The following is a 57,671-nucleotide window of genomic DNA, read 5'->3' on the forward strand; positions in this document are numbered from 1 at the left end:
GACCGCCTGAACCTGATCAAATACCTCGAGTCGCAGGGCGCCTGATCGCGTCCTTCTGACCGATCCAAAAGGGCCGCCGCCTTTGCGCGCGGCCCTTTTTGCTGCGCGACGCCCCGGCAAGAGGCCGAACAGGCCAATTCCCCGCGCTGCTCACGCAATCGCCACTTGCAACCACCCGGTGGGCTGGCTTTAGCTGGGGAAACGCAATTTGACCCGCAGAAGGTCAGCCCCAAGCAGGAGAGCCGCATGATCAGACCCGCCACCGCCCGCGCTGCCACGCGCGACACCGCCGCCGCGTTTCGCGCCCTCGCCGGGGGGCTTGCGCTGGCCTTGGCCGGGTTGATCGTCGCAGGCGAGGCGCGTGGTCAGGATGGCATGGTTTTGGCGCATGGCTATTCCTATTACGGCGATCTGAGCTATCCGCAGGATTTCTCGCATTTCAGCTATGTGAACCCCGATGCGCCTGTCGGCGGCGAAATCTCGGAATACGCGTCGGGCACCTTCGACTCGATGAACCCGTATTCGCGCCGGGGCCGTGCCGGGCGCTATAGCGCGTCGATTTATGAAAGCCTGCTGCTGATCGGCGCGCCCTTCGGTGACGCTGCGCCCGCGGATGTGGATGGCGAATACTACTGCCTGCTGTGCGAAAGCCTCGAATATCCTGAATCCAAGGAATGGGTGATCTTTCACCTGCGTCCCGAGGCGCGGTTTTCCGATGGCACGCCGCTGACGGCGCATGACGTGGTGTTCAGCCATGATCTGATTCTCGAACAAGGCCTGCCGTCCTATGCCGAGGCTGTGCGCCGCCGGGTGATCAGCGCCGTGGCGCTTGACGATCACACCGTGCGCTTCGATTTCGCGCCGGGCATCTCGCGCCGGACGCTGATTGATCAGGTCGGCTACCAGTCGGTCTTCTCGCAACGTTGGTACGAAGAGACCGGTGCACGGCTGGACGAGCCGCGCATGGAAATCTCGCCGGGGTCCGGGCCCTATATGCTCGACAGTTTCGAGGTCAATCGCCGCATCACCTATCGCCGCAACCCCGACTACTGGGGCTGGGATCTGCCGATCAATCAGGGCCGCTATAATTTCGACCGCGTGCGGGTCGAGTATTTCTCGGATGACGCGGCGGCGTTCGAGGCGTTCAAGACCGGCGAATACACCTTCCGCGCCGAGGGTAACTCGCGCCAATGGGCGACGGGGTATGACTTCCCTGCGGTTCAGAATGGCTGGGTCATGCGCGAGGAAATCCCCGATGGCAATCCGCCCACCCCGACGGGGTTCATCTTCAACCTGGGCCGCCCCACGCTGCAAGATGCCCGTGTGCGCGAAGCGATCACGCTGGCGTATAACTTCGAATGGACCAACCAGCAGTTGCAGTACGGGCTGATGAGCCAGCTCTATTCCTTCAGTCAGGGCACGCGGCTGGAAGCAACCGGCGTTCCCGAAGGGGCCGAGCTGGCCTTGCTGGAAAGCCTTGGCGATCTGGTTCCGCCCGAGCTGCTGACCGAGCCTGCCGTGTTGGCGCATACCTCGTCCGCCGATCAGCTGATCGACCGCCGCAACCTGCGCCGTGCCAGCCGTCTGCTGGCAGAGGCCGGATGGGAGGTCGGCGATGACGGCATCCGTCGCAATGCGGCGGGTGAGGTGCTGACCATCGAATTCCCCTATTCCACCTCGGGCTCGGCCACGGGCGAGGCCATCATCGAGAGCTTTCTCGACAATCTGCAGGCCATGGGCATCAACGCCGTCGGCCAGCGCATCGATCCCGCGCAATACACCCAACGCCAGCGGGACCGCGATTACGACATGATCCTGGACGCCTATGTCGCGTTTCTGGACACCGGCACCGGCTTGCACCAGCGCTATGGGTCCGAAGCGGCGGCCTATTCGCTGTTCAACCCCGCCGGTCTGGCCAGCCCGCTGGTCGACGCGGTGATAGACGCCTCCCTGATGGCGGAATCGCCCGAAGACCGCGACACCGCCCTGCGCGCGCTGGACCGGGTGCTGCGCCACGAACGCTTTATGGTGCCGCTGTGGTACAGTGCGAACCAATGGTTCGCCTATTGGGACGTCTACCGCCACCCTGCTGAAATCCCGCAGTTTTCGGCGGGTGTGATGGACTGGTGGTGGTATGACACCGACCGCGCCGCCGAGCTGCGGGCCGCTGGCGCCTTGCGGTAAACGGAACAGAAAGAAGATAAGCACAGGCTATGGGCGCCTATATCCTTAGACGGCTGCTGTTGGTGATTCCCACGCTGATCGGCGTGATGATCATCAACTTTACCCTGGTGCAATTCGTGCCCGGCGGCCCGATCGAACAGGTCATTGCGCAGATGCAGGGCCAGGGCGACGCGACGCGCGGCTTTACCGGCGCGGGCGACGATGTCACGCGCGGCGGTGGGGGCGATGAGCGCTATATCGGCGCCCGCGGGCTGCCCCCGGCCTTTATCGAACAGCTGGAACGCGAGTTCGGCTTTGACAAGCCGCCGCTGGAACGCTTCTTGCGGATGATGTGGAACTATATCCGCTTCGATTTCGGCACCAGTTACTTCACCTCGAAATCGGTGATCGATCTGGTGATCGAGCGAATGCCCGTGTCCATCTCGCTTGGCCTGTGGTCCACGCTGATCGCCTATATCGTGTCGATTCCGCTGGGCATCCGCAAAGCGGTCAAGGACGGCACGCCCTTCGATACCTGGACCTCGGGTGCGATCATCATCGGCTATGCAATCCCCGGCTTCCTGTTCGCCATCCTGCTGCTGGTGCTCTTCGCCGGGGGCTCGTACTGGCAATGGTTCCCCTCGCGCGGGCTGCATTCCGAGGCCGAGCTGTGGAACGCCATGTCCTGGGGCGAAAAGATCGTCGATTACGCGCATCACATGATCCTGCCGACGCTGGCGCTGACCATCTCCAGCTTTGCCACGCTGACGCTGCTGACCAAGAACAGCTTTCTGGACGAACTGCGCAAACAATACGTGATGACCGCCCGCGCCAAGGGACTGGTTGAGCGCAAGGTGCTTTATGGCCACGTGTTCCGCAACGCGATGCTGATCGTCATTGCCGGGTTTCCGGCGGTGTTCATCGGCGCGTTCTTTGGTGGTTCGCTGATCATCGAGACGGTGTTTTCGCTCGACGGTCTGGGCAAGCTGTTCTTCGAGGCCGCCCTTGCCCGCGATTATCCGGTGATTTTTGGCACGCTCTTCATCTTCACGCTGGTCGGGCTGGTCATCGGCATCGTGTCGGACCTGATGTATGTGTGGATCGACCCCCGCATCGACTTTGAGACGCGGGAGAGCTGAGGTGATGCGCCTCTCTCTCCTGAACCGCCGCCGCTGGAACAACTTCCGCGCCAACCGCCGGGCCTTTTGGTCACTGTGGGTGTTTCTGGTGCTCTACGGCATCACCCTGTTTGCCGAAGTGCTGGCCAATGATGTCCCCATCGTCGTCAGCTATCGCGGCGAGATCCAGTTTCCCATCGCCCGTTTCTACCCCGAGACCGCCTATGGCGGCGAGTTCCGCACGCAGGCCGATTACCGCACCGACGAGGTGCAATGCCTGATCGAAACCGGCGGCATCGAATGGTGTCTGGACGACCCCGAGGATGCGCGCGCGCAAGCCGCCACCGGTGCTGTCGAGGGCGAGGCGGTCACGCCCGGCTGGCTGCTCTGGCCGCCGATCCCGTTCTCGTATGACACGATCAACAATCTGGGCGGCCCGGCCCCTTCCGCCCCCGATGACATTCACTGGCTGGGCACCGACGGCTCGGCCCGCGACGTGCTGGCGCGGGTGATCTATGGCTTCCGGCTGTCGGTCAGCTTTGCCTTTGTCGTGGTGGCGATTTCGTCTTTGGTCGGCATCACCGCGGGCGCGGTTCAGGGCTTTTTCGGTGGCCTTACCGACCTGATCGCGCAGCGCCTGATCGAGCTGTGGGGCTCTGTCCCGTCGCTTTACGTGATCATCATCGTCGCCGCGATCATTCCGATGAATTTCTGGCTGCTGGTGTTCCTGATGGTGCTCTTTTCATGGACTGCACTTGTCGGCGTGGTCCGCGCCGAATTCCTGCGCGCCCGCAATTTCGAATACGTCCGCGCCGCCCGTGCCTTGGGCGTGTCGAACGCCCGCATCATGTTCCGCCACGTGCTGCCCAACGCCATGGTCGCCACCGTCACCATGCTGCCCTTCATCATCACCGGCGCCATCGCGGCGCTGGCAACGCTCGACTTCCTCGGCTTCGGTCTGCCGGCCAGCGCGCCCTCGCTGGGCAACCTGACGCTGCAAGCCAAGCAGAACCTGCAAGCGCCCTGGCTGGGCTTCACCGCCTTCTTCACCTTTGCCGTCATGCTCAGCCTGTTGGTGTTCATCTTCGAAGGCATCCGTGACGCCTTTGATCCGCGAAAGACCTTCCGATGACCCTGCTGCGCGTCACCAATCTGGGCGTCGCCTTTTCGCAGGGCGGCACGGTCACACAGGCCGTCAAAGGCGTGTCGTTCGAGATCGCCGAGGGCGAGACCGTCGCGCTGGTCGGCGAGAGCGGCTCGGGAAAATCGGTGACGGCGCTCAGCACCGTGGGCCTGATGTCGGACGCGGCGCAGGTCACCGGCTCGATCACCTTTGAGGGGGCCGAGATGGTCGGCGCGCCGGTGTCCGAACTGCGGCGCGTGCGCGGCAACGACATCAGCTTCATCTTCCAAGAGCCGATGACCTCGCTCAACCCGCTGCACACGGTCGAGCGGCAGATCGAGGAATCGCTGTCGCTCCACCAAGGCCTTAGCGGCGATAAGGCTCGCGCCCGTGCGTTGGAGTTGATGGAAAAAGTCGGCATCCGCGACGCCGAAACGCGGCTGAAATCCTATCCGCACCAGCTGTCCGGCGGGCAACGTCAGCGCGTGATGATCGCCATGGCGCTGGCCAACGGCCCCAAGCTGCTGGTCGCCGATGAGCCGACGACCGCGCTGGACGTCACCATTCAGGCGCAGATCCTTGAGCTGCTGGCCGGGCTGAAACGCTCGGAACGCATGTCGATGTTGTTCATCACGCATGATTTGAACATCGTGCGCCGCGTCGCTGACCGGGTCTGCGTCATGCAGAACGGCGAGATCGTCGAACAGGGCCTGACCGAGCAGGTCTTCACCGCACCGCAACACCCCTACACCCGCAAATTGCTTGAGGCCGAGCCGACCGGCGCGCCAGATCCCGTCGCCCCCGATCTCGCCCGAGATCCTGCGCACCGAAGGGCTGCGCGTCTGGTTCCCCATCACGCGCGGCTTTTTGCGGCGCACCGTCGGCCACATCAAAGCGGTGAACGACGCGTCCCTGTCCCTGCGCGCCGGGGAAACGCTGGGGATCGTCGGCGAAAGCGGCTCGGGCAAGACCACGCTGGCGCTGGCCATCGCGCGGCTGACCCGCTCGACCGGCAAGATCGTGTTTCTGGGCCGTGACATCTCGCCCGATACCAAAGGCAGTTCGAACGCCACTGCCCTGCGCGACCTGCGGCGTGAGATGCAGATCGTGTTTCAGGACCCGTTCGGCAGCCTCAGCCCGCGCATGACGGTTGAGGAAATCATTGCCGAAGGACTGGGCGTTCACGGCGTCCCGACTGGCGGCACGGCACGCGAAGCGGTTGCCGCGATCATGGCCGAAGTCGGGCTCGATGCGGCGATGATGGACCGCTATCCGCACGAATTCTCAGGCGGCCAGCGCCAGCGGATCGCCATCGCCCGCGCGATGATCCTGCAGCCCAAGCTGGTCATTCTGGATGAGCCGACCTCGGCGCTGGACATGACCGTGCAGGTGCAGATCGTCGAACTGCTGCGCGCCCTGCAGCGCAAACACGGTCTGGCCTATCTGTTCATCAGCCACGATTTGCGCGTTGTGCGCGCGATGTCACACAGTATTATGGTATTGAAACAAGGCGATGTGCTGGAATACGGCCCTGCGAGCCAAGTGTTTGATGCCCCCGCCCATGACTACACCCGTGCGCTTCTGGCGGCGGCGTTTGATCTAAAGACCATCGGTCGTTCGGCGGTGGAGGACGCGTGAAAATTCTCTTCGTCCATCAGAATTTCCCCGGCCAGTTTCTGCATCTGGCCCCGGCGCTGATGGAACGCGGTCACGACGTGGTGGCCCTGACCGACGAGAGCAATGCGCGCAAATCCACCATCACCACCTATCGTTACCGCAAGCCCGATGGTCGTCCGGATTCCAAGATTTCCCAACTGGGCACCACTTATACCGAGATGACCAACCGCGCCTACCGTGTCGCGCGCGCCGCACGGGTGTTGCGCGATCAGCACGGCTATGTGCCCGATGTGATCTTTGGCCACGGCGGCTGGGGCGAAACGCTGTTCCTGCGCGAGATCTGGCCGCAGGCCCGCCTGATCGTCTACGCGGAACTCTACTATGCGCCGCGCGGGCTGGACGTCGGCTTTGATCCCGAGTTCGCCTCAAAGGATGAGGACAAAGCGCTCTCGGTTGTTGCCCGGCAGGGACATCAGGCGCTGATGATGGCACAATGCGACGACGCGCTGGCCCCGACCGAATTTCAGGCTGATACCTTCCCCGCCTGTTTCCGCGACAAGATCACCATCATCCACGACGGTGTCGATACCGACCGGCTGACCCCCGATCCCATGGCGCGGGTCACGCTGCCCTCGGGCGTCTCGTTTCAGGCGGGCGATGAGCTGCTGACCTTCATCAACCGCAATCTCGAACCGTATCGCGGCTACCATTCCTTCGTGCGTGCCCTGCCCGAGGTGATGCGCGCCCGACCCAACGCGCAGGTGGTGATCATCGGTGGCGATGACGTCAGCTATGGCGCGCGCCCCGGTGGCGGGCGGACGTGGAAGGACATTTTCCTTGATGAGGTGCGCGACCGGATCGACCTGACCCGTGTGCATTTCACCGGCAAAGTCCCCTACGCCACCTTCACTGGCCTGATGCAATGCACCCGGGCGCATTGCTATCTGACCGTGCCCTTCGTTTTGTCGTGGTCGATGCTTGAAGCGATGAGCGCGGGCGCGCTGGTCGTCGGTTCGCGCACCGCCCCGGTGGAAGAGCTGATCGAGGACGGGGTTAACGGCCTGTTGGTCGATTTCTTCGACACGCGCGAGATCGCCGAAACGCTGATCGACTGCCTTGCCAGCCCCTCGGATTTTGCCGACCTGCGCCGCGCCGCGCGTGCGCATATCGTGAACAACTATGACCTCAAGCGGATCTGCTTGCCGCGTCTGATCAGCTTCGTCGAAGGGGCGCTTGCGCCATAGCGCTCAGCGCACCACCAAATCGGCGTGCAGGGCACCGGCGGCATTGATCGTGTTCAGAATGTCGATCATGTCGCGCGGTCCGACCCCCAGCGCATTCAGCCCCGCGACCACCTGCGCCAGTGACGTGCCGCCCGGTACTTCGGCCAGCCCGACGCCGGGTTCCGGTGTGATCGTCGCATCGGTGCGGGGGACAACGACGGTTTCGCCGGGGCTGAACGGGTTGGGTTGGATCGCTTGTGGCGTTTCCTCGACCCGCAGGGTCAACCCGCCCTGCGCCACGGCGACCCGGCTGATGCGCACGTCTTCGCCCATGACGATGGTGCCCGAGCGCTGATCAATCACCACCCGCGCCCGTGTCCCCGGGGCGACCACGAGGTTTTCGATCTGGCTGAGTGCATGCGCTGCCGATGACGCGCGCGTCGAGGCGACATCCAGCACCACGGTGCCCGAATCCTGCATCGCCGCCACGCCACGGCCGAAATAGCCGTTGATCACCTGTTCGATCCTGAGCGCGGTGGTAAAATCGGCTTGTCGCAACGCCAGCCGGACGCGGGGCAGTGACGCGAGGGCAAAGTCGACCTCACGCTCAACGCGCGCGCCACCGGGGATCGAGCCCGAGGTCGGCACCCCCTCAACCACCTGCGCCGCGTCGCCGCGTGCCGCGACGCCGCCTGCGATCACCGAGCCTTGCGCCACCGCGTAAATCTGCCCGTCGGCCCCGTTCAGCGGTGTCATCACCAGCGTGCCACCGAACAGGCTGCCGGCGTCGCCGATGGCCGACACCGTTACATCGACCCGTGATCCGGTGCGGGCAAAGGGCGGCAGGGTTGCCGTGACCAGAACCGCGGCCACATTGCGGGGGCGGGACTGCTCGCCCGTCACATTGACCCCCAGACGCTCCAGGATATTGGTCATGATATCTTCCGTGAAGGGTGCATTGCGGATGCCGTCGCCGGTTCCGTCCAGACCCACCACAAGGCCATAGCCGATCAGATCGTTGCCCCGCACCCCGTCGAATTCGACAAGATCCTTGAGGCGCACCTGCGCGGTGGCCGCGCTGGCAAACAGCGCGAGCGCCCCGATCAGCCAGAGCCAATATCGCATTACAGATACTCCGTCAGGTTCAGCCGTGAGGTGCGCGCCGTGACGGCATAGAGGGTCTCAAGCCGGGCCTGCGCTTCTTCAAGCCGGGTCACAGCCTCATAGGGGTCGGCGCCGACCAGATCGCTGCGGGCAATCAACAGGGCGTCGCGTTCACCCGAAAGACGGGTCAGGGTCTGATCCAGCCGTTCCTGCGACGTACCGACCGCACCCTGGGTTTCGGCCAGGGCGGGGGCTGCGCCCAGCAGTGCCTCAGCCCCGGTGCGGGCAAGAGCCCGGCGCTGGCCCTCGGTCAGTGTCAGCGTGTCGTCGCCCGCCACCGCCGACATGACCAACCCCGCCAGCAGTTGCCGAAGCGATGGATCGGCGGCGGTGGGCAGTGGCGCAACGGTCGACTCGCGGTCGATCGCAGCCCCCGACGCGGCAGGCCCGCCTTGATACAGGGCGGTATCGAACAGCCCGCCGGGGGTGATGATCTCGGCGTTGATCGCGTTCGCGATATCCTGAGCCGAGGTCAGCCCGGCCAGCGCGGGCGCCAGTGTCGCCAGAAGTGTTTCGGCGTCCGGCAGGGGGGCCATGTCGCTGGCGGTGCCCGAAAACATGGCGCGACCGGCAATTCGCTGGGACAGGGTGCTGGTCAGATCTTCAAGCGCGCCGCGCGCGGCGGTTGAAGCGGTGCGCAGGGTCGCCGGCGTGGTGCCTTCGATCGACACGGCGAGCATCCGGCTGGCCGTGTCGCTGCCCATCGTCGAGGCACGCTCAAGCGCCTTTTGTGCCGCTTCAGTGGCGGCGCTCGCCTGTTTGGCGGCCTCGGTATAGGCGGCGATGCGCGTCGTGCGGGCCTCGATCGCCGAGAGCGCGCCAAGATCACCACGCAGCTGCTTTTGCGGCGCGACCCGCTCGCCCGTTGTCAGCTCGATCCCGAGGCGCGCGACCTCGGCGCGCATGGCAAGGCCATGGCGTTTCAGCGTGGCAGGCAGGGCAAGGGTGCCGATGGATAACCATGTCATGGGTCAGATCTCCAGCAAGTGGCGAAGCATCGCGTCAGCCGTCTGGATAACGCGGGCATTGGCGGCATAGGCCTGTTCGATCAGCAAAAGATGCTGCATTTCTTCATCCGTATCGACGCCCTGCGCCAACAGGGTTTCGTTCAGCACCTGATTGCGGGTCTGCGCGGTGGTGGCCGTATCTTCGGCGCTTTGGCGCGACCGGGAGAGCGAGCTCATCAGGCTGCCGAGGGTTGCGGCCGCTGTCTGCAAGGGCGCCCCGGGGCCCGAGGCGATCTGCCTGTCCAACGCGCCGAGCAGTCGGCCGATCTGCGTGCTATCGCCGATGTTTCCGGGCGCGGCGGCCCCGATGCCGTCGCGGATGCGCCACAGCTCACCGCCCGCATCGGGCAGGATCGCGGTATTGACCGCGACCCGCCCGGCGAGGCCCGGTGTCGCGGTCAAGGCACCACCGGCGTCGGTGAAGACACCCGGCGTGCCGCCAAGGCTGGGGTCGGTCGCGGGATCGGCAAAGCGGCTGATCAGATCGGCGGCAAAGCTGTCGATCTGGGTTTGCACCGACGGCGCGTCTGTGTCGCGGATTGCGAAATTCGCCGCGAGGCGACCGCCGCCCATGGGCCCGCTGGGTGAGGTGCTCAGCGGAGTGCCATTCAGCGTCAACCCGGACAGGCCACTGCCGACACTCATGCTGGCGTCGACGGCGGGGGTGCGGGTGAAGCCGAACTCGACCGGTTTGGAATCCAGCAAAAGCTGGCCCGAGGCGGTGTAGAGCATCACGCGCCCATGCTCGCGCGGGTATTCGCGCAAGGGCACGATTTCGGACAGGTGCGAGATCACGGCCTGACGCTCGTCCAGCAGGCCAACCACAGATTGATCACTCGATTGCAGGCGCACGATCTGGTCGTTGAGCGTGTCGATCCGCGCCAGACCTTCGTTCAGGCTGCGGACATCCTGCGCGATGGCATAATCGGCATCGGCCCTGAGTTGTTGCACCGTTTCCTCGATCCGGCCCAGATGCCCGGTCAGCGCGACGGCGCTGTCGGCCACCGCCGAGAGCCGGCTGTCCAGATCGGGGCGTTCCGCGGCGGATATCAGCGCAGTGTCAAAGGCAGAAAGCGCGGCGGACAGGCCGCTGCCGGGCAGACCCACGGCGGTTTCTACCCGCTGCCAGAATGCATTGCTGCGCGTGCCAGCATGCGCCGACGCCCCCGAGTCGCGCACAAGGCCCAACAAGGCCGGATCGACGCGGCGGGTGATCGAGGCGACCCGCACGCCGCCGCCGGTGCCCGCCAACGAGGCGGACACCAGGTTGATTTCGCGCGCCGCATAGCCGTCGGTCAGGGCGTTGGCGACGTTGGCCGAGGCCACCTGAACGGCGCGCGCGGACGCGGTCAGGCCCGATGTGGCGTTGTTGAGTGCACTGGAAATGCTCATGATGGCGCCCTTTCAGCGGTTATCGTTTGATGTTGGTGGTTTCTTGCAACATCTCGTCCACGGTCTGGATGACCTTGGCGTTCGACGAATAAGCGCGCTGGGTCTGGATCATGTCGGTCAGTTCCGCCGCGATGTCGGTTGCGCTTTCCTCCCGTGCGAAGCTGAGGATTTCGCCGGTCGGGCCGTCGCCCGCATCCCACAGGAACAGGCTGCCGGATTCGGCCGAGGCGCGGAAAGCCTGGCTGTCGAGTGCCGTCAGCCCGTTGGGATTGGGCACGTCGATCAGCGGAACCTGCGCGATCGTGCGGATCAGGCCAGAGTCATAGTAGGCTTTGACCAACCCGTTGGCATCAACCTGTACCCCGGCCAGTGCCTGAACCGGCGCGCCGTTGCGGTCGATGGACACCGGGATGAAGTCGTTCGCCATTTGCGAGAGGCTGTCCTCATCGGCGACAGCGCCGATGTTCAGGGCGATATCCTGTCCGGCGACCGTTACGGTGAACTCACCGGTCACCGCATCATACGCCCCGCCCGCCGCGCCGACATCCTGCGTCACGCTGAGGATGCGGCCGCCATTGGGCGGTGTGTCGTCGAAGGTGATGCGGTATTCGCCGATCACCGAGCCGTCGTTGGTGTCGGTGATCGTCGCCAGCCATTCGTTCGAGCTGCCGGTGACCGGAATTGTCGGCTGGAAATGCATATTGAGCGATTCGGTGGTGCCCAGAGCGGTGTAATATTCAAGTCCGACATCATGCCCGACGCTTTCGGAATCAAAGCGCGTGGCGGTTGCGGGCAGGTTGGCGCGGACCGAGATGCGCGAGGTCGGGTCCGACGCGAACTGGTTGGCGTTGATATTGACCGGCACCAGCCCGCCGATGTTATCGCGCGGGTAGGCGCCGATGGTGCCATCTGCCTCAGCCGGCCAGCCCAGCAGGACCAGCCCGGCGGGGTTGGTCAGGACGCCGTTGGCATCAGGGCGGAATGACCCGGTGGTGGTCATCATCAGCGGCAATGTGCCGCCCGCAAGGACGGCGTTGCTGGACGTGACGGGCAGGAAGCCGCGCCCGCTGATCGCAAGATCGGTCGCGTTCGAACTGCCGGTGATCGCGCCATGCTGATCAATCAGGCGCAGCGTCGACGCGCGCACGCCGCCGGCGATATAGGCCCCGGACTGCGCGCCGCCGATGACCATCGACTGAAACGAGGCGACGACGCGCTTGTAGCCTTGTGTCCCCGAATTGGAGATGTTGTCCGAGATTGCAGCGAGCCGGGTCGAGTTCGCGTTCAGACCGGCGATCCCGGCGTTGAACGATGAATAAAGGGTAGACATGGCGTTGGCCTTTCGAGCTGGTGCGGAGCGATTGATCCGACACTGCACGACGGGCGTTAATGTGCGCCTAACGCCGTTCCACCGTCACGACTGCTGCCGCAAAAGGATCAGTTCCAGACGGTTGTTGCGCACCGACATCGGGTTCGGATCGGCCGGGCGACGGTCGGCGTGACCTGTCACGCGGGCCAGACGCGCCGGGTCCAAACCCGCAGCGTCAAGCAGGCGGCGTACCCGGTCGGCCCGCGCGGTCGAGAGCTGCCAGCGCGGATCATTGGCCTGCACCACGGTATAGCTGCGCGTATGGCCTTCAATCGACAAGCGATTGACGACCATAGAGAAAATCTGCGACGTGACGATGATGATCTGCTCAAGCACCGGCTCGGGCAGGTCGGTGTCGGTGATGAACAGCGGTGCGCCGGGAAGATCGAAAAGTTCGATCACCAGCCCCTCATCGGTGACGCGGGTTACCACATGGCGCAGCGCCTGATCCATAAGGGCGCTTTCGCCACCCAGACCGTTCAGATGTTCCTGAAGTTCTTCAAAGCTGGCGGTTTCGGCGCGCGTGTCGGTGCCTGATTCGGTTGCTTCGTCTTCGGGCCGGGCCGGCGCGGCCTGTGTGCGGGTCTCTACATCGGTGCCGCCAAACATCCCCTCACCGCCAGACGAGATCCGGTGAACCGGTATCGACGGATTGAAGTAATCCGCCAGCCCGCGGCGTTGTGATTCGGTTGTTGCCCCCAGCAGCCACATCATCAGAAAGAACGCCATCATCGCGGTCACAAAGTCCGCATAAGCCACTTTCCAGGCGCCGCCATGATGGCCGCCGCCCTTCACGATTTTCTTTCGTTTGATGATGATCGGCGCGGCGTTGTTTTGCCGGCTCATCCCATCATTCCTTCAGTCACCCAAGCCAAAAGCTAGCAGACAGGTGTGAAGCGGGGGTTAAGCGTTGCCGGGTGCGCGAAGCGGTTCGCGGCCTTCGGGCGTCAGCACAAAGACGTCACTACCTTCAACCACGATGGTGGTCAGCGGCCCGCCATAGGCCGCGCCGCTGTCGATGTTCACGCGGTTGCCGTAATGGGTGGGGGCGTCGATATTGGTGTGACCGTGGATCACCAGCCAAGGGTGGGGCTGGGTGAACTCAAGAAACGGGCCGCGAATCCAGCTCAGATCATCCTCGACCTGATCGTCCAGCGCGACGCCGGGGCGCACGCCGGCATGCACGAACAGCACCTCACCGCGCAGGCAATAGCCCGGCAGATCGTTCAGGAAGGCGCGGTGCCCCTGCGGGACGGCGGCGCTGGCCTCGGCCGGGCTGGCGTCGGGTGCTGCGCCGTAGCTTTGCAGTGTCGTGCCGCCCCCGATGCGCGGGTTCAGATAATCCAGATCGGCCCGCAGGATCGGGTCATGTTTGCCGTCGAGAAACAGCGTGAACATGCGGTCATGGTTACCCTTGAGGACGACCCAGGGCTTGCCGGCCAGCTGCCCTTTGAGCAGCAGATCCACCACGCCGCGCGAATCCGGGCCGCGATCGACCAGATCACCGACATGAACCACCGGGGATTCGGCATCACCAACCCGCGCGCGGTCTGCGGCGATCAGGTCATGGGCCTGATGCAAAAGGTGGATCTGGCCGTGGATGTCGCCGATGGCATAGGTGCGAAGGGTCATGGATCCGTCCGGTTGGCGTTTGGCCCGGTTGTCGGCCAATTCGCATCCGAGTTCAATGCATCCGGGCCGGTCGCGCATCGGTCGCGCGTCCGAATGCAGGTGAGAACCGAGGTTTTCCCCAACGTCAACCACCACGCAAACCGGCAAGTTGCTGCGTTCGGTGATCCCGGAACAGGAAGACAGTTGCCGAATGCGCGCCGAACGGTAAAGTTGGCGTTAGCGCAACACTGCGACCGGTTGATGAAACTTTGACCTGAGTCGCGGAACGCTGAACAGACGGCCGGTCAACGGCGCGCAGAAAAAGGGGAGCTCTAGCCACGACCTCTGCTCGCAGCCTTTGCGACACGGAGCGTACTGACCCACCGGGCAGTGCGACCGCACAACAACGGCTCTGGAACCGGCCCGCGAGGCCGGCAACCGGACGGCCACATACTTGATCCACAGGAAGGATACGACATGAAGAAACTCTTGCTCACTACCGCCCTTGTCGGCTTTGCCGGCACCGCGTTCGCTGACGATGTTCCGCTGGGCATCATCTTCGGCTTTACCGGCCCGCTGGAATCCATCACCCCGGCCATGGCGCAGAGCGCCGAGATGGCCGTGGCGGAAGTGAACGCCTCGGGCCTGTTCACGCTGGGCACGGTCACCACGGTACGCGGCGATGACGGGTGCATCGATCCGGGTCTGGCTGTTGCCACGGCCGAGCGTCTGGTGACCTCGGACCGCGTTGTCGGCATCGTCGGCGCTGACTGCTCGGGCGTGACCGGTGCGATCCTGCAGAACGTCGCGCGTCCGAATGGCGTTGTGATGATCTCGCCCTCGGCCACCTCGCCGGCGCTGTCGACGGCTGAAGATGACGGCCTGTTCTTCCGCACCGCGCCGTCGGATGCCCGTCAGGGTCAGGTTGTGGCCGACATTCTGGTCGACCGCGGCGTCAGCACCATCGCCATCACCTACACCAACAACGACTACGGCGCGGGTCTGGCTGATTCGATTCAGGCGGCTTTCACCGCTGCGGGCGGCACCGTCACGATGGTTGCCTCGCACGAAGACGGCAAGGCCGACTATTCGGCTGAAGTCGGCGCGCTGTCGGCTGCCGGGGGTGAAGTGCTGGTGGTTGCCGGTTACGTTGACCAGGGCGGTCGCGGCATCATCCGTTCGTCGCTGGATCTGGGCGCGTTCGACACGTTCGAGCTGGTTGACGGCATGATCGGCGACAGCCTGCTGGAAGCCATGGGCGACGAGCTGGAAGGCACCTTTGGCCAGCTGCCGGGCGCTGACAATCCGGGCACCGGCATGTTCCAGGATCTGGCCACCGCTGCGGGCTTCGACGGCTCGTCGGCTTTCGCACCGGAATCCTATGACGCCGCTGCGCTGATGCTGCTGGCGATGGCTGCGGCCAACTCGACCGCGTCGGCTGACTACAAAGACCACGTGATGGACGTCGCCAACGCCCCCGGCGAGCAGATCTTCCCGGGTCAGCTGGCCCAGGCGCTGGAGATCATCGCCGCAGGCGGTGACGTCGATTACGTCGGCGCTTCGGCGGTCGAGCTGATCGGTTCGGGTGAAAGCGCCGGTAACTACCGCGAGCTGGAAGTCCAGAACGGCGCGTTCGAGACCGTGCGCTTCCGCTGATGCAGAAGTTTGGCTGACAACAAGCAGCCCGGGACTGACGGTTCCGGGCTGTCTTTTTGCAAGGATACGCGCATGATCCGGGTCGAAGACCTGCACAAGCATTTTGGCGGCTTTCATGCCGTCGACGGCGCCAGTCTGACCATTGCCGAAGGCTCGATCACCGGATTGATCGGACCCAACGGCGCGGGCAAGACGACGCTTTTCAACGTCATCGCCGGCGTTCTCAAACCGACCTCGGGCACGGTGTCCATGGCGGGTCAGGACATCACCGGACTGGAGCCGCACGAGCTATTCCACAAGGGATTGCTCAGGACGTTCCAGATCGCCCACGAGTTCGGCTCGATGACCGTCCGCGAGAATCTGATGATGGTTCCCCCGCGACAGGCTGGCGAAGGTCTGTTCGCCGCGTGGTTCCAACGCGGTGCCGTCCGGCTTGAGGATGAGGGAATCCGCCGCCGCGCCGATGAGGTGCTCGACTTCCTGACCATCTCGCATATCGCGGATGAGAAGGCGGGCAACATCTCGGGCGGGCAAAAAAAGCTGCTCGAACTGGGCCGCACGATGATGACCGACGCCAAGATCGTCTTTCTGGACGAGGTCGGCGCGGGCGTGAACCGGACACTGCTCAACACCATCGCCGACGCCATCGTCCGCCTGAACCAAGAGCGTGGCTATACCTTTGTCGTCATCGAGCACGACATGGATTTCATCGGCCGCATCTGCAACCCGGTGATCTGCATGGCCGAGGGCAAGGTGCTGGCCGAGGGCACGCTGGACGAGATCAAGGCGAATGAGCACGTGATCGAGGCCTATCTGGGCACCGGCCTGAAAAACAAGGTCAAGGCGGAGGTCGGTCATGTCTGAACATCCCGTGACACCAGATCCCGACGCCGTGCTGATCGGCGAGGCGATGACCGGCGGTTATGGTGCCGCCGACATTCTGCACGATTGCACCATCGCCGTGGACAAGGGCCAGATCGCCGTCATCGTCGGCCCTAACGGGGCAGGCAAATCGACGGCGATGAAGGCCGTCTTTGGTATGCTGAACCTGCGCAAGGGGCAGGTGCGGCTGAACGGTGAGGACATCACCACCCTGTCGCCGCAGGACCGTGTGGCCAAGGGCATGGGCTTTGTGCCGCAGACGCGCAACATCTTCCCGTCGATGACGGTGCAGGAAAACCTTGAGATGGGCGCCTTCATCCGCGGTGACGATTACCGCGAGACGATGGAGCAGATCTACCACCTGTTCCCCATCCTGCGCGACAAACGCCATCAGGCGGCGGGCGAGCTGTCAGGCGGTCAGCGCCAGCAGGTCGCCGTGGGTCGCGCGCTGATGACCAAGCCGTCGGTCCTGATGCTGGACGAGCCGACGGCGGGCGTATCGCCCATCGTGATGGATGAGCTGTTCGACCGGATCATCGAGATCGCCCGCACCGGGATTTCCATCCTGATGGTCGAGCAAAACGCCCGGCAAGCGCTGGAGATCGCGCATAAGGGCTACGTTCTGGTACAGGGTGCGAACCGCTTCACCGACACCGGGCAGGCGCTGCTGGCCGACCCCGAGGTCCGCCGCAGCTTTCTGGGGGTAGAGATGCGTTTTCTGCTTCCGCTTCTTCTCGCCGCCTCGCCTGCCCTTGCCGAAGGTCAGCGCGATGCTTTCACTTGCGACGCCCTGATGACCTGTATCGTGAACCAACCCTGCACCGACGGGGGAGAGGGCTTTGGTCTGGCCTTCCTCGGCGGCGGGCTGGAAATCGAGATGGGCGGCACAGTCATTCAGCCCGTCTATGACGGCACCCTGCAGATCGCCGCCTGGGAACGGGGCACCGGCTTTTATCAGCTGCGCCTGACGGGCGATGGCGGAGGCCTGCTCACGCTGTCCATGGCCAATGGTGCCTCGTTCGAGGAAACAACCGTCCTCTGGCTGCACTGTTCGCCGCAATGACCTCAGGTCCGCTGTCTGGAAAGGCTCCTGTATGGAAATCCTGAATGCTTTGGTCTTGCTGGCCAACTTCGTTCTGATCCCCGCCATCTCGTATGGCAGCCAACTGGCGCTGGGCGCGCTGGGCATCACGCTGATCTACGGCATCCTGCGCTTCTCGCATTTCGCCCATGGCGATGTGATGGCCTTTGGCACGATGCTGGTGATCCTTGTCACCTGGGCGCTGCAATCGGCGGGTGTGTCGATTGATCCGCTGCCCACCGCGCTGCTGGCCTTGCCGATTGGCATCATCGGTACCGCTATCCTGCTTCTGGGCACCGACCGCGTTGTCTACCGGTTTTACCGAAAAGTACGGGCCGCGCCGATTGTGGTGGTGATGGCCTCGCTGGGGGTGATGTTCGTGGTCAACGGGCTGGTGCGCTTTATCATCGGGCCGAACGACCAGAACTTTGCCGATGGCGCGCGCTTTCTGTTCACCGTGCGCGAGTTCCGCGACTACACCGGCCTCGATGAGGGGATGGGCATCCGCTATTCGCAGATGATCACGGTAGCGATCACGGCGCTGGTGGTGGCGCTGTTGTTCTGGTTCCTGAACCGCACGCGCACCGGCAAATCCATGCGCGCGTATTCGGATAACGAGGATCTGGCGCTGCTCTCGGGCATCAACCCCGAGCGGGTGGTGACGGTGACATGGCTGGTCGTCGCGGTGTTGGTGACGGTGGCGGGCACGCTCTATGGTCTGGACAAGAGCTTCAAGCCCTTCACCTATTTCCAGCTGCTGCTGCCGATGTTTGCCGCCGCTATTCTGGGGGGGCTGGGCAATCCGCTGGGCGCACTGGCCGGAGCCTTTGTCATCGCGCTGTCCGAGGTCGGCGTGACCTATGCGTTCCGCAAGTTCTTCCAGTACCTGCTGCCCGAAAGCATGGAGCCCAGTTCGTTGCTGCAGCTCCTGTCGACCGATTATAAATTCGCGGTGTCCTTCGTGCTTCTGGTGCTGGTGCTGCTGTTCCGCCCGACCGGGCTCTTCAAGGGGCAATCCGTATGACCATTCGCAACCTTTCCTATTTCGCGATCATGGCGGTCCTGCTGGTGCTGGTCGGCTGGCTGCAAAGCTGGTCCGTGGCGATGGGGCTGGTCAACATGTGCCTGATCTCGGCGATCATGGCGTTGGGGGTGAACATCCAGTGGGGCTATGCCGGGCTGTTCTCGGTCGGCACCATGGGCTTTGTCGCGCTGGGCGGACTGGGCGTCGTGCTGACCTCGATGCCGCCGGTGCATGACGCCTGGTCGGCGGGGGCGTTGGCGTTCTGGCCGGGCTTGCCGTCGGCGTGCTGGCCATCATCGCAGCGGTGCAGGTCTACCGCCGGATGCAAAAGGGCTGGCTGCGCGCCGCCGTTCTGCTGGTGGTGATCGTCGGCGGGTTCTTTGCCTTCCGCGCGGTAATGGACCCGGCTGTCGATGCCATCGAGGGCACCAACACCGCCGTCGCCGGCTATCTGGGCGGCGCGGGAATGCCGGTGATCCTGTCATGGCTGGTCGGCGGTCTGCTGGCCGCCGGGGCCGCCTGGGTGATCGGCAAGGTCAGTCTGGGGCTGCGCTCGGACTATCTGGCCATCGCGACGCTGGGCATCGCCGAAACGATCATCGCGGTGATCAAGAACGAGGACTGGCTGTCGCGCGGGGTGCGCAACGTCAACGGGCTGCCGCGCCCGCTGGTCGTGCCCTACGAGGTCAATCTGCAATCCAACCCCGAGTTCATCGCCTGGGCGCAATACTTCGGCTTTGACGCGGTCGAGGCGTCGTCGCTCTTCGTCAAGCTGTGCTACGCGCTGCTTTTCGTGGTCGTACTGGCGATCATCATGTGGCTGTCCGAGCGGGCGTGGAACTCGCCCTGGGGCCGCATGATGCGCGCCATCCGCGACAACGAAACCGCCGCGCGGGCGATGGGCAAGGATGTCACCAAGCGCCATCTTCAGGTGTTCATTCTGGGCTCGGCGGTGTGCGGCATTGCCGGGGCGATGCTGACCACACTGGACGGGCTGTTCACGCCGGGCACCTACCAGCCGCTGCGCTTTACCTTCCTGATCTGGGTGATGGTAATCGTCGGCGGATCGGGCAACAACTGGGGCGCGGTGCTGGGCGGGTTCCTGATCTGGTTCCTATGGGTCGAGGTCGAGCCGATCGGCCTGTGGCTGATCCAGACACTGACCGATACGATGCCCGCCGACAGCGGCATCCGCGCGCATCTGCTGGAGAGCGCGGCCCATATGCGGCTGATGACGATGGGTATCATTCTGCTTCTAGTGCTCAGGTTCGCGCCCCGCGGGTTGATCCCTGAGAAGTAGCCACTGAAAACCCCCGGCCCGAAAGCCGGGGGTTTTTCGTTGCGGCGCGTCCCGCTGTTGCCGCTCTGGCACTTGGCCCCGCAATCCCCACCGATCAAATGAAAGACGCGGCCAGCACCGAGGCTGACCGCGTCAAACAGGGCGAGGGCCGCACCATGGCCGATGTCCGTGGTGCGCGCCGCGCTTAGGCCGCGACGGCCCTCGTCCGTTTCGTCTTGACCTGATGCCAGCCCAGAAGGACCACGCTCAGCGCCACGGCGGGCAGTTGCAGCGTCAGATCCCCCGACAGCACCAGCAGCGACAGCGCCAGCCGCAGCGCGATCTCCCATTTGGGCAGGCGCGTCTGGTCATACCGCGCCAGCGCACTGGCCAGCAGGTAAAGCGTCAGGCCCAGCCGCGTCAGCAACCACAGCAACGGCAGCAAGTGGAATTCGCCATCATAGCCGGTCAGGAATCGCTGGCCGCTGGTGGCGAAGTCGGGGCTGATCACCGCCGCCTGCACCAGCAGGATCTCAGGGTTGAAGGCAAAGACGAAGGGGATCACGAACATCACGATCCCCGACCGCACCGCCGAGAACGAGGTCATCACCGGGTCCGATTTGGCGATGGTCGAGGCGGCATAGGATGCCACGGCCACAGGCGGGGTGATCGCGCTGACACAGGCGAAGTAGAAGATGAACATATGCGCGGTGAAATGCGCCAATCCCAGCCCCACCAGCAACGGCCCCATCAACAGCGCCGCGTTCACATAGGCCGGCACCGCTGGCATCCCCATGCCGAACAGGATCGCCAGCACCATCGTCACGCCCAAGGCGATGAACTGGAACGCCAGCGGCGCACCGTCGCCGATATTCAGCGCCCTGAGCCAGCCGAGGATATCCAGCGCAATGAAGCTGGGCAGCGCGGTCAGGTTCAGCGCGATGTCGATCACCGAGACGGCAAGGAACATCAGATACAACCCGGCCGAGGTGATCCCGGCATCCGACAGCGCATCCAGCAACTTGGCCGGTCGTTTGCGGAAGGCGGGCTCGATGAACAGCATCCCCATCAGCGTGACCGCCGCCCACCAGCCGACGCTCCCGGCATCGCCCAGCGTGTTCTGGATCAGTTGCATGATCCACGGCAGGTTCTCGGCCCGGCAGCCGGTGGCGGTCTGGATGATGTCAGCACCCAGCAGGCGGCTGATCGGGTCGCAGCCGATGGCATCCTTGGGCACCAGCAGCAGCACGATGATGATCGCCAGCGGCAGGAAGATCTGGCTCAGCAGCAGACCGTCGCGGCGGGTCAGGCGCAGCTCGGGCGGGACTTCGCCAACGGCCTCGATGCCCTGCTTGCGCGACTGGAACATGACCGACAGGAACATGCAGATGAAATACGCCACCGCCGGGATCGCGGCGGCAATTGCCACGTCGCGGTAGGGCACGCCGGTCATCGCGGCCAGAATGAAGGCGGCGATGCCCATGATCGGTGGCATGACCTGCCCGCCGGACGAGGCCGCAGCCTCGATCCCCGCGGAATAGGTGCGCGAGAAGCCGCTTTTCACCATCATCGGAATGGTGATCGTGCCGGTGCCCAGCACGTTCACCACCGGCGTGCCGGTGGTGGTGCCGAACAGCGCCGACGCAACGATTGCGGCATGAGCCGAACCACCGCGCAGACGGCGGGTGGACACCACCGCCAGCTTGATCAGCGTGCGCCCGCCTGCCGAGACCGACAGCAGCGACCCCAGAACGATATAGGGGAACACGGTATTGAGCATGATGTGCAGGAACTGACCCAACAGGCCCGAGCCCTGATTGACCAGCAGATCCTGCACCCGGTAGCGCCCGTCCGCCAGACTTCGCGGCTCACCCCCTAGGGCAGTGATGAAATAGCGGTTCATGCCGTCCGAGCCGAAGGCGTACCAGATCAGCACCGTCGCGATGGCATAGGCGGCCAGCGCAATCGAGACCATGACCAGCGAAAAGCCCCAGACCTGCGTGTTATAGGCCAGAAAGATCACCACCGCCCCGCCGACGATCAGCGTCAGCCACGGGCCGGTCGTGGCCATACAACGCGGGTTGTCGATGCTGGTCGGCGCGGGCAGACCCATCATCTGCGCCAGCTCACGCTCGGCGGTCAGCGTCCGCTCGATCAGCGCCGCGCGTTCGCCGGTGATCACGTCGATCAGGCAGACGGCCTCGTTCTCGATCAGATAGGTCGCGGCGATGCCGACAGCCGCCACCACCAGCGCCACGTCCAGCGCCAGCCCGAGACGGCGCTTGGCGGGGCTGACCTCGCTCCATTTGCGGGCGACCGAATGCCAGATGGCGACAATGATCATCATCCACGCAAAGGCGATGGGGTAGTAATATTCATACGGGAACCGGCGCACATTCAGGCTGTCCCAGCCGGTCAGATCACGCCAGAACTGGTCCCAGCCCGGTATGGACGGGGTCGAATTGATCATCCCGACGACCACGAACAGCAGGGCCATGAGATAAACGACCCGGCGCAAGGCGGGCCGGATGACAGGGGGTTCGGTTTCCATAACTCGCTCGCATCAGGGCGATGGGGCCCGCCGGATGGCGGGCCCGGTTGGTGTTACTGCGCGCACTCGGGCACAGTGTAACCCGCTTCTTCCCACGCGCGTACGGCACCGGGGTGATAGGTTACCGGGTTCAGCCCGCACATGCCCGAGGCAACCGGATCGAGGTTCTCGAACCCGACGTTGCGGGCATAGAGCGCCTTTTCGTAGATATCGCTCAGCGTTTCGATATGCGCGCGGGTCAGCTGGTAGGCCAGCTCTTCGCTCATCGACTCGTTCACGCAATTGCCGCCGACCGAACCCCGGGTGCGGAACAGGCCATCTTCGGACACGATGGTCGCATTCTCACCCAGCGCGGCCATTTGTTCGGCAGTCAGGATGAACGGCGCCGAACCGGGCGAGGTCAGCAGACGCTGCATGCTCTCGCTTTCAAACTGCGCGACCGGGATCGAGTAGAAGTTCATCCGCCCGGCCGACAGCGCCTGAAGCGGGCGGTCCGAGGGGATGTATTCCGGCAGCAACGCCACATCGACCGAGCCTTCGGTGATCGTGGTGGCCATCTGCGACCAGTCGCTTTCAACAGCGGTGAATCCGGCACCGGCCTCGAGCCCGGTCATCACCTGAATCGTCGAGCGGGCTTCGCTGGTGGCGGCACCCCGGGGCGGGCCGTCCAGCACGCGGCGGCCAGCCAGATCGTCCCAGCCGGTCACGCCCGCGCTTTCATAGCCGTAAAGCACGTAAGCGCCGAACGAATACGGGTAGAGCACGCGCAGCGAGCCTGCCAATTCCGCGCCCCGCTCGGCGCCCAGATCGGCAAAGGGGCCAACCCCGCGCGACATCAGGAAGGGAATGATGAACGGGCAGATGCCGATATCGGTGCGCCCTTCGGCGACGGCCAGCGTCGCATTCGCGCCGGTCTGGCCCAGCGTGATCTGGATGTCGGCGATGCCGCGCTGCGAGGCGACCTCGGCCAGATGCGCGACGGTCAGATGGACCGCGACGCCGGGCGTCGAGGTCATCGCGGTCAGGTTCTCTTGCGCCGCGGCGCCGGTCGCGAAAGCGCCCAGCCCAAAGGCTGCAAGCGTGGCTAATGTCTTCATGGTGTCCTCCCATTGGTGGTTATCGGCAGCGGGGTCGGGGTCTGTTGCCCGCCTTCGCTGCCGTCGAACGAAAACGACCCGGCGCACCTCCTCGCGCGCCGGGTCTGTGGTTGCTATCGGGCCGGGTGGCGATACGGCTCGATCGAGATGTTGCGCCCGATGCGGATGGTCATCAGATCCTCGGCGATCAGCACGGTGCCGTCGTATTCGGCGGCCAGCTGGTCCAGCAGATCGTCCATCGGCAGCGGATCGGGCGGCAGCAGCGCCAGATGGGTGAGCATCGCCAGACGCGGTCTGGTCTGAGCAAAGACGCGGCCCACCTCGGACGGCGAGGCATGGTGGTCAATCGCGACCTTCACCTTGGGGTGGCTGGCCAGCGTCGAGGCGCGCGCGGCGGCGACCTCGTGCACGAACACATCCGCGCCATGCGCCTGCGAGATCAGGTTCTCGTTATAGCGGGTGTCGTGCGAGTGGACGAAGACGTGGCCCTTGTACTCAACCCGGAACCCGTAAGCCGAAGGGATGTTGTCGCCATGATCCACCAGAATGGCGATGATCTTCAGCCCGCCTATGTCAAAGACGATGCCTTCTTCATATTGATGCGGGATGATCCGCATGTGTTCGGCGTCGATCTCGTTGTCATTCACCCGGATGTCGCGGTCCGGCTTGGTGACGATCCATGCACCCTCGGCGATATGCTCGATCCCGGCGGGGCCATAGACCGTCAGCGGCTTGCCGCGCCCGGCCCAGCCTTGCGGGATGGTGCCCGACATCAAGAGATCGAACAGGCCCGAGTAGTGGTCCGAGTGGTAATGCGACAGGATCACCGTGTCGACATAGCCGACCGGGATCCCCAGCTGCGACATGCGGATCACCGCACCCCGGCCACAGTCGAGCAACACGCGTTGATCGCCCGCTTCGATCAGGGTTGAGGTGCCAAAGGCGTGGATGCTGGGGTTGGGAATGCCGGTGCCCAGCAGGGTGACTTTCAGAACGTCGGTGGTCATGTGTTTTCCTCCCTCACGGCGGGCCTGTCAGCCGCGCCGCGCCTTCAGTTCGGCGCGGATCTCGTCGCCATGGGCATCAAGGATCGGCGGTGGCAGCAGATCGGTTTCTGCCTGACCGTCGAAATTGTAGGGCGCGCGCACGGTGGTGAAGGTGTCGGCCATGACGCCGGGCACCTCCACCTTGATCCCCAGATGCCGCGCCTGCGGATCTTCCAGCGCTTCGTCGCTGTCGTAAGCCGCGGAATAGGGCACGCCCGCAGCTTCCAGTGCTGCGCACCACGCATCGCGTGTTCTGGTGGCAAAGACCGGGGCGAAGGCCGCGATCAGCTCATCCTGATGATCAATCCGGGCGGGCCGTTCGGCAAAGCGCGGGTCATCGTTCAGCGCCTGCAGGCCGGTGGCTTCCAGCAGCCCCTCCCAGAACTTGACCGGTGACGACAGGTGGAACGCGATCCATTTGCCGTCCAGACACTCAAATGTATAGCTCTGCGAGACGACAGGGCGCGACAGCGGCCCCATGACCTCACCGGCGCTGTAATAATGGGTGAAGCTGTCCAGATTGAAGTGGCACATCGCTTCGAGCATCGAGATGTCGATGCGCCGCCCTTGGCTGCTTTCCTTGCGCTCGACCAGCGCCGCCAGAATTGCCATCGCAGCGTATTGGCCGGTGACGGAATCGGCGATTGCCGGGCCGATCACGCGGGGGTTTTCCGGCGGGGTCAGCAGACGCAGATACCCGGCAGCGGCCTGCGCGACGGAATCGAACGTGGGGCGGTTCATCGCCGGGCCTGAGGGGCCGAACCCCGAGATCGCGCAATAGATCAGGCCGGGGTTGATCGCCCGCAGCTCAGCCTCACCGGCGCCCAGTTTCTCAGCGACGCCGGGGCGGAAGTTCTGGATGAACACATCCGCCGTGGCGATCAGCGCGTGCAGGGTCTTGCGATCTTCCTCGCCGCGCGTGTCCAGCGCGATGGAGCGTTTGTTGCGGTTATAGGTCTGGTAATGCGGCGAATAGAGCCCGCCCTTGAACGCGCGGAACGGATCGCCCGAGCCCGGCAGCTCGACCTTGATCACATCCGCACCCAGATCGGCCAGATGCATCGCCGCGGCGGGGCCAGTGATATAGGTGCCCAGCTCGATGACGCGGATATTCTGCAGGATCTTCATGCGCCGGGCTCCTGCTCTTCGCGGCCAGAGCGTTCACCGTCATACGAGATCGCCAGATCGGCATGGTTGGACATGATGAAGCCAATCGAGCGCAGGCTTTCCTCATACAGATGCGCCGACAGTCCCGCCGCGCGCGCCAGCAGCGGCACGGCTTTGAGCGCCTCAAGCGGCCAGCCCGCATCCAGAATCACCGCCGGAATCGCGCCCGAGACATTGACCGGCAGCGGGCGGTGCATGATGCCGGGGGCTTGCTCGCCCAGCACACGCAGGGTTTCGACATAGCGGCCCGACAGGCCCAGCTCATCGCAAAGTTCCAGCAGACGCAGCGCGCGCGGATCGCCTTCGGCGTGTTGCGGATGGCCAAGGCCGGGCACTTTCTTGCGCTCGATCTTCAGCTGCGTGACGTGATCCTGCGCCGAGGCGGCAATATCGCCGTCGGTCGCGCCGGTCAGCACCTCATGCAGGAACCGCCCCGCCGTTTCGGTCGACCCGGCCACCACCGTGCCCATCCCCAGAAGCCCCGCCGCCATCGCGCCTTGCCACGATTCCGGCCCTGCCGCCAAGGTCATGCGGGCCGCTTGCACGCTGGGCACCAGCCCGTGTTCTGCGATAGAGACCAGACAGGCGTCCAGCATCTTGCTTTGGGCGCTGGTGGGCATTTCACCGACCACCAGCAGCCAGAAGAAGTCGGTGAAACCGATCTTGCCGATCAGGTCATGGCACAGATCGCGGCCGCGCACCGTGATCGAATGGGCGTCCGATGTGGCGATCGCCGTATAGGCGTCGGTTTGTTTTCCAATGCGCATGTCATTCTTTTCGTATTGCGAAACTTTTTTCTCTTGCCGAAGACTACGGGCGCAGATTAGGCTTCGTCAAGCCACTTTGTTCGGCCATGGTCGGACGTACGGGACAGGGAGAGGACGCCGTGAAAGATATCAACCAATTCACCATCACCCAGGCGGTGAAGGAGTCGTTCAAGACCGAGCCGGGCAGCCGGTTTGAATCCCTGCTGCACGGTCTGGTCGAGCATCTGCACGACTTCACCCGCGAGCAGAACGTCACCCATGAGGAATGGATGGGGGTGCTCAACTTCCTCTATGACTGCGGCAAGATCTCGACGCCCGAGCGCCACGAGTTCATCCTGCTGTCCGACGTGTTGGGCTGGTCCTCGCTCGTTGACATGATCAACACCAAGGGCGGCGCGACCGAGGGGTCGAACCTGGGGCCGTTCTATCTGGACAACGCGCCGGTCAAGCAACTGGGCGGCAATCTGGCGGATGAGCGCGACGGGGTGACGGTGCTGGTGCATGGCAAGGTGAGCAACACGCTGCACCACCCGCTGCCGGGCGCGACCATCGACACCTGGCAGGCGGATGCCACGGGCACCTATCCGATTCAGGAGGTCGATCAGGACAAATACGACCTGCGTGGCAAGTTCACCTGCGATGAGAACGGGCGTTACTATTACACCACCGTGCTGCCCAAGCCCTATACCGTGCCCTATGACGGCCCGGTCGGTGTGTTGCTGCGCGCGGGCACCCGCCACGCCTGGCGCGCGCCGCATATGCATTTCATCGTGACTGCGCCGGGTATGGCCGGGATCACCACCGAGATCTTCTTCAAGAACACCGAATATCTGGATAATGACGCGGTGTTCGGCGTCCGTCAGTCGCTGATTGCCGATCTGAAACCGGCCAAGGATATCGACAAGCTGGGCTACACGCTGGACAAGAAGCCCGATGCCGTGATCGAATTCGACTTTGTGCTGGCACCAGAGGGTTAAGACGCTGTGAGCGATGACGAAAACAGACCGGCGGGCTTTGTCGAAGCTCTGGCCAAGGGCATCGCGATCCTTGAGAGCTTCGATGCCAGCCACAGTGAAATGACGCTGTCCGAGGTCGCGCGCCGGGTGGACGTTTCGCCAGCGGCGGCGCGGCGGGGTCTGATAACGCTGATCGAGCTGGGCTATGTCGGCCAGAATGCCAAGCGTTTTCACCTCAAGCCCAAGGTGATGGCGCTGGGCTCGTCGTTCTATTTCGCCACGCGGGTGGACGAGATCATCCTGCCCGACCTGCGCCGTCTGGTCGAGACGTTTGGCGATGCCGCTTCGGTCGGGACCCTGAACGATCACAATGTCATCTACGTTGCCCATTACTCGCAACAACGTGCCCGGCGCGCCTCGGCGGTGGTCGGGGCCAGCTATCCGGCCTTTGCCACCTCGATTGGCCGCGTGGTGTTGGCCGGGTTGCCCGATGATCGGCTGGACCAGTGGCTTGAGACCCTCTCCCCGGTGCCGCTGACCTCGCGGACGTTGATCGACAAGGACGCGCTGCGGGATGAGATCCTGCGCGTGCGCGAGCAGGGCTATGCGGCGACGGTGGATCAGCTGGATTATGGCATCACCGCCATCGCCGTGCCCATCGTCAACGAAGAGGGCCGCACCGTCGCCGCGATCAACAGTTCAGGCTACAGCGGCATGGTCGCGCCCGAGGCGCTGGTCAGCGAGCGCCTGCATGAGCTGCGCGCCGTAGCCTCGTCGATTGCGTTGCAGCTGGGGCGCTATCCCACGCTGCGCGCGGTGCTGGGCGACTAAGCGCGAAATTTACGGCCATCATCACGCGAACAGGCTTGACGGAGCCTGAACCGCTCCGTACTTTTCGTTGTAAGCAAGAATTTTCGCATTGCGAAATAGCAGACCGCGCCGGGCCAGAAAGCCGCGCACCATCAGACACCAGGGAGGATCCGATGAACAAACCCCAAACCTTCGCCCCGGCGACACTGCAAGACGCGCTCGACACGGCAGGCGGCGCGATCAACCTGCTGCGCTCGTCGCAGCTGGGCACCACGATCTTTCCGGGCATCCCGGCCGAATTCACCAACTGGCGCGACGAACAGCGTGCGTGGAAAGACAGCGTCGCGTTGCTGGAGCAGACCTATCACATGACCGAAGTGTATGTGCGCGGTGCCGATGCGCTGGAATTCATGTCGCGCCTGTCTACCAACCGTCACGACAATTTCACCACCATGCGCGCCAAGCAGGTGGTGATGTGCGGCCCCGATGGAAGGATGATCTCGGATGCGGTGGTGTTCCGTGAGGAAGACGATTTCATGCGCGTCGTCGGCCCGCCCACGGCGGCGAATTGGGTCGAGTTCAACGCAACCAAGACCGACCTGAACGTCACCACCACCCGCGACGAGAACTTCATCCGCCCGCGCGCCCGCCGTGATGTGTTCCGCTTTCAGGTCCAGGGCCCCAACGCGCTGCCCCTGATGCAGGAAGTGACCGACGGCACGCTGCCGGACATCAAGTTCTTCCATATGGGCGCCTTCAAGATCGCTGGCCGCGACGTGCGCGCCGTGCGGCACGGCATGGCCGGGACGCCGGGCTTTGAGGTGTACGGGGACTGGGCCGATCAGGCGGCGGTGCGTGAAGCGGTCGAGCGTGTCGGCGCGAAATACAAGCTGCGCAAGGCAGGCTCGGTCACCTATGGCACCGCCGCGCAGGAAAGCGGCTGGATGCCCCGCCCGTTGCCCGCAATCTATGAAACCGACGACATGGCCGAGTATCGGGCGTGGATCCCGGCCCAGTCGTTCGAGGCCGCGGGCTCGCTGGGGGGAAGCTATATCTCGGACAAGATCGCCGACTATTATGTCGAGCCTTATGAGGTCGGCTACGGCAGTCTGGTGAACTTTGACCACGATTTCATCGGTCGGGCCGCGCTGGAAGAGCTGAAGCTGAACCAGAAGCGCCGCAAGATGACGCTGATCTGGAACAATGACGATGTGTTCCGCGTGCTGAAGAATTCGCTGCGCACCGACGGGCCGCGCACCAAGTTCATCTCGCTGCCAGTGCCGATGTATTCGTCGTTTCAGGCGGATCAGGTGCTCTCGGGCGGCAAGCCGGTCGGTGTGTCGAACTGGATGTCATATTCGTCGAACGCCGGGGCGGTTCTGTCGACGGCGCTGATGGACATCGAGCATGCCGTGGTCGGCAATGAAGTGACGCTGCTCTGGGGCGAGCCGGACAGCCGCCGCAGCACGGTGGAAGAGCACGAACTGACCGAGATCCGCGCCACCATCGCGCCGGTGCCGTACTACGACAAGACGATCAAGAAGGATTGATCCGGCGCGGCCCCCGGGTTGGCGGGGGAACGCGTCAGACAAGCGAAAGGGCGGCTTCTGGCCGCCCTTTCTGCACCCGAGGGGTGCCACCAACAGGCAAGCCGCGCCGGGGCGCGACCTGCCGTGCCTGTCCGATCAGATCGGGTAGTGCTGGTGCGGATCTTCGATGGTGATCCAGCGCATCTGGGTGAACTCGGTGATGCCGTCATTGCCGCCAAAACGCCCGTGACCCGAGGCTTTCACGCCGCCAAAGGGCATCTGCGCCTCGTCCGACACGGTCGGGCCGTTGATGTGGCAGATGCCGCTCTCGACCCGTTCAGCCACCGCCATGGCGCGCTTCAGATCGCGCGAGTGCACGGCCGAGGACAGACCGTATTCGGTGTCATTGGCCACGCGCACCGCTTCGTCGTCGCCCTTGACGCGGATCACCGACTTGACCGGGCCAAAGCTTTCCTCGCGGTAGATGCGCATTTCCGAGGTCACGCCGTCGATGACACCGGCGGGAACGATCGCCCCGTCACGCTTGCCACCGGCCAGCAGCTTGCCGCCCTTGGCCACAGCGTCAGCGACCAGCGCATCGATCTTTTCCGCCGCGCCCTGGGTGATCAGCGAACCCAGCGCCACCTGACCGCGCGGGTTGCCGACCGGCAGGGCGGCGGCCCGTTCGGCCAGTTTGGCGACGAAGGCGTCGGCGATCTTCTCGTCAACGATGATCCGCTCGGTCGACATGCAGATCTGGCCCTGGTTCATGAACGACCCGAACACGGCAGCATTCACCGCGCCGTCCAGATCGGCGTCGTCCAGAACGATCAGCGGGGCTTTGCCGCCCAGTTCCAGCAGCACCGGCTTGAGGTTCTCACCGGCCAGACGGCCAATGATGCGGCCCACGCCGGTCGAGCCGGTGAAGTTCACATGCTTGACCGCGTCATGTTCGATCAGGGCTGCGACCAGACCGGCGGCATCCTCGGGCGCGTTGGTGACGACGTTGAGCACGCCAGCGGGCAGGCCGGCCTCGGCAAAGCAGGTGCCGATCAGCAGGTGGGTGGCCGGGCACATCTCGGACGCCTTCAGGATCACCGAATTGCCGCAAGCCAGCGCAACCGCCACGGCGCGCACGCCCAGAATGACCGGCGCGTTCCACGGCGCCATGCCAAGGCAGATGCCATGCGGACGGCGCTGGCCCATCGCCATGCAGCCCGGCTTGTCGGACGGGATGATCTCGCCCTTGATCTGGGTGGTGATCGACGCCGCCTCGCGCAGGATGCCCGACGCGAACCAGACGTTGAACCCGCCCCACGGCCCGGTCGATCCGGTCTCGGCGGTCATCAGTTCGGTGAACTCGGCCGATTTCGAGGCCAGAATGTCAGCGGCGGCGTTCAAGATGCGGCGGCGCTCGTTCGGGCCGGTCTTGGACCAGACATCGAACCCGGCTTGCGCGGCGGCGATGATGGCGGGGACGTCGGCGGCGGTGGCGGCGGGCGCGGTGGTGGCAACGTCGCCGGTCACCGGATCGCGGCGATCAAAGGTCTTGCCGCTGTCGGCGCCCACGGATTTGCCCGCGATCAGCATGTCTATCTTCATGGTAGTCCTCCCTTTTGGGCCTGTTACAGCCCGTTCTCAGTGTTGGTGAATGCTCTTGACCACCAGACAGGCGGCCAGTCCTTCGGGGCCATCCTCGGACCCGTGGCCCGAGTGTTTGACGCCTTGAAACGGCGCATCGGCATAGGCCATGCGCGTGACGTTGATGCCGACCATCCCGGCCTCCAGCGCGGCCCCGATCCGGTTGGCCATGCGCCCGTTCTCGGTAAACGCATAGGCGGCCAAACCAAAGGGCAAACGGTTGGCTTGCTCGACGACCTCATCAAAACTTTGAAACCGGGCGGCGGCGACAACCGGGCCGAACGGCTCTTCGTTCATGATCCGGGCATCGAGCGACAGGTCGGTCAGCACGGTCGGCTGAAAGAAATAGCCCTGATTGCCGATCCGCTCACCCCCCGTCAGCACCCGCGCGCCGCGGGCGGTGGCATCGGCCAGCAGGCCCTCGACCGCCTCAGGGCGGCGGGCATTGGCCATCGGGCCCATCTGTGTGGCTGGGTCCAGCCCGTCGCCGATCCGCATCGCCGCCAGCCGCTGGCTGAGGGCTGCGACGAAGCGGTCGTGAATGCCGTCCTGCACATAAAAACGCGTCGGTGAGACGCAGACCTGCCCGGCATTGCGCGACTTGGCCATGGCCAGCAGATCGACGGTGCGGTCGAAATCGCAATCGTCGAACACGATCACCGGCGCGTGGCCGCCCAGTTCCATCGTGGTGCGCAGGGCATTATCCGCCGCCAGTTTCATCAGGTGCTTGCCGACCACGGTCGAGCCGGTGAAGCTGCATTTGCGGATCACCGGCGAGGCGAGCAGATGGCGCGAGACCTCATCGGGCACGCCGAACACCAGCTGGCACACGCCGCGCGGCAGGCCGGCATCCAGCAACGCCTGCACCACGGCCATGGCGGATGCCGGGGCTTCCTCGGCCGGTTTCAGGATCACCGAACAGCCCGCCGCGATGGGCGCGCCCAGCTTGCGGCCGGGGTTGTGGATGGGAAAGTTCCACGGCGCGAAGGCGGCGACGGGGCCGACCGGCTCTTTCATCACCAGGGACCGCTCGCCATCCGGGCGCACCAGCACGCGGCCATAGATGCGCTTGGCCTCGGCGGCGTAGAAATCGAAGAGATCGGCGCAGCCATGCAGTTCGATGCGGGTCTCTTGCAGGGTCTTGCCCTCTTCCAGCGTGGCGTTGCGGGCGATGACATCGCCGCGCTCGCGCAGCAGGCGCGCAGCCCCGGTCAGCACGGCGGCGCGTTCTTCGGGCGTCGATCTGCGCCAGAGCTTGAAGCCCTTGTCGGCGGACTCCAAAGCGCGGTCCAGATCGGCCGCATTGGCCAGCGGCAGTTCGGCCAGCACCTGACCCGTGGCCGGATGGCGGACCTCAAAGCTGCGGCGGCCTTCGGCCCCCAGCCAGTCGCCATCGATGTGCAGCTTGAGCTGCGGGTAGTCCTGTGCACCGGTGATGGTGGTCATGATCAGTCCTCAGTTCAGCGCCACGGTGACGGTTTTCAGTTCGGTATAGATTTCCAGCCCGGCGCGGCCATTCTCACGCCCAAAGCCCGAGGCCTTGAAGCCGCCCAGCGGCAGCGCCGGATCGGGCGGACCGGACCCGTTGATGCGCACGGTCCCGGCGCGCAGCCGGTTGGCCAGCTTGTGCGCACGGGTGATGTCACGGGTCCAGATGGCCGAGGACAGCCCGTATTGCGAGATCGTTGCCGCGCGCGGCGATGGCGTCCAGATCCTCATCGCCAAAGCGCATCAGGCACAGGACAGGGCCAAAGATTTCCTCGCGCGTGACGCTCAGATCGGCGCCGGGTTCCAGCAGGATCGTCGGCTCGATGAAATAGCCCGCATCGCCCTTGGTGTTGCCACCGGCCAGCAGGCTCACGCCCGCCTCGCGCCCGGCTTCGATATAGCTGGCGACCCGGTCGCGCTGGCGGGCGCTGATCAATGGGCCCATCTCGGTCGCCGGATCGGTGCCCGGCCCGACGCGCAGGGTTTGCGCGCGCGCGGTCAGCCCCTCGGCCACGCGGTCAAAGACGCTGGCGTGCACGAACAGCCGCGAGCCAGCGGCGCAGACTTGGCCCGCGTTGCCAAAGATGCCCATGGCGGCGGCGGGGATGGCGCGCTCAAGGTCCGCATCCCCGAAGATGAAGGTGGGGGATTTGCCGCCCAGCTCAAGCGTGACGCGCTTCATGGTCGCGGCGCTTTCACGCAGGATCTGCTGGCCGACGAGGGTGGAGCCGGTGAAGGAAATCTTGTCCACGCCGGGATGCGCCACCAGCGCGGCCCCGGCCTGATGGCCATAGCCGGTCACGATGTTGACCACACCCGCCGGAAAGCCTGCCTCGGCGATCAGCCGGGCGAGGCGCATGGCCGAGAGGGGCGCTTGTTCGGCGGGTTTCAGCACTACGGTGCAACCTGCGGCCAGTGCGGCGGCCAGTTTGCCCACGGCCATCACCAGCGGGAAGTTCCACGGCGTGATCGCGCCGACCACGCCCACGGCTTCACGCCGCGTGTAGCCCAGCCATTCGCCGGGCCATGACGGCGTGATCGTCTCGCCGCCCAGCTTGGTTGCCCAGCCGGCGAAATAGCGCAGCATGCCGACAGCGCCCATCACGCCGCCCATCTTGGCCATCATCAGCGGCATGCCGTTATCGAGGCTCTCGGTCAGCGCCAAAGCGTCGGCATCGGCGGCGACAAGATCGGCCAGTTTCAGCAGCATATCCTGCCGTCGTGCGGGGGCAGGCCCGACCAGCGCCCGTCGTCGAAGGCCTGGCGCGCGGCCATGACGGCGGCGTCAATGTCCCCTGCCTCACCGGCCGAGGCCTGCGAGAGCAGCGCGCCGGTGGCGGGGTCGTGGATGTCGATCAGGCCGTCGCCGCAGGGTGCGCGGAAATCACCGTCGATGAACTGCTGCACCGGGGCCTGTGCCAGAGCCGCGCGCAGGGGGGTGGTGGGGTCTTGGGTCATCGGATCACCTCAGCGAATGGCGTAGTAGCGAAACAGCGAATGGTCGGGCGGATCGTTCGGATCGACCTGCGGGCGGCGCTGCGCGACGCCGACGATCACCGTGCGGTTGAGCCACGCGTGGGGGCCATTCTCGGGCGCGCGGAAATAGGGCGTGCAGCGGAAATAGGCGGGCACATCGGCGGGCTCGTCCGGCCCCTGTCCCTGCGTGCGCAGCGGACGGTGCACGTAGCCCAGATTGCGGATGTAGATCAGCGCGCCGTCGTCGGCCTCGATCATGTAATGCGCGTTCAGCTCGACCACGTGATCGGCGCGCACCACCGGCCAGTCGGCCCCGGAATAGTCCACCAGCTTGCCGTTGAGCAACGGGCCGGTGATCACGCTGCCCTCACCGACCGAGGTATAGCCCTGCACAGCACCGCCATAGATCGGGCCGGTGGACCAGCGGCGGTCGAAATTGATCTGGATATCGAAAGCATGCTCATAGGTGAGCGCCAAAGGGTCGGTCATGCGTCTTCCATACGTTGAGGGGCGGGGGCGGGGCGGCCCAGCAGCAAATCGGCTGCCTTCTCCGCGATCATGATGGCCGGGGCCTGGGTGTTGCCACCGGGAATATCGGGCATCGAGGCGCAATCGGCCACCCGCAGCCCGTCGATACCGCGCACACGCAACTCGGCGTCGAGCACGGCGTCCGGCCCGCTGCCCATCGCGCAGGTCGAGGTCGGGTGCATCGCCGTGCGCACGGCGGCGCGCACGAAACCGTCGATCTCGGCGTCGGATTGCAGCGCGTCGGGGGGCAGGATGGCGCGGGTGACCATGCTGGCGGCGGGTTCGGTGGCGAAGAAATCGCGCACCAGCCGGACGTAACGGCGGAACGCGGCGCGGTCGGCCTCGGCCTGAAGCAGATTGTACTGGATCAGCGGCTTGGCGGCGGGATCGTTCGAGGCGGGCTTGACCCAGCCCCGGCTCTCGGGGTGCAACAGCACGCTGGCGACCGAGAAGCGCGAACCGACAGAGGGGCGCAGGCCCGGCACCCAGACATGGTTGTTCATCGCCAAGGGGCTGATCAGCAGTTGCAGGTCAGGGCGCTCAAGGCCTTCGCGCGTGCGCACGAAGCCTTGCAATCCAACGGGCAGGCCGCCGACGGGGCCAGAGCCATTCGCCGCCCAGCGCAGCACCGAGCGCGCCATGCGGTCAAGCCGCAGCTCACGGTCAAAGGTGAAATCGCCCGAGGCCTGATAGAAATGCGCAATCGAGGCGTGTTCCTGCAGGTTGCGCCCGACGCCGGGAAGGTCGTGCAGGGGTGTTATGTCCGCCGCCTGCAACTCATCCGCCGGGCCGATGCCAGACAGCATCAGGATTTGCGGCGAGCCATAGGCACCGGCGCAAAGCACCACCTCGCGGGCCGCAGTGATACGTTGGACAGCGCCCCCTGCCTGCACCTCGATCCCCACCGCGCGGCCCGCTTCGATCAGCACGCGGCTGACCAGCGCCTTGGACAGCACCGTCAGATTGCCGCGCGCCATCGCCGGGCGCAGGAAGCGCGCGGCGGTCGAGCCGCGACGACCCTGATGCGTGTTGAATTCAGGCGTGGCGAAGCCTTCGTGCTGCGCGCCGTTGAAATCATCGGTCAGCGCATAGCCCAGTGCCTGCGCGGTCTGTTGCAGGCGCGGGTGGACGTAAGCGTCGGGCTGATGCGCGGTGACCGTCAGCGGGCCGCCGGCACCATGGTGCGCCGACGCGCCGCCCCAATGGTTTTCCGAGCGTTTGAAATAGGGCAGCACATCGGCGTAAGACCAGCCGCGCAGGCCCTTTTGCGCCCAGCCGTCGTAATCGCTGGCCGCGCCGCGCGAATACATCATGCCATTGATCGACGAACAGCCGCCGATCACCTTGCCGCGCGGCACGGGCAGGCGGCGGTTGTCGGCGTAGGGTTCGGGCTGGGTTTCATAGCCCCAGCCCAGCGCGGGCGTGTTCATCGCCTTGAACCACGCCAGCGGCATCGACACCACAGGCCTGCGCTCGGACCCGCCGGCCTCGACCAGCAGTACGCGCAGCGCGGGGTCTTCGGACAGGCGGGCGGCGAGCACGCAGCCCGCCGATCCGGCGCCGACGACAATCACATCGTAGCCGGTGGTCATGCGGCAGGGGCCTCGGGCAGATGGCTGGCGGGCACCCAGTTGCCGTGCAACCCGCCGCGCAGGCGCAGCTCCAGCGGCATACGGGCAATCGGGCCTTCATCGACGCGCTGCGCATCGAACAGCACCAGATCCGAGCGATGCTCGGCCAGCATGTTCTCGATGGCGACAAGATAGCCGTCACCCTCGTTGATGCTGCCGGGGCGGGGGATGAAGGCGGGTTCCTGCAGGGTCGAGGTCGGGCCGGTCCAGTAGCTTTTGGTCTTGCCGGTGGCGTGGTCCATATGGCCCAGCACGTTGGTCATCAGGCCCGACATCGAGCGCCCGTTCGGCAGTTCCAGCGGGCGCGCGAAATCCTGTGCCAGCATATAGCCGTGGCGGTAGGGCATCGACGCATAGCGGTCGTCGATGCGGGGAAATTCACCGATGAAATCGGACAGCGGCACCATCGAATGGAAGTTTTCCGACTTGTCGCCCATGTCCACGCACCAGCGGGTCATGCGGGCGGCGGATTCGGCGCGGTTGAACTCGGCCCCGTGGACATCGGGGAAGAAGGGAAAGCCGTTGTTCTTGGCCATCGGGACGTCGAAATAGACCTTTTCGCCGTCGTTGAAGGCATTCATCACATGGCTGGCAAAGCAGTTTGGGGCCTTGAACCAGCGCACGTCCTTGGCGTCACCGCGACGCGGCAGGATGCCCAGATAGACCTCTTTGGTGGTGTCGAAACCAAAGTGCGGCAGCCCGGCTTCCAGACGCTCCCATGAGCTGACGATGGGAACGACGTGGAAACAGGCGTAATCCTCAGTCAGGCCAAAGTCGTGCATCATGCAGTAATAGGGCAGCTCGAACCAAACCTCGTGCTTGATCTTGTTCTGCGGGTCGATCTCGTAATAGACCATGTCGCGGGTGATCAGACCCTTGGCCGCATAGCCAAAGGCGCACATATCGCCCGTATTGGGGTCGAATTTCGGGTGGGCGGTGAAGGTCTGGCTGGTGATCTGACCACCCAGATCGCTGTAGCCTTCGGTTTCCAGCGTCCAGGGATCCATCATCACCGGCGGGCTGTCTTCCTTCAGTGCCCAGAGCTTCTTGTTCTGCACCACGACGTTGGTGTTGGCGGTGCCGCGATATTCGCCCTTGACGCTTTCGTCATCGGTCAGCGGGTTGCGGTAGGCGCCGAACAGCGCCTTGCCCGCCTCGCGTTCCAGCTTGAACTTGTCGGTGCGCACATAGCGCTGCTTGAAATCGACGCGCCCGTTCTTGAACCGGAAAGACGAGACCATGCCGTCGCCGTTGAACGGGATGTCATTGCCCAGCTTGGGCGGAAACTGCGCATCCGGCGCAACGCGGAAGAAGATGCCGTCCAGATCGCTGGGAACCTCGCCGATGACCTCAAGGTCCTTGACGTCGGCCTCCATGCGCGAGGGTTTGTTGAAGCCCTGAAAGCTGGGATGGTTGGGAAAAGCCTGCATGATCGTCTCGCTGTTCTGTGGGGTCAGGCCGCGCGCTGCGCGGGCCGCAAGGGGCGATCAGGTCACCCGGTAAAAACGCACCTTCACGCCGTCGCGATAGCGCGCGCCGGTGCAGACAAAGACGCTGCGGTTGAGCCAGTCGTAGCGGCCTTCGGGCGCGGTGAAGACGGGGGTGGTGCGGAAATAATATTCGGCCGGATCAACCTCTTGCCCCTGCATCATGCGTTGCATGACGGACGCAGGGCCGTGGCGAACACCGCGATTGCGGCACTCGATGCGCACGCCGTCGCCGGTTTCCAGCAGATACATCGCGTCAACTTCGGTCACGCCATCGGCGCGGATCAGCTGCCAGTCGAAACCGCTGACCATGGTGCCCTTGATGTCGGGGCCGACGAAGGGACCGCCTGCGTCGATCGGGATCACCTGCCGCCGCCCCGTGGGCACCGCACCGATCACCTGCGGCGGGCTGACGCCCCCGGTTGCTTCAAACACGAATTCCAGACCCGGTTCGTTCATTGCAGTCCCCCGTCATGGCAAGGGGGGCGCCGGGACAGGCCCGGCGCCCGCCAGATCAGTCGTCGAGCGTCACTTCAGAGATCATCGCGCGGACCAGATGGCGCGGCGGCGGGTTGTAGTGGACCCCGTCGCGCATGGCGTAGACGGCCATGTTGTTCCACAGCGAGATCTGCGGCACGTCGTCGTGCAGGATGCGCGTTGCCTCAACCACCAGCGGGCCGCGAACCTCGGGATCAACGGTCTGGACGGCCTGGGCCACCAGCGCGTCAAACGCCTCGTTACGGTATTGCGAGAACGGCGAGGCGGACCAATAGGTGAAGGCCAGTGCGATGGTCGGGTCGAAATATTCGGCCATCGGGGTGGGCGTGATGCCGACCCAATCCTCGGTCGTCGGGTTCGCCGTCGCGGCGCGCAGACGGCCGACGAAATCGGGCACGTCCAGACTGGAGACCTGCGTGTTGATGCCGACCTGTTGCAGATACAGCGCCACCGCCTCGGCCGTTTCGCGCAGGCCCGAGTTCTCGCCGTGCCACCAGATCAGCGGCATGTCAAAGCCGTTGGGGTAGCCCGCATCGGCCAGCAACTGCCGCGACAGCGCCGGATCGTAGCTGTAGTTTTCCAGCGTCTCGTCGTAGCCGACTTCGCCGGGCGCAAAGCGCGCGTGGCGACCGGGAACGCCGTGGAACAGCCCCTCGACGATGCCATCGGCATCAATCGCATGGGCAACCGCCAGCCGCACACGCACGTCATGCCACGGCACATCGGGGTTATTGAGGGTGAATTGCACCGAAACCGTCGGTGTGACCGCGATTTGTGCGGTGGTGAAGCCGTCGGCTTCAAGGCGGTCGCGCTCCATGAACGGCACGTTCAGGATCAGGTCAGCCTCGCCAGCGCGCAGCATGGCGACGCGGGTGCTGTCCTCACTGGCGAAAACGAAGCGCAAGTTCTTCACATCAGGCTCACCGCCCCAGTAGTCGGGGTTGGCCTCAAGGATCATTTCCTGCGCCGGGGTGTAGCTGACAAAGCGGTAGGGGCCGGTCCCGTTGGGATGCGAGACGAACTCGTCCTCACCCACGCGGTCGAAATAGGCCTTGGACACGATCGACAGGTTGCGCGGCGGCAGGAAGGTGACGTCGGCCGAGGTGAAGACCATGCGCACGGTCATGTCATCGACGCGCTCGATATGGTCGAAATTGCGCAGGCGCGACTGGTAGATACGCGAGCGTTCCGCCGTGCGTTCGTGGCTGAAAATGATGTCATCGGCGGTCAGCGGATCGCCGGAATGGAAGGTCACGCCTTCGCGCAAGCGGAGCGTCAGGATGCGGCCCTCGTCCGAGTATTCGAACGACAGGACGCCGGGCACCAGATTGCCCTGGGCATCCAGACCGACCATCGGTTCAATGATGTTTTCCATCACCGGGCGCGAGATGACGGTGTTGACCGAAATCGTCGGGTCCAGCGTGTCGGGCTGGTGGTTGATCGCCACGACGAACATGTCGTCCGAGGCAAGAGCGGGGGCAAAGCTGGCGGCCGTGAGGCCAAGTGCCATCGCCACCGCAGAGGCGGTGCGTCTCACTGTCATGGTGTTCCTCCCATTCGCTGATCGTGCGACGCAAGGGTCTCCCGCCCCCTGTTCTGCCGCCGCAAGGGCCGGATCTCTGCGACGCGTTGCACCACAGACCGGCCTTATTCGTCATATGTCTGATGGATTAGTGAGTCAAGAAATGAATATACGGGACCCGTATTTGTTCCTGCCCGCGATCCAGCGGCAGATACGGCCCTTTGCCGCGCTGCAGCGCCGTTGCCCTCAAGGCCACAGGCGACGACAAAGCGCCCGAGGCAGGAGCTTTAGCCTTGCCATAGGGGGGCAAATCCGCCAATCGACAGAGAAATCATCAGATGACACTGCGCGTGGAATGATCAGGGCCCGGGATGAACGCAACTGCCAAAGCCGACACGCTGCTTGCGGCGCTGACCCAAGAGCCGGTCGATGCCGAAGCGCAGCGCATCGCGGCCACGCTGGATACGTTCTATACGCGACCCGGCTACATGATCCGGCGCGCGCATCAGATCTCGAACGCGTCGTTCGTCGAGGATCTGGGATCGCTGGGCATCACGCCGACGCAGATGTCCTCGCTGGTGGTTGTCTGCGATTGCCCCGGCATTGATCAGATCACCCTTGCGCGGCGTATCGGCGTGGACCGCACCACCGCGTCCATGGTGGTCAACGGTCTGGCACAGCACGGTTTTCTGCGCTGCGAACGCTCTGCCCGCGATGCCCGCCGCAATGAGGTGACAGCGACCCGCGCGGGAATGGCCTGTACCCAGCTGGCGCGCGATTTCGCGATGACTAACAAGGGCAAGCTGCTGCACGCCTTCACGCCCCAGGATGAGGCGACGCTGCAATCGCTGCTCAAGCGGCTGATCGATACGGTGCCCGCCTCGCCGCCTGAATGGATCCGCCCGGACGGCACCGTGCAGTTCGGCACCGAAGACGCCTTTGCCGAGGATTTTCCGGGGCATTTCGGTCTGTATACCGCCTTTGGTTTTCTGCTGCGGCGGGCGCATCAGACGCTGGAGGCCGCGTTCATCGACTGCTGCCAGCCGGTCAATCTGACCCCGCGCCGCTACGGCGTGCTGCGCGTGGTCGAGGTGGCCGAGCCGCTGGAGCAGATCGCGCTGGCCCGCTGGCTGGCGCTGGATGGCTCGACCGCCGCGTCGGTGGTGACCGAGCTGGTGCGCCGGGGACATCTGGATCGCACACCGCATCCCAGCGACCGCCGCCGCCGTTTGCTGCAGCTTACGGATGAAGGCCGGACGCTGGTGGAAACCGCGCTGCCACTGGCGCGCGAGGCCAGTCTGCGGGCGCTGGCGGTGCTGGGCGACGATGCCGCCGAGTTTGGCCGGTTGATGCAGCTGTTTCTGGTGTCCAACGATTCGCTGAGCCGCGTGGCGAGCGAGCGCGCCGTCACCCAGCGCGCCGCCCAATTCTTGCAAGACGGCCTCGCGCCGTCCGCCGACCCGCGTTAAGCCGCGACGCTTTGCGTCAGCGCGTGGCAGGTGGCCACGGACCCGTCCGGTCCCGGCACGCTGGGCGGCGCGACCTGACGGCAGACATCCATCGCCAGCGGGCAACGCGGGTGGAAATGGCAGCCTTTGGGCGGGTTGAGCGGTGACGGCACCTCGCCCTCGATCTTGCGGTGTTCGGTCTTGGCCGGCCCCGGATTGACCTTGAGCGCCGACGCAAACAGCGCCTTGGTATAGGGGTGACGCGGGTTGTCGGCGATCTGCCGCGCCGGGCCCTGTTCGACGATGCGGCCCAGATACATCACCGCGATCCAGTCGCACATGCTGGCGACCAGCTCCAGATGGTGCGAGATCATGAAATAGGCCAGCCCGAGTTCATCCTGCAGATCCGCCAGCAGGTTCAGGATCTGCGCGCGCACGGAAACATCCAGCGCCGAGACTGGCTCATCGAGGATCAACAGACGCGGGTTCAGCGCCAGAGCGCGGGCGATGGCGATCCGCTGGCGCTGACCGCCGGAAAACTCGTGCGGCCCCTGCTGCGCCATGCGCGGGCTCAGGTTGACCAGTTCCAGCAGTTCGGCAACCCGGCGATCCATCTCGGCCGTGGAGAAACGGCCGGTGGCGATCATCGGCTCGGCGATGATCTCGCGCACTTTCATGCGCGGGTTGAGCGAGCCATAGGGGTCTTGAAACACCGTCTGGATATTGCTGCGATACGCGTTCAGATCGGCACCGGTCGCCTGATGCACCGGCTTGCCGTCGAACAGGATCTCGCCCTCGGTCGGCTCCATCAGCCGCAAGAGCAGCCGCGCGGTGGTGGATTTGCCACAACCACTTTCGCCAACCAGACCAAAGGTTTGTCCGGCGCGCACTTGCAGATTGATGCCATCCACCGAGCGGATCACGCTTTTCGAGCGTGCAAAGGGCAGTCCCTTGCGAAAGAAGAAATGCTTGCTCAGGTTGCGGGTTTCCAACAACAGATCACTCATGCCGGGATCTCCTCGCTGCGCCAGCAGGCGGCGCTGTGGTCCGGGGTCAGGGCGCGGCGCGGCGGGGCTTCGGCCCGGCACCGTGGTTGCACCATCGGGCAGCGCTGCGCAAAGGCGCAGCCCGGCGGCAGGTCGGCCAGATCGGGGGGCGAGCCGTCGATAGTGGGCAGCCGGTTGCCCCCTTCGGGCGCACCCGAGGAATGCATCAGCGCGCGGGTATAGGGATGCGCCGGGCGGTCGAAGATCTGGCGCACCGGGCCCATTTCCACCACTTCACCGGCATACATCACCATGATGTCGTCGCAGATATGCGCGGCCACGCCGAAGTCATGGGTGATCAGCAGGATCGAGATGCCTAGCCGGTCGCGCAGACCTGCCAGCAGATCCAGCACCTGCACCTGAATCGTCGGGTCCAGCGCCGTTGTCGGCTCATCGGCGATCAAAAGCGCCGGGTTCAGCGCAATCGCAATCGCCGCTACCACACGCTGCAACATGCCGCCGCTCATCTCGTGCGGGTACTGGTCCAGCCGGTCCTCGGGCGAGGGGATGCCGACCGAAGTCAGCAGCTCGACCGCGCGGGCGTGGCGCTCGGCTTTGCTCATCCGGGCGTGCATGCGCAGCGCCTCGTCGATCTGGTCGCCCACGGTATAGAGCGGGTCGAGAGAGACCGACGGATCTTGCAGGATCATGCCAATCGCGCGACCGCGCAAGCTGCGCATCGCGCGCGGCGATTTGGTCAGCAGGTCTTCGCCCTGAAACATCACCCGTCCGCCGGTCACCTTGGCGGCACGCGGCAGCAGGCGCATCACCGACAGCGCGGTCATGCTTTTGCCGCTGCCGCTTTCCCCGATGACGCCCATCACCCGGCCCTTGCCGACCGAGAAACTGAGCCCCCGCGCCGCGCGCACCGTGCGGCCTTCGCGGCCTTCGATTTCCACCGAAAGGTCGGTCACATCCAGCAGCGGTTCGATTGTGGTCTGGTCAAAGCTCATGCGTAACGGATCCTCGGGTCAACGACGCAGAACAGCAGATCGACCGCCAGATTGAGCAGGATCAGCAGCGTCGCGATGAACAACACGCCAACCTGAATGACCGGATAGTCACGGCTGACGAAACTCTCGATCATCAGACTGCCCAGACCGGGCCAGTTGAAGATCGTCTCGGTGATGACCGCGCCGCCCATCAGGTTGCCCAGCTGCAAGCCGCACAGCGCGATCACCGGGATCAGCGCGTTGCGCAGGGCGTGACGCCACAGGATGGTGCTTTCGGGCACGCCCTTGATGCGCAGGAACTTGACGTATTCGCTTTCAATCGTCTCAAGGATCGACGAGCGCGTCATGCGCAGGATGCCCGACAGCGGGAACGTGGCCAGCGTGACGGCAGGCATGATCAGCGACAGAAACCCGCTGCGGCCCGAGGTCGGCAGCCAGCCCAGCGTCACGGCAAACACGAGGATCGCCATAATCGCGATCCAGAAACCCGGCATGGATTGCAGCATGATCGCCACCACGCGGATCACCCGGTCAAACAGGCTGCCGCGCCAATAGGCGGACAGCATGCCCAGCGTGACACCCAGCACCAGTGCCAGCCCAAAGGCCGACAGCGTCAGCTCCAGCGTGGCGGGCAGGCGTTGCAGGATCACTTCGATGGCGGGGCGCTGATAGCGCAACGAGGTGCCGAAATCGCCGCTGAGCATGCCCATGAGGAACTGCCAGAACTGCACGATGACCGGCTGATCCAGCCCGTGCTGGGCGCGGAAGGCGGCGATCATCTCGTCCGTGGCATCCTGCGGCAGCATGAGCAGCGTCACATCGCCCGAGGCGCGCGCGGCGACGAAGATCAGCAGCAGCACGCCAAAGATGGTGATCGCCGCCAGCCCCAGCCGTTTGAGAATATAGTTCAGCATGGCGCTTACCGTTTCTTCAGTTTCGGGTCGAAATAATCGCGCAGCCAGTCGCCCAGCAGGTTGGCCCCCAGCGCCGTCAGCGCGATGGCCAGACCGGCGAAGGTGGGGATCCACCAGGCAGTCGACAGATACGTGCGCCCATCGGCCACCAAGAGGCCCCAGGCCGAGGCGGGCGGCTGGATGCCCAGACCGATGAAGGTGATCGCAGCCTCGATCACCAGCGACGCGCCGAATTGCAGCGTCATCAGCACGATACAGGTGGGCGCGAGGTTGGGCAGCAAGTGGCGCAGGAAGATCCGCAGGTCGCTGACATTGGCGACCTTGGCCAGTTGCACGTAGCCCGCGCGCTTCAGCGCCAGTGTCTCGCCGCGGATGACCCGCGCGTAATCGGCCCAGAACACCAGAATGATCGAGATCAGGATCGTCGCCAGACCACCGCCTAGCGCCGCGCCGATCAGGATGGTCAGCAACACCGGCGGGATCGACATTTTCACATCGACGATGCGCATCAGGATCATGTCGATGACGCCGCCGTAATAGCCCGCCATCATGCCGACCGCCGTGCCGATCACCGCCGCGACAGACACACTGACAGTCGAGACGATCAGCGCGATCCGCGCGCCCTCGATCAACCGGCTGAACAGGTCGCGGCCGAACTGGTCGGTGCCCAGCACATAGGCCCAGTTGCCGCCCTCAAGCCATGGCGGCGGCAGCAGACGGATGCCAAAGCTGATGCCCAAGGGGTCATGTGGCCAGATCCACGGCCCAAACAGGCCGCAGATCACCATGGGGGCGAGCAGCAGCACTGGGATGATCGGCAGGCCGAACAGCGTGGTCAGCCGCCGCTTGGCGCGCCGCAATGTGGGCGAGGTGAGGGGCGGGGCGTCCGTGGTGGTCACCGTGCGTCTCCTGAGGTCGGGGCGCCGGTCCCAAGGGGGCCGTATAGCGCGAGGTCGTCATAGGACGAAAGGAAGGGCAAAGCGGGCGGGCGCATCACGCCGCGCCCTTGATCAGATCGGCGGCTTTTTCACCGATCATCAGCACTGCCGCGTTGATGTTCGAGCCGGGGATCGTCGGCATGATCGACGCATCGGCGACGCGCAGCCCCGCAACGCCGCGCACGCGCAGATCGGGGGTCAGCACGGCGGCGTCATCGACACCCATGCGGCAGGTGCCTGCCGGGTGTTGGGTGACCCCGGCTTGGGCGCGGATCGCCGCGTCAATCTCGGCGTCGGTTTGCAGCGGCGCGCCCGGTTGCAATTCATGCGCCATCAGCGCGGCTTGGGTCGGCATGCCGTAGACATGCCGCGCGGCCTGCAGGCCGCGGCGCAGGGTGGCGACGTCTTCATCATCGCCGAGCAGGTTCAGGAAAACCTTGGGCGCATCGGTGATGCTGGCTGAACGCAGCTCCATATGTCCCCGGCTCTTGGGGTGCAGCAGGCAGATCGACGCATAAAAGGCGTGCGGGGGTGGCGGGGTAAGGCCGGGGAACCACAGATCGGCGCGGATCGCGACCGGGCTGGACAGGATCTGGATGTCGGGCCGGTCCACGCCCTCGGTCACGCGCAACTGGGCCGAGCCGGAACAGACGTGGCTGGAAAACGGCCCCGTCCCGCTGACCCACCAGCGCAGCGCCGACAGCGCGGCGCGGTCCCAGCGCAGCTGGCGCGAGAAGGTCTCGGGCCGCGCGGCCTGATAAACCAGATCGAGGCGCGGGTGTTCGAGCAGGTCTTGCCCCACGCGGGCCAGATCAGCGCGCACGGGGATGCCGTGTTCGCGCAGGTGGGCCTCGGGCCCAAGGCCCGAGAGCATCATCAGTTGCGGGGTGTTATAGGCACCGGCGGACAGGATCACCTCGCCCGCCGTGATCTCATGCACCGCGCCGCCATGGCGGACCACAACGCCGCTGACCCGCTCGCTCGCGAAGAGCAGGCGTTCGGTCAGCGCGCGGGTCAGGATCACCAGATTGGGCCGCGCGCGGACCTCTGCCGTCAGATAGGCCCGCGCGGCTGAGGCGCGGCGACCGCGTTTGTCGACGGTGATCTGGCCGGGGCCGAAGCCCTCCTGATCCTCGCCATCGTAATCCTCGGTCAACGGATAGCCCGCGTCGGCATAGGCTTGCCGCAGTTCCTCCTCGAACAGCCCGACATTGCGGATGCGGCTCAGCTGCACCGGACCATCCCCGCCATGATACGGGCCTTCGCCGCGCCACGAGGTTTCCGAGCGTTTGAAATAGGGCAGCACATCGTCATAACCCCAGCCCGAACAGCCCAGATCGCGCCATTCGTCATAATCGCCACGATGGCCGCGAATGTGGAACATGCCGTTGATCGACGACGAGCCGCCGATCACCCGCCCGCGCGGAATCGGCACGCGGCGGTTGCCGGTCTGTGCTTCGGGTTCGGACCAATAGGGCCAGGTGAAACGCGGCGTGCGAAGGGCCTTCATGAAACCCAGCGGCATGCGCAGATAAGGGTGCGTGTCGCCACCGCCCGCTTCCAGCAGCAAGACCCGCACGCGCGGGTCTTCGCTTAGGCGGCGGGCCAGCACGCAGCCCGCAGTCCCGGCACCGACGATGATATAATCGTAATCGGCCATGGGATCAGAGAACTTTGTAATACCAAAGATGCAGGATCTCGGGGTGACGCTCGCCAAAGCCCACAAAGACGTTGCGCGTCAGCCAGTCGTATTTGCCGATCGGCGCTTCCAGTACCGAATAGGTGCGGAAATAATACTGGCTGGCGTCGATCACCTCACCTTTCAGGTTGTCGCGCAGGGCCTTGGGGATCACCCGGTAGCCGGTGTTGCGGATGTTCACCAAGGTGCCGTCATCCGTCTCGAACGAATAGCGCGCGTCGATGCTGTCAACGCCGTCAGGGCGCACCAGCGGCCATTCGGTGCCACCCGGCAGGATCTCACCGCGGATCGCGGGGCCTTCGACGGTGCCGCCGCCGACGGTCATGATCAACCGCGTGCCCGAACCGTGCAGATTGCCCAAAGCGCGGGCGGGGTTGACGATCACCTTGGTCGCAAAGGCGAATTCCAGCTGAGGGGTCATGGTTTTGAGCCAGATCGGCTCGGCGCTGGACAGGTCGGTCATGGGAATGTTCCGCGTTTCAGGTCTTGGGGAGCGGCGGGCCGTTGTGGCCCGCCGCCAATCGCTCAGTCAGTCACTCAGTCAAAGCTGACATCGCGCAGCTGCACCACCGGGAACCAGCGCTGCGTCGGGGTAAACTCGACCCCTTCGGCCTGCGCATAGACGGCGACGAAGTTCCACAGCGGCACCAGCGCCGCATCCTCGTACATCAGCGCGAAGATCTGCTGCAGCACGGGGCCGCGCTCGGCCGGGTCCAGCAGCGTGTTGGCCTGCGCGATCAGCGTATCGACATCGGCGTTGCGGTAGGGCGCAAAGGGCGAGCGGCCATAAAAGGCAACCGTCAGCGCCTCGATCGGGTCGCTCTGGTTGGCCCAGGGCATCGCGCTGATGCCAACGTAAACGCCGTCCTCAGAGCCGGAAACCTCCCGCAGCATGCCAAGGAACTGCGAGGCCTCCAGCGTCTGCACATCGGCGTTGATGCCGACCTGTTGCAGATAGAGAACCACCGCTTCCGCCGTTTCGCGCAGACCGGCAAAGGCCCCGCCCCAGATGTAGAACGGCATGTCGAAGCCATTGGGATAGCCCGCATCCGCCAGCAGTTGCCGCGCATGGGCCGGGTCATAGGCGCGGAACTCAAGCGCGGGATCATAGCCCAGCTCGCCTTCGGTCACGGCCTCGGACACTGCAGGCACGCCCTGCAGCAAGCCGCCGATGATCGCTTCGCGGTCGATGGCATAGGCAAAGGCCTGACGCACGCGCGGGTCATGCCACGGCACATCGGGATTGGTGGTCTGGAACTGGATGCCGACGGTCGGGTGGGCGTTCAGGAACTCCAGCCCGAAACCCGCGCTGCGCAGGGATTCCACGTCCGTGTAGGGCACGTCCATGGTCATGCCGACTTCGCCGGTCTGCAGCTGCGCCAGACGGGTCGAGGCCTCGCGCACAAAGCGGAACGTGGCGTTTTCGACCTGCACGGCGTCGCCCCAGTAGCCGTCAAAGCGGCGCAGGACCATGTTGGAGCCGGGCGTGTAGCTGACGAATTCATAGGGGCCGGTGCCAACCGGGTGGCGGGTGAATTCCTCTTCGCCCACGCGGTCGAAATAGGCTTTCGACGCAATCGAAAACCCGCGCGCGGGCAAGAGCCCGGCGTCGGGCCGGCTGAAGACCATCCGCACGGTATAGGGATCGACGATCTCAAGATGATCGACGTTGCGCGCCCGGCGCGCATATTGCGGCGCGCGTTCGGTCATGCGTTCGTGGCTGAAGACCACATCCTCGGCGGTGAACGGGTCGCCCGAGTGGAAGACCACGTCTTGCCGCAGGTGGAAGGTGATCATCATCCCGTCGGGTGACGCTTCGAATGAGGCCAGCCCCGGCACAACTTCGCCGTCGGTCGTGGTGCGCCACAGGCCTTCGGTGATGTTCTCCAGCGTGATCCGACCACCCGGCGCGTGCGAGGTTGAGGTCAGGTCCAGCGTGTCGGGCTCTTCGGCCACGGCCACGATGAAATTGTCGGGCGTGGCCTGCGCCTGTGCGGCGCGGGTTGCCGGCACGATACCAAGGGCCAAAGCCAGCGCAAGCGCCGTCAGCCCCGTCAGGGGTCTCACAATCGTCATATATCCTCCCTCTGGCCCGAGGCTCTGGGCGCACAGCCTCCGCTCTGCGTGAGTCGCCCGCCTCATTGGCCGTTGCCTTGTTTCAGCCCCTTCAAGCTACGCAAGAATTCTGGGGTGTTCAAACAAAATAGTCATACCACATACGATTTTTCTTCTCCCCCTTGAGTCTCCTTGTATATTCGGCATCCTGAGATAGAGAATCTGGGTTGGAAAGCCGCCGTTTTCTCAAACTGCAAGATTTTGACCCCTGAATAGCCGCGAATCGGAGCCCTCATGACACCCACAAGCCCCCAAGCCCAGATCTTTGATGTGGTGATCAACGGCGGCGGTCCCGTCGGCATGGGGCTGGCCATCGAGCTGGGCCTGCGCGGCGTTTCGGTCTGCGTGGTCGAGCGCCACGCCACGCCACAACCGATCCCCAAGGGCCAGAACCTGACCCAGCGCACGGTCGAGCATTTCCACTTCTGGGGCTGCGAGCAGGCGCTGCACGAGGCGCATCCGATCCCCAAGGACAGCGGCATCGGCGGGATCACCTGCTATGGGTCACTGACCGGGGACTATCAGCACGACTGGCTGGAACGTTCAAAGCTGCGCGACTTCTACTACAGCCGCAACGCCCGCCTGCCGCAATACGCGACCGAAGCGGTGCTGCGCGCCCGTGCGGCGCAGATCGACACGATCACCCTGCGCTATGGCTGGACCGGCACCGGGGTGGAACAGGACGCCGACAGCGCGACGCTGCATATCGAGGAAAAGGATGGCCCCGGGCGCGACAGCGTGCGTGGCCGCTATCTGGTCGGCTGCGATGGCAGTCACTCGATGGTGCGGCAGGCGGCGGGGATCACCCAGTCGCAGCAGGAACACCGCAAGCTGATGTCGCTGGTGGTGTTCACCTCGGAAGAGCTGGACACGCTGCTCAAGCGCTATCCGGGCAAGGCGTTCTACAATGTGCTGAACCCGAAATATGACGGCTACTGGCTGTTCTTTGGCCGCGTCGATCACGGCACCAGCTGGTTCTTCCACGCCCCGGTGCCGCTGGGCACCACCGCCGAGAATTTCGACTTCCCCGCCTTCCTGCACGAGGCCGCAGGCCAGCCTTTTGATCTGTCCATCGACTATGTCGGATTCTGGGATCTGCGCTTCACGCTGGCCGATCAGTACCGTCAGGGCCGCGTGTTCCTGGCGGGCGACGCGGCGCATTCGCACCCGCCTTACGGGGGCTTCGGCATCAACTCGGGGCTGGAGGATTCGGTCAACCTGGGCTGGAAACTGGCCGCGATGGTGCAGGGCTGGGGCACCGAAGCGCTGCTCGACAGCTATCACACCGAACGGCACGGGGTCTTCGCCTCGACCATCGAGGACTTCATCGCCAATTACATCCGCGAGGACCGCAGCTTTCTGTCCACCTATGCGCCCGATCAGGACCGCACCGCGTTCGAAACGGCATGGCAGGCGCGCAGCGAGGATGACAGCGACGTGCGCCTCTTTGCCCCCAACTATGCCGGATCGCCTGTGGTGGGGGTCAGCGCGGGCGCGCCCTCGGCCACCGGCGGGCACGAGGTTGCGGCGCGCGTCGGTCACCACCTGACGCCGCAGGCGCTGGCGGATGGTCGCAATGTGTTCGAGGCGCTGGGCGCCGATTACACCCTTCTGGCACTGAGTGGTGCCGCCGAGGCGCAGGTCACAGCCCTCGTCGATGCCGCCAAAGCTGCGGGTGTGCCGCTCATTGTCGTGCATGATACCGGCACCGCCGCCAAGACCTATGGCGCGCCGCTGGTGCTGGTCCGTCCCGATCAGTTCGTCGCCTGGGCGGGAACGAGCATCGACGCGCACCCCCTGATGCAACGCCTGCGCGGAGCCTGACGCCGGCCAAGAGCCTATAGGGCCGTGCGGCTGTCCCACAACCGCTGGGCCTGCGCCTGCGCCTGAAGGAAGGTGAGATCCGGCTGAAGCGCGATCAGCCCCAGCGCCGCGCTGTCGCGGATGGTGGCGGTGATCTCGACATCGCGCGCGCGACCCTGCCAGAGCGCCGCCAGCATCTCAGCCGGGCTGTACCCTTGTGGCAGCGGCTCGGGTGCTGCGGCAAGGGTTGGCGGGATGGTGAAAAGCGTCTCGCCCTCGGGGCCAGCCAGTGACAAGGGCATCCAGCGATGCGGCGTCGCCTGTGCCACGTCGCGCTGGCTGAGAACGGTCAACACCCGCCCCGCGCGCAGATGCTGCAAGGTCGACGCAAAAAGCCTGCCGCTGCCGGTGAAGGGCACGCCAGCCAGTGTCACCCCCAGCTTCAGCGGATCGAGCAGGCGCAGCCCGGTCTGCGCAATCGTTCGCATCCCCAGCACCGCGTACAGGTCGCCCAGCGCGGCCATTTGCGGCGCGGCCTGCTCGATGGTCAGATAGGCGATGCCCCGGTCGCGCAACAGTGCGGCAGCCTCGGGCAGGGTGGCGACCTGGGGGATGCGCAGGGCGTTGAGCAGGGCGGGCAGCGGTCCCTGTTCGGGCGTGTAGCCGTGCAGCAGCACCGGCGTGCCGGAATCAGCCAACAGCCGCGCTGCGGCAAGGAACCACGCGGGGCGGCGCTGCCGGGGTGAGGGGTGCACCGGCCAGTCAAGCGCGGGACGGTTGCCCACAGCCAACCCCTGATGCTGCGGCAGTGCGGCTCGTCCCGCCGCGACAAGGCCCGCCAGTTCAGGCCCGACCGCGCCGCGTTGCTGAATCCCCGCCAGCAGCGCGCCCACCTGCACCGGATCGGCCTCGCCGCGCAGCAGAATGCCAAAGGCGTCCTCGGCCTGCGCGAAACTCAGCGCTCCGGGTTGCCGAGACGACCCCGACAGCCGCGCGATATGGGCGGCGAGGCGGGTCTGCGGTGCGGCGTCCGCGCTGACGGCATCAAGCCGCGCCAGCAGGCCGTCAGGGTCGGGCATACCCTCGGGCCGCGCCTGTGGCGAGATATCGAGCACAACCCGCTGGCGCGTCCTTGGCGGCAGCAAGGGCGAAGGAGCGTCGCCTGCGGGCCATTCCAACGGATCGGCATCGCGCAGGGCCAGCAGCGCGCGCGCCTCAAGCGTGAGCGCCGCGACACGGCGTCGCAGCGTCCCGGCGAGCGGCGAGGGCACCATCCGCCGCCCCTCGCGCACAAGGATCGGGTCGTCATACTGCGCGCGCAGCTGTGCCAGAAGGCGGCTGACACCCGGAACCGAGAGGTCCAGCGCCTGGGCCGCGCCGGAAACCGATCCGGCTTTCAGCAAGGCATCCAGCACCACCAGCAGACGCAGGCCAGACAGGGCATCCGTCCGGGTTTCCGGTTCATTCCCAAGGGATTGTGCGGCGGTGACGGGGGGCGTCTTGTCCATCCGGCTCATGGCCGGATCGCCCGGCGCCTGACCGCAATCCGCCGTCTTTGCGATTTCCTGAACTTGGAATCATTCTCATTCATCGCGGTTGTGCCCCAGTCTTGATCCTATAGCTGACGGAAATAGTCAGCATTGCACGAAGGACAAGTAAATGTCACAGCACCGTCGGTCGACCCCCGATCAATCGCCCCGCCTTGAAGGCCGCCTCCAGCGGCTGACCCTGCGGGCCAGCTGCGGCGTCCTTGCACTTGGCGCGGCGCTGCCCACAGGTCTGTCGGCGCAGGCAACCAACGGCGACGTCCCGGTCGATCTGGGGCGTATCGTCGTCACGGCGGCGGGGTTCGAGCAGGCGATCGCCGATGCCCCGGCGTCGATCACCGTGATCTCGCGTGAGGATCTTGAGACCGGCGCCTACCGTGACCTGACCGACGCTCTGCGCGAAGTTCAGGGCCTTGTCACCACCGGCATCGCCAATGAACAGGACATCCAGATCCGTGGCCTGCCCGGCGGCTACACGCTGATGCTGATCGACGGCCGCCGCGTCTCGACCCGGGAATCGCGTCCGAACGGCGACTCGGGCTTTGAGCAACGCCACTTCCCGCCGCTCAACATGATCGAGCGGATCGAGGTGGTGCGCGGCCCGATGTCGTCGCTCTACGGCGCCGACGCGATGGGGGGCGTGGTCAATGTGATCACGCGGCCTGTGGCCTCGACCTGGTCGGGCAGCGTCACGACCGAAGGCACGGTGCAAGAGCACAACCAGTTCGGCAATTCCGCCGCGCTGTCCTTCGAGGCCAGCGGTCCGTTGATCGCCGACCGTCTGGGCGTGCAGATCTGGGGCCGGCTTTATCGCCGCAGCGAGGACACGCTGATCGGCGGCATCGAAGAGGCCGAGGATTCAAGCCTCGGCGTGCGGTTCAGCTTCACGCCGACGGATGACCATGAATTCACGCTCGAGGCCGGGCGCTCGCGTCTGGGGTCGACCGCGACCGCCGGTGGCACCATCGCCGCAGGCAGCAATGGCAGCCACCGCGAGAATGACCGCGATTACCTTGTGCTGGGCCATACCGGCCATTTCGGCGCGGCCGAAACCCAGCTGACCTTCCAGCACGAGGAAGCCGCGCGCTATACCTATGCGGACCCTGCGGCGACGCCCGGCTGGGTGCTGGACGAACGCATCCCGCGGTTGGCCAACACCACGCTGGACGGTCAGGTTACGCTGCCCTGGGCGCTGGGCGGCGAGCATCGGACGGTCATGGGCTTCCAGTACAGCCGTGCTCAGCTGACCGACCGGGGGTATGCCGCCACGGATCAGGACATGCAGGTCGAGCAATGGGCGCTCTTTGCCGAGGACGAGTGGCGCCTGTCTGACAGTTTCGCGCTGACCGGCGGTCTGCGCTATGACCACCATTCGATCTATGGCGGTCAGGTCAGCCCGCGCTTGTATGCCGTCTGGCACGCGACCGAGGCGCTGACCATCAAGGGCGGTGTCTCGACCGGGTTCACCGCGCCGGCCATCCGCCTGATCGCGCCGGGCTACTACTATCCGACCCAGCGCGGCGCGGGCGTGATTGCGCCCAACCCCGATCTGCAACCCGAGACCAGCACCAGTTTCGAGCTGGGCGGTATCTGGGAACGTGGCGGTCTGAGTTTCAGCGCGACGGGCTTTTACACCGATTTCCGCAGCAAGATCTCGAACATGAACACCGGGATGCTGGTGAACCCCGACACGGGCGCGATCATCGACCCCCTGGGCGGCGCGGCGTGCAATGCGACCGAGATCGCGGCCTACCCGGGGTATCGCTGTCTCTGGCAGGCTTTCAACATTGACGATGCGGTGGTGCAGGGGGTCGAACTGGCCTCGTCCTGGCAGATTGATGAAACCTGGGCGCTGCGCGGCAGCTACACGTTCACCGACAGCGAGCAACGCACCGGCGATTACGCGGGCTTCCCGCTGCAACGCACGCCGCGCCATCGCGCCACGCTGCGCGTCGACTGGGCGCCGATGGACAGCGCGCTCTCGCTCTGGGCGGCGGCCACCTATCATGGCGAAGAGATCGCCGCCGGCGCCCGGATTGGCACCAATGGCCGCCCGGTGTTGATCAACGGCGTCGCGGGCCGTGCCTACGATCCTTACACCACGGTGGACCTTGGCGGTTCGTATGCGCTGACCGACGCCGTCACGATGAATGCCGCCGTCTACAACCTGTTCGACGAGGTCGTCGAGGCCACCGACAGCAACACTGTGGGCGAGGGGCGGCGGTTCTGGCTGGGCCTGACCGCGCGCTTCTGATCCCCCTTTTGAACCGAAAGATGATGTCCATGGCTTTCTTGCACCGCAGCTTTGCCTTTGCCGCCGCCCTGACGCTGGTGACAGCACCAACGCTGGCCGAAACCGTGACCCATGCGCAGGGCACGACCGAGATCGAGGGCGTGCCGCAGACCGTGCTGGTCTACGATTCTGCAACGCTGGATAATCTCGATGCGCTGGAAGTGCCGGTTGCCGGTGCCCCGGCCGCCGCGCTGCCCGGCTATCTGTCGCAGTATGGCGCGCCGATCGGCACAATGTTCGAACCTGACTTCGAAGCGGTGAACGCGGCTGAACCCGACCTCGTGCTGGTCGGCGGACGCTCGGCTCCGCAGTATGCGGCCCTGTCGGCGATGGTGCCGACGCTGGACCTGACCGTCCCGCGTGAGGGGTATGTGGACGGTGTCGCGGCCAATCTGGCACTGCTGGGGCGGATCTTTGACCGTGACGCCCAGGCTGCCGCGCTGATCGAGGGGCTGCGCAGCTCGGTCGCCGCGCTGCACGCCGAGGCCGGCGATGCCGGACGGGTGCTGGTCGTGCTCACCACCGGTGGACGCATGAGCGCGCACGGTCCCGGCTCGCGCTTTGCGGTGATCTATGACGACTACGGCTTTACCCCGGCGGTCGAAGGTCTGGACATTGGCACGCATGGTCAGGCGATCTCGTTCGAATTTATCCGCGAGACGGACCCTGACTGGCTGTTCGTGGTCGACCGCGACGCGGCGATCGGGCGCGAGGGTCAATCGGCTGCCGCCTATCTGGACAACCCGCTGGTGCAATCGACCAGAGCCTGGCAGCAAGGGCAGGTGGTCTATCTTGATGCGCAGGCCTGGTACCTGATCGGCGGTGGTGTGCAGGCGATGCAGGCCAGCATTGCCCAGTTGCGCGACGCGCTGGCGCAGGCCGGAAACTGACGATCCGTAGTCATGCCTGAGCCCCGTTTGCCAAGGCCGCCATCCGCTCGCGCCGCGCTGGTGCGGCTGATCGTTCCGCTTGCTCTGGCGACGACGCTGGGGCTGGGGGTCGCCAGCCTGTTCGTTGGTGTCAGCGCCGTCAGCCCTGCGCTGATCTGGGCAGAGCGCGGCGCGGGCCCCGCCACCGAGGTGCTGCTCACCGCGCGCCTGCCCCGGACGCTGGCGCTGGCGCTGGCGGGCATGGGGCTGGCACTGGCCGGGCTGGTGCTGCAGGTGCTGGTGCGCAACCGCTTCGTCGAGCCCTCGACCGTCGGCACCACGGAATCCGCCTCGCTGGGGATCTTGATGGTGATGCTCTTCGCGCCCGGCATGCCGGTCGCCGGACGCATGGCAGTGGCGGCGTTCTGCGGGCTGGCGGGGACTATGCTGTTCCTGCTGCTTCTGCGCGCCGTGCCCCGGCGCTCGGCCCTGATGGTGCCGTTGCTGGGGCTGCTGTTGTCCGGGGTGATCGGCGCGGTGACGACGTTCATCGCCTATCGCACCGACATGCTGCAAAGCCTGGGCGCGTGGAGCACCGGTGATTTCTCCATGGTGCTGGCCGGGCGCTATGAGGGGCTGTGGATCGTGGCCATCCTCGCTGCGCTGACGGCCCTGTTCGCCGACCAGATCACCGTCGCCGGACTGGGACGTGACATGGCGACAGGGCTTGGGGTCAATCACCGCGCGGTGCGGGCGGCAGGGGTGCTGCTGGTGGCCCTGCTCAGTGCTGCGGTCATCGTGACCGTCGGCATGATCCCCTTTCTGGGGCTGGTCGTGCCCAATATCGTCAGCCTGCTTCTGGGCGACAATCTGCGCCGCACCCTGCCGGTCGTCTGCCTGTCGGGTGCGGCTTTGGTGATGGCCTGCGATATCGCCGGCCGGCTGGTCGTGCGCCCCTATGAAATGCCGATCGGACTGACCATGGGCATCGTCGGCAGCGGCCTGTTTCTGTGGCTGCTGACCCGGAGCCGCCGCCATGACGCCTGAGCAGCGCACCCGCGTCATCACACGCCGCCTGATCCTGCTGGTTGTGCTGGCCCTGCTGGCCGCAGCCGGGTTCATGTTGCTTCAGGCGCGGGGAAGCTGGGACTTCCTGCTGCCGTTTCGCGGGCGCAAACTGGCGGCGCTGGCCGTGGTTGCCGTGGCCGTGGCGCTGTCGACGGTGATTTTTCAGACCGTGACGCAGAACCGGATCCTGACACCGTCGATCATGGGGTTCGACGCTCTCTATGTTCTGATCCAGACACTGATGATCTGGGGCCTCGGTGCCGGGCGGGTGGCCGGGCTCGATGGTCGGCTGGTCTTCGCGCTGGAACTGGCGACGATGATCCTTTTTGCCCTGTTGCTGTTTCGCTGGATGTTCGGCCCGCGCAGTCAAGACCTGCATCGGCTGATGCTGGTGGGGATCGTGCTGGGCACGCTGTTTCGTGCCATTGCGGGCTTCTTGCAACGCATCATCGACCCCGACAGCTTTACCGTGTTGCAGGATCGGCTGTTCGCCAATTTCAACACGGTGGACCCCGGCCTGCTCAGCCTCTCGGCGCTGATGGTCGCGGGGCTGGCGCTGATCGTCTGGCGGCTGGTGCCCGAGCTGGACGTGCTGGCACTGGGGCGCGAGGCATCTATCGGTCTTGGCCTGCCGCAAGAGCGGCTGACGCGTGGACTGCTGGTTCTGGTCACGGTCCTTGTCGCGCTGTCGACGGCGCTGGTCGGGCCGATCACCTTCCTTGGCCTTCTGGTTGCCAACATCGCCTATCTGATCATGCCTACGGGGCGTCACGCCGTGGTCTTGCCCACTGCCGCGCTGGTGGCGCTGATCACGCTGATCGGCGGCCAGACGCTGCTCGAGCGCGTGCTGCAGTACGACAGCGCGCTGGCGGTGGTGGTGGAATTCGCCGGTGGCCTCGTCTTCATTCTTCTGGTCGTGAGAGGAGTCGCGAAATGATCGCGATCGAGAAAATCGAGCGGCGCTATGACGGCGTGCCGGTGCTGGCAGGCATTGATCTGCAGGTGCCGCAGGGCGGGCTCACCGCCCTCATCGGGCCGAACGGCGCGGGGAAATCGACGCTGCTGTCGGTGATGG

The 57,671-nt window shown here is 65.1% G+C and carries 47 protein-coding genes and 3 pseudogenes (2 of these 50 running past the window's edge); 21 read left to right on the forward strand and 29 right to left on the reverse strand.

Annotated elements, in window-relative coordinates; genetic code table 11:
* From OKW52_RS03680 to OKW52_RS03705, 6 genes and pseudogenes are all read left to right on the forward strand, one after another.
* Nucleotides 1–45, forward strand: partial view of a c-type cytochrome gene (locus OKW52_RS03680; protein ID WP_264504503.1) — the 3' end only. It extends 480 nt beyond the left edge of the window; 45 of the gene's 525 nt are visible here — the last part of the coding sequence; the start codon falls outside the window, past its left edge; the stop codon is at nt 43–45.
* 201 nt (nt 46–246) lie between these two features.
* A complete protein-coding gene (locus tag OKW52_RS03685) occupies nt 247–2,184 on the forward strand; it encodes an extracellular solute-binding protein (RefSeq protein ID WP_406622185.1) in 1,938 nt (645 codons plus the stop codon).
* Nucleotides 2,185–2,213: 29 nt separating this feature from the next.
* A complete protein-coding gene (locus OKW52_RS03690; protein ID WP_127106644.1) occupies nt 2,214–3,302 on the forward strand; it encodes a microcin C ABC transporter permease YejB in 1,089 nt (362 codons plus the stop codon).
* Between the two features lie 4 nt (nt 3,303–3,306).
* Complete coding sequence (locus OKW52_RS03695; protein WP_264504504.1) at nt 3,307–4,413, forward strand: ABC transporter permease; 1,107 nt, start codon at nt 3,307–3,309, stop codon at nt 4,411–4,413.
* Nucleotides 4,410–6,042 (forward strand): annotated as a pseudogene (locus OKW52_RS03700) (ABC transporter ATP-binding protein). Before OKW52_RS03695 ends, OKW52_RS03700 begins: the two are co-directional and overlap by 4 nt.
* Nucleotides 6,039–7,265: a glycosyltransferase gene (locus OKW52_RS03705; RefSeq protein WP_264504505.1), complete on the forward strand. Its 1,227-nt coding sequence runs from the start codon at nt 6,039–6,041 to the stop codon at nt 7,263–7,265. Before OKW52_RS03700 ends, OKW52_RS03705 begins: the two are co-directional and overlap by 4 nt.
* A gap of 3 nt (nt 7,266–7,268) precedes the next feature.
* On the opposite strand, the gene OKW52_RS03710 is transcribed toward OKW52_RS03705, so the two are convergent.
* The 6 genes from OKW52_RS03710 to OKW52_RS03735 form a co-directional block, all read right to left on the reverse strand.
* A complete protein-coding gene (locus OKW52_RS03710) occupies nt 7,269–8,369 on the reverse strand; it encodes a flagellar basal body P-ring protein FlgI (protein WP_264504506.1) in 1,101 nt (366 codons plus the stop codon).
* Nucleotides 8,369–9,376: a flagellin gene (locus tag OKW52_RS03715; protein WP_264504507.1), complete on the reverse strand. Its 1,008-nt coding sequence runs from the start codon at nt 9,374–9,376 to the stop codon at nt 8,369–8,371. Before OKW52_RS03715 ends, OKW52_RS03710 begins: the two co-directional genes overlap by 1 nt.
* Before the next feature lie 3 nt (nt 9,377–9,379).
* Nucleotides 9,380–10,807 (reverse strand): flagellar hook-associated protein FlgK, encoded by a 1,428-nt coding sequence (gene flgK, locus OKW52_RS03720; RefSeq protein WP_264504508.1) that lies wholly within the window; start codon nt 10,805–10,807, stop codon nt 9,380–9,382.
* Nucleotides 10,808–10,826: 19 nt separating this feature from the next.
* Nucleotides 10,827–12,137, reverse strand: coding sequence for a flagellar hook protein FlgE (locus tag OKW52_RS03725; protein ID WP_264504509.1), 1,311 nt, complete (start codon nt 12,135–12,137; stop codon nt 10,827–10,829).
* Between the two features lie 84 nt (nt 12,138–12,221).
* Nucleotides 12,222–13,022, reverse strand: coding sequence for a flagellar motor protein MotB (locus OKW52_RS03730; protein WP_264504510.1), 801 nt, complete (start codon nt 13,020–13,022; stop codon nt 12,222–12,224).
* Between the two features lie 57 nt (nt 13,023–13,079).
* On the reverse strand, nt 13,080–13,808 hold the full coding sequence (locus OKW52_RS03735; RefSeq protein WP_264504511.1) for a metallophosphoesterase family protein: 729 nt from the start codon (nt 13,806–13,808) through the stop codon (nt 13,080–13,082).
* A 456-nt stretch (nt 13,809–14,264) separates the two neighbouring features.
* On the opposite strand from OKW52_RS03735, the gene OKW52_RS03740 reads away from it, so the two are divergent.
* The 5 genes and pseudogenes from OKW52_RS03740 to OKW52_RS03760 all read left to right on the forward strand — a co-directional run bounded on the left by OKW52_RS03740 (nt 14,265) and on the right by OKW52_RS03760 (nt 19,730).
* Nucleotides 14,265–15,443 (forward strand): ABC transporter substrate-binding protein, encoded by a 1,179-nt coding sequence (locus tag OKW52_RS03740; RefSeq protein ID WP_264504512.1) that lies wholly within the window; start codon nt 14,265–14,267, stop codon nt 15,441–15,443.
* A 72-nt stretch (nt 15,444–15,515) separates the two neighbouring features.
* Nucleotides 15,516–16,307 (forward strand): ABC transporter ATP-binding protein, encoded by a 792-nt coding sequence (locus tag OKW52_RS03745; RefSeq protein ID WP_264504513.1) that lies wholly within the window; start codon nt 15,516–15,518, stop codon nt 16,305–16,307.
* Nucleotides 16,300–17,028: pseudogene (locus OKW52_RS03750) on the forward strand (ABC transporter ATP-binding protein); the annotation flags it as partial. The gene OKW52_RS03745 and the pseudogene OKW52_RS03750, both read left to right, overlap by 8 nt.
* A gap of 391 nt (nt 17,029–17,419) precedes the next feature.
* A complete protein-coding gene (locus tag OKW52_RS03755; protein ID WP_264504514.1) occupies nt 17,420–18,430 on the forward strand; it encodes a branched-chain amino acid ABC transporter permease in 1,011 nt (336 codons plus the stop codon).
* A pseudogene (locus tag OKW52_RS03760) lies at nt 18,427–19,730 on the forward strand (branched-chain amino acid ABC transporter permease). Before OKW52_RS03755 ends, OKW52_RS03760 begins: the two are co-directional and overlap by 4 nt.
* 184 nt (nt 19,731–19,914) lie before the next feature.
* Here the strand turns inward: OKW52_RS03760 and OKW52_RS03765 are convergent.
* From OKW52_RS03765 to OKW52_RS03785, 5 genes are all read right to left on the reverse strand, one after another.
* A complete protein-coding gene (locus OKW52_RS03765; RefSeq protein WP_264504515.1) occupies nt 19,915–22,260 on the reverse strand; it encodes a TRAP transporter permease in 2,346 nt (781 codons plus the stop codon).
* Nucleotides 22,261–22,313: 53 nt separating this feature from the next.
* Complete coding sequence (locus tag OKW52_RS03770) at nt 22,314–23,357, reverse strand: TAXI family TRAP transporter solute-binding subunit (RefSeq protein WP_264504516.1); 1,044 nt, start codon at nt 23,355–23,357, stop codon at nt 22,314–22,316.
* A gap of 113 nt (nt 23,358–23,470) precedes the next feature.
* Nucleotides 23,471–24,364, reverse strand: coding sequence for an MBL fold metallo-hydrolase (locus tag OKW52_RS03775; RefSeq protein ID WP_264504517.1), 894 nt, complete (start codon nt 24,362–24,364; stop codon nt 23,471–23,473).
* A gap of 27 nt (nt 24,365–24,391) precedes the next feature.
* Nucleotides 24,392–25,531: a CaiB/BaiF CoA transferase family protein gene (locus OKW52_RS03780; protein ID WP_264504518.1), complete on the reverse strand. Its 1,140-nt coding sequence runs from the start codon at nt 25,529–25,531 to the stop codon at nt 24,392–24,394.
* Nucleotides 25,528–26,337 (reverse strand): citryl-CoA lyase, encoded by an 810-nt coding sequence (locus OKW52_RS03785; protein WP_264504519.1) that lies wholly within the window; start codon nt 26,335–26,337, stop codon nt 25,528–25,530. Before OKW52_RS03785 ends, OKW52_RS03780 begins: the two co-directional genes overlap by 4 nt.
* Before the next feature lie 119 nt (nt 26,338–26,456).
* On the opposite strand from OKW52_RS03785, the gene OKW52_RS03790 reads away from it, so the two are divergent.
* From OKW52_RS03790 to OKW52_RS03800, 3 genes are all read left to right on the forward strand, one after another.
* A complete protein-coding gene (locus tag OKW52_RS03790; RefSeq protein WP_264504520.1) occupies nt 26,457–27,314 on the forward strand; it encodes a dioxygenase family protein in 858 nt (285 codons plus the stop codon).
* A gap of 6 nt (nt 27,315–27,320) precedes the next feature.
* Nucleotides 27,321–28,124 carry an IclR family transcriptional regulator domain-containing protein gene (locus OKW52_RS03795; protein WP_264504521.1) on the forward strand — a complete coding sequence of 268 codons (804 nt, stop codon included), beginning with the start codon at nt 27,321–27,323 and terminating at the stop codon, nt 28,122–28,124.
* Between the two features lie 152 nt (nt 28,125–28,276).
* Nucleotides 28,277–29,653 (forward strand): aminomethyl transferase family protein, encoded by a 1,377-nt coding sequence (locus OKW52_RS03800; RefSeq protein WP_264504522.1) that lies wholly within the window; start codon nt 28,277–28,279, stop codon nt 29,651–29,653.
* A gap of 135 nt (nt 29,654–29,788) precedes the next feature.
* On the opposite strand, the gene OKW52_RS03805 is transcribed toward OKW52_RS03800, so the two are convergent.
* Genes OKW52_RS03805 through OKW52_RS03850 form a run of 10 tightly spaced genes read right to left on the reverse strand, consistent with a single transcriptional unit; the run spans nt 29,789 to nt 39,924 of the window.
* Nucleotides 29,789–31,234, reverse strand: a complete 1,446-nt coding sequence (locus OKW52_RS03805) for an aldehyde dehydrogenase (protein WP_264504523.1) — start codon at nt 31,232–31,234, stop codon at nt 29,789–29,791.
* Nucleotides 31,235–31,270: 36 nt separating this feature from the next.
* Nucleotides 31,271–32,719 (reverse strand): NAD-dependent succinate-semialdehyde dehydrogenase, encoded by a 1,449-nt coding sequence (locus OKW52_RS03810; protein ID WP_264504524.1) that lies wholly within the window; start codon nt 32,717–32,719, stop codon nt 31,271–31,273.
* Between the two features lie 9 nt (nt 32,720–32,728).
* Nucleotides 32,729–32,992 (reverse strand): aldehyde dehydrogenase family protein, encoded by a 264-nt coding sequence (locus tag OKW52_RS03815; protein WP_264504525.1) that lies wholly within the window; start codon nt 32,990–32,992, stop codon nt 32,729–32,731.
* Complete coding sequence (locus OKW52_RS03820; protein ID WP_264504526.1) at nt 32,916–33,971, reverse strand: aldehyde dehydrogenase family protein; 1,056 nt, start codon at nt 33,969–33,971, stop codon at nt 32,916–32,918. Before OKW52_RS03820 ends, OKW52_RS03815 begins: the two co-directional genes overlap by 77 nt.
* The gene (locus OKW52_RS03825; RefSeq protein ID WP_264504527.1) at nt 33,962–34,219 is read right to left on the reverse strand and encodes a hypothetical protein; all 258 of its coding nucleotides are present in this window, start codon (nt 34,217–34,219) and stop codon (nt 33,962–33,964) included. Before OKW52_RS03825 ends, OKW52_RS03820 begins: the two co-directional genes overlap by 10 nt.
* A 9-nt stretch (nt 34,220–34,228) precedes the next feature.
* Nucleotides 34,229–34,726, reverse strand: a complete 498-nt coding sequence (locus OKW52_RS03830) for a DUF3237 domain-containing protein (protein ID WP_127106697.1) — start codon at nt 34,724–34,726, stop codon at nt 34,229–34,231.
* Nucleotides 34,723–36,357, reverse strand: coding sequence for a GMC family oxidoreductase (locus tag OKW52_RS03835; RefSeq protein WP_264504528.1), 1,635 nt, complete (start codon nt 36,355–36,357; stop codon nt 34,723–34,725). Before OKW52_RS03835 ends, OKW52_RS03830 begins: the two co-directional genes overlap by 4 nt.
* A complete protein-coding gene (locus OKW52_RS03840; protein ID WP_264504529.1) occupies nt 36,354–37,826 on the reverse strand; it encodes a carotenoid oxygenase family protein in 1,473 nt (490 codons plus the stop codon). The genes OKW52_RS03835 and OKW52_RS03840 overlap by 4 nt, the downstream gene beginning before the upstream one ends.
* A 57-nt stretch (nt 37,827–37,883) precedes the next feature.
* Entirely contained in the window at nt 37,884–38,342 is a 459-nt protein-coding gene (locus tag OKW52_RS03845; protein WP_264504530.1) for a DUF3237 domain-containing protein, read from the reverse strand.
* Between the two features lie 55 nt (nt 38,343–38,397).
* Nucleotides 38,398–39,924: an ABC transporter substrate-binding protein gene (locus OKW52_RS03850; RefSeq protein ID WP_264504531.1), complete on the reverse strand. Its 1,527-nt coding sequence runs from the start codon at nt 39,922–39,924 to the stop codon at nt 38,398–38,400.
* 350 nt (nt 39,925–40,274) lie between these two features.
* Here OKW52_RS03850 and OKW52_RS03855 point away from each other — a divergent pair, with 350 nt between their 5' ends.
* The gene (locus OKW52_RS03855) at nt 40,275–41,372 is read left to right on the forward strand and encodes a MarR family winged helix-turn-helix transcriptional regulator (RefSeq protein ID WP_264504532.1); all 1,098 of its coding nucleotides are present in this window, start codon (nt 40,275–40,277) and stop codon (nt 41,370–41,372) included.
* Here OKW52_RS03855 and OKW52_RS03860 read toward each other — a convergent pair.
* From OKW52_RS03860 to OKW52_RS03890, 7 genes are all read right to left on the reverse strand, one after another.
* A complete protein-coding gene (locus OKW52_RS03860; RefSeq protein WP_264504533.1) occupies nt 41,369–42,358 on the reverse strand; it encodes an ABC transporter ATP-binding protein in 990 nt (329 codons plus the stop codon). The two genes, OKW52_RS03855 and OKW52_RS03860, sit on opposite strands and share 4 nt — an antisense overlap.
* Nucleotides 42,355–43,350: an ABC transporter ATP-binding protein gene (locus OKW52_RS03865; protein WP_264504534.1), complete on the reverse strand. Its 996-nt coding sequence runs from the start codon at nt 43,348–43,350 to the stop codon at nt 42,355–42,357. Before OKW52_RS03865 ends, OKW52_RS03860 begins: the two co-directional genes overlap by 4 nt.
* Nucleotides 43,347–44,264 (reverse strand): ABC transporter permease, encoded by a 918-nt coding sequence (locus OKW52_RS03870; protein WP_264504535.1) that lies wholly within the window; start codon nt 44,262–44,264, stop codon nt 43,347–43,349. The genes OKW52_RS03865 and OKW52_RS03870 overlap by 4 nt, the downstream gene beginning before the upstream one ends.
* Nucleotides 44,265–44,269: 5 nt before the next feature.
* On the reverse strand, nt 44,270–45,163 hold the full coding sequence (locus OKW52_RS03875) for an ABC transporter permease (protein ID WP_264504536.1): 894 nt from the start codon (nt 45,161–45,163) through the stop codon (nt 44,270–44,272).
* Between the two features lie 94 nt (nt 45,164–45,257).
* Nucleotides 45,258–46,862: a GMC family oxidoreductase gene (locus tag OKW52_RS03880; protein ID WP_264504537.1), complete on the reverse strand. Its 1,605-nt coding sequence runs from the start codon at nt 46,860–46,862 to the stop codon at nt 45,258–45,260.
* Nucleotides 46,863–46,866: 4 nt separating this feature from the next.
* Nucleotides 46,867–47,364, reverse strand: coding sequence for a DUF3237 domain-containing protein (locus OKW52_RS03885; RefSeq protein WP_264504538.1), 498 nt, complete (start codon nt 47,362–47,364; stop codon nt 46,867–46,869).
* Between the two features lie 74 nt (nt 47,365–47,438).
* Nucleotides 47,439–48,977, reverse strand: a complete 1,539-nt coding sequence (locus OKW52_RS03890) for an ABC transporter substrate-binding protein (RefSeq protein WP_164736624.1) — start codon at nt 48,975–48,977, stop codon at nt 47,439–47,441.
* A gap of 273 nt (nt 48,978–49,250) precedes the next feature.
* Between OKW52_RS03890 and OKW52_RS03895 the strand changes: the two genes are divergently transcribed.
* Nucleotides 49,251–50,840, forward strand: coding sequence for an FAD-dependent monooxygenase (locus OKW52_RS03895; protein WP_264504539.1), 1,590 nt, complete (start codon nt 49,251–49,253; stop codon nt 50,838–50,840).
* A gap of 14 nt (nt 50,841–50,854) precedes the next feature.
* Here the strand turns inward: OKW52_RS03895 and OKW52_RS03900 are convergent, their stop codons facing one another.
* Nucleotides 50,855–52,327: a LysR family transcriptional regulator gene (locus OKW52_RS03900; protein ID WP_264504540.1), complete on the reverse strand. Its 1,473-nt coding sequence runs from the start codon at nt 52,325–52,327 to the stop codon at nt 50,855–50,857.
* 151 nt (nt 52,328–52,478) lie between these two features.
* On the opposite strand from OKW52_RS03900, the gene OKW52_RS03905 reads away from it, so the two are divergent.
* The 5 genes in view from OKW52_RS03905 to OKW52_RS03925 are tightly spaced (at most 29 nt apart) and all read left to right on the forward strand, a layout consistent with a single transcriptional unit that may run on beyond the window.
* Nucleotides 52,479–54,620, forward strand: coding sequence for a TonB-dependent receptor domain-containing protein (locus tag OKW52_RS03905; RefSeq protein ID WP_264504541.1), 2,142 nt, complete (start codon nt 52,479–52,481; stop codon nt 54,618–54,620).
* Between the two features lie 29 nt (nt 54,621–54,649).
* Nucleotides 54,650–55,549, forward strand: coding sequence for a siderophore ABC transporter substrate-binding protein (locus tag OKW52_RS03910; protein WP_264504542.1), 900 nt, complete (start codon nt 54,650–54,652; stop codon nt 55,547–55,549).
* Nucleotides 55,550–55,561: 12 nt separating this feature from the next.
* A complete protein-coding gene (locus OKW52_RS03915) occupies nt 55,562–56,575 on the forward strand; it encodes an ABC transporter permease (protein ID WP_264504543.1) in 1,014 nt (337 codons plus the stop codon).
* Nucleotides 56,565–57,533, forward strand: coding sequence for an iron chelate uptake ABC transporter family permease subunit (locus OKW52_RS03920; RefSeq protein WP_264504544.1), 969 nt, complete (start codon nt 56,565–56,567; stop codon nt 57,531–57,533). The genes OKW52_RS03915 and OKW52_RS03920 overlap by 11 nt, the downstream gene beginning before the upstream one ends.
* Nucleotides 57,530–57,671, forward strand: the beginning of a protein-coding gene (locus tag OKW52_RS03925) for an iron ABC transporter ATP-binding protein (protein WP_264504545.1). Its footprint extends 611 nt past the window's final position; the window shows 142 of its 753 coding nt (coding positions 1–142); its start codon is at nt 57,530–57,532; the stop codon falls past the right edge of the window. The genes OKW52_RS03920 and OKW52_RS03925 overlap by 4 nt, the downstream gene beginning before the upstream one ends.

The organism is Pararhodobacter zhoushanensis, assembly GCF_025949695.1.
GTDB lineage: Bacteria > Pseudomonadota > Alphaproteobacteria > Rhodobacterales > Rhodobacteraceae > Pararhodobacter > Pararhodobacter zhoushanensis_A.

Excerpts from the sequence above, each read along its gene's own strand:
- OKW52_RS03685 (WP_406622185.1), top strand. The coding sequence starts at position 247 with ATGATCAGACCCGCCACCGCCCGCGCTGCCACGCGCGACACCGCCGCC.
- OKW52_RS03690 (WP_127106644.1), top strand. The coding sequence starts at position 2,214 with ATGGGCGCCTATATCCTTAGACGGCTGCTGTTGGTGATTCCCACGCTG.
- OKW52_RS03695 (WP_264504504.1), top strand. The coding sequence starts at position 3,307 with ATGCGCCTCTCTCTCCTGAACCGCCGCCGCTGGAACAACTTCCGCGCC.
- OKW52_RS03710 (WP_264504506.1), bottom strand. The coding sequence starts at position 8,369 with ATGCGATATTGGCTCTGGCTGATCGGGGCGCTCGCGCTGTTTGCCAGC.
- OKW52_RS03715 (WP_264504507.1), bottom strand. The coding sequence starts at position 9,376 with ATGACATGGTTATCCATCGGCACCCTTGCCCTGCCTGCCACGCTGAAA.
- flgK (WP_264504508.1), bottom strand. The coding sequence starts at position 10,807 with ATGAGCATTTCCAGTGCACTCAACAACGCCACATCGGGCCTGACCGCG.
- OKW52_RS03725 (WP_264504509.1), bottom strand. The coding sequence starts at position 12,137 with ATGTCTACCCTTTATTCATCGTTCAACGCCGGGATCGCCGGTCTGAAC.
- OKW52_RS03730 (WP_264504510.1), bottom strand. The coding sequence starts at position 13,022 with ATGAGCCGGCAAAACAACGCCGCGCCGATCATCATCAAACGAAAGAAA.
- OKW52_RS03735 (WP_264504511.1), bottom strand. The coding sequence starts at position 13,808 with ATGACCCTTCGCACCTATGCCATCGGCGACATCCACGGCCAGATCCAC.
- OKW52_RS03740 (WP_264504512.1), top strand. The coding sequence starts at position 14,265 with ATGAAGAAACTCTTGCTCACTACCGCCCTTGTCGGCTTTGCCGGCACC.
- OKW52_RS03745 (WP_264504513.1), top strand. The coding sequence starts at position 15,516 with ATGATCCGGGTCGAAGACCTGCACAAGCATTTTGGCGGCTTTCATGCC.
- OKW52_RS03755 (WP_264504514.1), top strand. The coding sequence starts at position 17,420 with ATGGAAATCCTGAATGCTTTGGTCTTGCTGGCCAACTTCGTTCTGATC.
- OKW52_RS03765 (WP_264504515.1), bottom strand. The coding sequence starts at position 22,260 with ATGGAAACCGAACCCCCTGTCATCCGGCCCGCCTTGCGCCGGGTCGTT.
- OKW52_RS03770 (WP_264504516.1), bottom strand. The coding sequence starts at position 23,357 with ATGAAGACATTAGCCACGCTTGCAGCCTTTGGGCTGGGCGCTTTCGCG.
- OKW52_RS03775 (WP_264504517.1), bottom strand. The coding sequence starts at position 24,364 with ATGACCACCGACGTTCTGAAAGTCACCCTGCTGGGCACCGGCATTCCC.
- OKW52_RS03780 (WP_264504518.1), bottom strand. The coding sequence starts at position 25,531 with ATGAAGATCCTGCAGAATATCCGCGTCATCGAGCTGGGCACCTATATC.
- OKW52_RS03785 (WP_264504519.1), bottom strand. The coding sequence starts at position 26,337 with ATGCGCATTGGAAAACAAACCGACGCCTATACGGCGATCGCCACATCG.
- OKW52_RS03800 (WP_264504522.1), top strand. The coding sequence starts at position 28,277 with ATGAACAAACCCCAAACCTTCGCCCCGGCGACACTGCAAGACGCGCTC.
- OKW52_RS03805 (WP_264504523.1), bottom strand. The coding sequence starts at position 31,234 with ATGAAGATAGACATGCTGATCGCGGGCAAATCCGTGGGCGCCGACAGC.
- OKW52_RS03810 (WP_264504524.1), bottom strand. The coding sequence starts at position 32,719 with ATGACCACCATCACCGGTGCACAGGACTACCCGCAGCTCAAGCTGCAC.
- OKW52_RS03815 (WP_264504525.1), bottom strand. The coding sequence starts at position 32,992 with ATGAGGATCTGGACGCCATCGCCGCGCGCGGCAACGATCTCGCAATAC.
- OKW52_RS03820 (WP_264504526.1), bottom strand. The coding sequence starts at position 33,971 with ATGCTGCTGAAACTGGCCGATCTTGTCGCCGCCGATGCCGACGCTTTG.
- OKW52_RS03825 (WP_264504527.1), bottom strand. The coding sequence starts at position 34,219 with ATGACCCAAGACCCCACCACCCCCCTGCGCGCGGCTCTGGCACAGGCC.
- OKW52_RS03830 (WP_127106697.1), bottom strand. The coding sequence starts at position 34,726 with ATGACCGACCCTTTGGCGCTCACCTATGAGCATGCTTTCGATATCCAG.
- OKW52_RS03835 (WP_264504528.1), bottom strand. The coding sequence starts at position 36,357 with ATGACCACCGGCTACGATGTGATTGTCGTCGGCGCCGGATCGGCGGGC.
- OKW52_RS03840 (WP_264504529.1), bottom strand. The coding sequence starts at position 37,826 with ATGCAGGCTTTTCCCAACCATCCCAGCTTTCAGGGCTTCAACAAACCC.
- OKW52_RS03845 (WP_264504530.1), bottom strand. The coding sequence starts at position 38,342 with ATGAACGAACCGGGTCTGGAATTCGTGTTTGAAGCAACCGGGGGCGTC.
- OKW52_RS03850 (WP_264504531.1), bottom strand. The coding sequence starts at position 39,924 with ATGACAGTGAGACGCACCGCCTCTGCGGTGGCGATGGCACTTGGCCTC.
- OKW52_RS03855 (WP_264504532.1), top strand. The coding sequence starts at position 40,275 with ATGAACGCAACTGCCAAAGCCGACACGCTGCTTGCGGCGCTGACCCAA.
- OKW52_RS03860 (WP_264504533.1), bottom strand. The coding sequence starts at position 42,358 with ATGAGTGATCTGTTGTTGGAAACCCGCAACCTGAGCAAGCATTTCTTC.
- OKW52_RS03865 (WP_264504534.1), bottom strand. The coding sequence starts at position 43,350 with ATGAGCTTTGACCAGACCACAATCGAACCGCTGCTGGATGTGACCGAC.
- OKW52_RS03870 (WP_264504535.1), bottom strand. The coding sequence starts at position 44,264 with ATGCTGAACTATATTCTCAAACGGCTGGGGCTGGCGGCGATCACCATC.
- OKW52_RS03880 (WP_264504537.1), bottom strand. The coding sequence starts at position 46,862 with ATGGCCGATTACGATTATATCATCGTCGGTGCCGGGACTGCGGGCTGC.
- OKW52_RS03885 (WP_264504538.1), bottom strand. The coding sequence starts at position 47,364 with ATGACCGACCTGTCCAGCGCCGAGCCGATCTGGCTCAAAACCATGACC.
- OKW52_RS03890 (WP_164736624.1), bottom strand. The coding sequence starts at position 48,977 with ATGACGATTGTGAGACCCCTGACGGGGCTGACGGCGCTTGCGCTGGCT.
- OKW52_RS03895 (WP_264504539.1), top strand. The coding sequence starts at position 49,251 with ATGACACCCACAAGCCCCCAAGCCCAGATCTTTGATGTGGTGATCAAC.
- OKW52_RS03900 (WP_264504540.1), bottom strand. The coding sequence starts at position 52,327 with ATGGACAAGACGCCCCCCGTCACCGCCGCACAATCCCTTGGGAATGAA.
- OKW52_RS03905 (WP_264504541.1), top strand. The coding sequence starts at position 52,479 with ATGTCACAGCACCGTCGGTCGACCCCCGATCAATCGCCCCGCCTTGAA.
- OKW52_RS03910 (WP_264504542.1), top strand. The coding sequence starts at position 54,650 with ATGGCTTTCTTGCACCGCAGCTTTGCCTTTGCCGCCGCCCTGACGCTG.
- OKW52_RS03915 (WP_264504543.1), top strand. The coding sequence starts at position 55,562 with ATGCCTGAGCCCCGTTTGCCAAGGCCGCCATCCGCTCGCGCCGCGCTG.
- OKW52_RS03920 (WP_264504544.1), top strand. The coding sequence starts at position 56,565 with ATGACGCCTGAGCAGCGCACCCGCGTCATCACACGCCGCCTGATCCTG.